At 49.2% G+C, this 48,579-nt stretch carries 40 protein-coding genes, 1 tRNA gene and 1 pseudogene; 21 read left to right on the plus strand and 21 right to left on the minus strand.

The window, feature by feature from the left end; all coding sequences use genetic code 11:
• Window positions 1–91 precede the first annotated feature (91 nt).
• Genes ACO6V1_RS05705 through ACO6V1_RS05720 form a run of 4 tightly spaced genes read right to left on the minus strand, consistent with a single transcriptional unit; the run spans window position 92 to window position 1,870 of the window.
• Window positions 92–565 carry a hypothetical protein gene (locus ACO6V1_RS05705; protein WP_422466129.1) on the minus strand — a complete coding sequence of 158 codons (474 nt, stop codon included), beginning with the start codon at window positions 563–565 and terminating at the stop codon, window positions 92–94.
• A gap of 2 nt (window positions 566–567) precedes the next feature.
• Complete coding sequence (pspB, locus tag ACO6V1_RS05710; protein WP_101746715.1) at window positions 568–804, minus strand: envelope stress response membrane protein PspB; 237 nt, start codon at window positions 802–804, stop codon at window positions 568–570.
• Window positions 805–857: 53 nt separating this feature from the next.
• Window positions 858–1,535 (minus strand): PspA/IM30 family protein, encoded by a 678-nt coding sequence (locus ACO6V1_RS05715; RefSeq protein ID WP_422466131.1) that lies wholly within the window; start codon window positions 1,533–1,535, stop codon window positions 858–860.
• Window positions 1,532–1,870, minus strand: a complete 339-nt coding sequence (locus ACO6V1_RS05720; RefSeq protein WP_422466133.1) for a hypothetical protein — start codon at window positions 1,868–1,870, stop codon at window positions 1,532–1,534. The genes ACO6V1_RS05715 and ACO6V1_RS05720 overlap by 4 nt, the downstream gene beginning before the upstream one ends.
• A gap of 244 nt (window positions 1,871–2,114) precedes the next feature.
• Here ACO6V1_RS05720 and pspF point away from each other — a divergent pair, with 244 nt between their 5' ends.
• The gene (gene pspF / locus ACO6V1_RS05725) at window positions 2,115–3,200 is read left to right on the plus strand and encodes a phage shock protein operon transcriptional activator (RefSeq protein ID WP_422466135.1); all 1,086 of its coding nucleotides are present in this window, start codon (window positions 2,115–2,117) and stop codon (window positions 3,198–3,200) included.
• Window positions 3,201–3,255: 55 nt separating this feature from the next.
• On the opposite strand, the gene ACO6V1_RS05730 is transcribed toward pspF, so the two are convergent.
• From ACO6V1_RS05730 to ACO6V1_RS05745, 4 genes are read right to left on the minus strand one after another with little or no spacing between them, the layout of a single operon-like run.
• Window positions 3,256–4,941 carry an ABC transporter ATP-binding protein gene (locus ACO6V1_RS05730; protein WP_422462403.1) on the minus strand — a complete coding sequence of 562 codons (1,686 nt, stop codon included), beginning with the start codon at window positions 4,939–4,941 and terminating at the stop codon, window positions 3,256–3,258.
• On the minus strand, window positions 4,938–6,368 hold the full coding sequence (locus ACO6V1_RS05735) for an ABC transporter permease (protein WP_422462401.1): 1,431 nt from the start codon (window positions 6,366–6,368) through the stop codon (window positions 4,938–4,940). The genes ACO6V1_RS05730 and ACO6V1_RS05735 overlap by 4 nt, the downstream gene beginning before the upstream one ends.
• Window positions 6,369–6,386: 18 nt before the next feature.
• Window positions 6,387–7,385, minus strand: coding sequence for an ABC transporter permease (locus ACO6V1_RS05740; protein ID WP_422466166.1), 999 nt, complete (start codon window positions 7,383–7,385; stop codon window positions 6,387–6,389).
• The gene (locus ACO6V1_RS05745; protein WP_422466137.1) at window positions 7,375–9,549 is read right to left on the minus strand and encodes an ABC transporter substrate-binding protein; all 2,175 of its coding nucleotides are present in this window, start codon (window positions 9,547–9,549) and stop codon (window positions 7,375–7,377) included. The genes ACO6V1_RS05740 and ACO6V1_RS05745 overlap by 11 nt, the downstream gene beginning before the upstream one ends.
• Window positions 9,550–10,314: 765 nt before the next feature.
• Here ACO6V1_RS05745 and ACO6V1_RS05750 point away from each other — a divergent pair.
• From ACO6V1_RS05750 to ACO6V1_RS05830, 17 genes and pseudogenes are all read left to right on the plus strand, one after another.
• Entirely contained in the window at window positions 10,315–12,921 is a 2,607-nt protein-coding gene (locus ACO6V1_RS05750; RefSeq protein ID WP_422466139.1) for a TonB-dependent receptor, read from the plus strand.
• Window positions 12,922–13,091: 170 nt separating this feature from the next.
• On the plus strand, window positions 13,092–13,892 hold the full coding sequence (locus ACO6V1_RS05755; protein WP_422466141.1) for a DUF3450 domain-containing protein: 801 nt from the start codon (window positions 13,092–13,094) through the stop codon (window positions 13,890–13,892).
• Window positions 13,892–15,319 (plus strand): MotA/TolQ/ExbB proton channel family protein, encoded by a 1,428-nt coding sequence (locus ACO6V1_RS05760; RefSeq protein ID WP_422466143.1) that lies wholly within the window; start codon window positions 13,892–13,894, stop codon window positions 15,317–15,319. Before ACO6V1_RS05755 ends, ACO6V1_RS05760 begins: the two co-directional genes overlap by 1 nt.
• Window positions 15,320–15,329: 10 nt before the next feature.
• Complete coding sequence (locus tag ACO6V1_RS05765) at window positions 15,330–15,851, plus strand: MotA/TolQ/ExbB proton channel family protein (RefSeq protein ID WP_101746722.1); 522 nt, start codon at window positions 15,330–15,332, stop codon at window positions 15,849–15,851.
• A gap of 53 nt (window positions 15,852–15,904) precedes the next feature.
• Window positions 15,905–16,309: an ExbD/TolR family protein gene (locus ACO6V1_RS05770; RefSeq protein WP_101746723.1), complete on the plus strand. Its 405-nt coding sequence runs from the start codon at window positions 15,905–15,907 to the stop codon at window positions 16,307–16,309.
• A gap of 31 nt (window positions 16,310–16,340) precedes the next feature.
• Window positions 16,341–16,961: an energy transducer TonB gene (locus ACO6V1_RS05775; RefSeq protein WP_163369531.1), complete on the plus strand. Its 621-nt coding sequence runs from the start codon at window positions 16,341–16,343 to the stop codon at window positions 16,959–16,961.
• Between the two features lie 15 nt (window positions 16,962–16,976).
• On the plus strand, window positions 16,977–18,218 hold the full coding sequence (locus ACO6V1_RS05780; RefSeq protein ID WP_422466145.1) for a tetratricopeptide repeat protein: 1,242 nt from the start codon (window positions 16,977–16,979) through the stop codon (window positions 18,216–18,218).
• 95 nt (window positions 18,219–18,313) lie between these two features.
• A complete protein-coding gene (locus tag ACO6V1_RS05785; protein WP_422466146.1) occupies window positions 18,314–20,119 on the plus strand; it encodes a M3 family oligoendopeptidase in 1,806 nt (601 codons plus the stop codon).
• 415 nt (window positions 20,120–20,534) lie between these two features.
• Window positions 20,535–22,277, plus strand: a complete 1,743-nt coding sequence (locus ACO6V1_RS05790) for an ABC transporter transmembrane domain-containing protein (RefSeq protein ID WP_422466148.1) — start codon at window positions 20,535–20,537, stop codon at window positions 22,275–22,277.
• A gap of 67 nt (window positions 22,278–22,344) precedes the next feature.
• Window positions 22,345–24,132 (plus strand): ABC transporter ATP-binding protein, encoded by a 1,788-nt coding sequence (locus ACO6V1_RS05795; RefSeq protein ID WP_422466150.1) that lies wholly within the window; start codon window positions 22,345–22,347, stop codon window positions 24,130–24,132.
• 121 nt (window positions 24,133–24,253) lie between these two features.
• Window positions 24,254–24,625: a hypothetical protein gene (locus ACO6V1_RS05800; RefSeq protein ID WP_422466152.1), complete on the plus strand. Its 372-nt coding sequence runs from the start codon at window positions 24,254–24,256 to the stop codon at window positions 24,623–24,625.
• A gap of 9 nt (window positions 24,626–24,634) precedes the next feature.
• Window positions 24,635–25,254: pseudogene (locus ACO6V1_RS05805) on the plus strand (hypothetical protein).
• 61 nt (window positions 25,255–25,315) lie between these two features.
• Window positions 25,316–25,816 carry a GNAT family N-acetyltransferase gene (locus ACO6V1_RS05810; RefSeq protein WP_422450155.1) on the plus strand — a complete coding sequence of 167 codons (501 nt, stop codon included), beginning with the start codon at window positions 25,316–25,318 and terminating at the stop codon, window positions 25,814–25,816.
• A 190-nt stretch (window positions 25,817–26,006) separates the two neighbouring features.
• The gene (locus ACO6V1_RS05815; RefSeq protein ID WP_422450156.1) at window positions 26,007–26,705 is read left to right on the plus strand and encodes a Type 1 glutamine amidotransferase-like domain-containing protein; all 699 of its coding nucleotides are present in this window, start codon (window positions 26,007–26,009) and stop codon (window positions 26,703–26,705) included.
• Between the two features lie 104 nt (window positions 26,706–26,809).
• Window positions 26,810–29,884: an efflux RND transporter permease subunit gene (locus tag ACO6V1_RS05820; RefSeq protein ID WP_422466154.1), complete on the plus strand. Its 3,075-nt coding sequence runs from the start codon at window positions 26,810–26,812 to the stop codon at window positions 29,882–29,884.
• A complete protein-coding gene (locus ACO6V1_RS05825) occupies window positions 29,881–30,939 on the plus strand; it encodes an efflux RND transporter periplasmic adaptor subunit (RefSeq protein WP_422462383.1) in 1,059 nt (352 codons plus the stop codon). The genes ACO6V1_RS05820 and ACO6V1_RS05825 overlap by 4 nt, the downstream gene beginning before the upstream one ends.
• A gap of 213 nt (window positions 30,940–31,152) precedes the next feature.
• A tRNA-Lys gene (locus tag ACO6V1_RS05830) sits at window positions 31,153–31,228 on the plus strand.
• 49 nt (window positions 31,229–31,277) lie between these two features.
• Here the strand turns inward: ACO6V1_RS05830 and ACO6V1_RS05835 are convergent.
• Together ACO6V1_RS05835 and ACO6V1_RS05840 are read right to left on the minus strand one after the other, a co-directional pair.
• Window positions 31,278–32,591, minus strand: a complete 1,314-nt coding sequence (locus ACO6V1_RS05835) for an NAD(P)/FAD-dependent oxidoreductase (RefSeq protein ID WP_422466156.1) — start codon at window positions 32,589–32,591, stop codon at window positions 31,278–31,280.
• A gap of 118 nt (window positions 32,592–32,709) precedes the next feature.
• Entirely contained in the window at window positions 32,710–32,949 is a 240-nt protein-coding gene (locus ACO6V1_RS05840) for a DUF3094 family protein (protein WP_422466158.1), read from the minus strand.
• Window positions 32,950–33,135: 186 nt separating this feature from the next.
• Here ACO6V1_RS05840 and ACO6V1_RS05845 point away from each other — a divergent pair, with 186 nt between their 5' ends.
• Window positions 33,136–33,912 (plus strand): SAM-dependent methyltransferase, encoded by a 777-nt coding sequence (locus ACO6V1_RS05845; RefSeq protein ID WP_422450161.1) that lies wholly within the window; start codon window positions 33,136–33,138, stop codon window positions 33,910–33,912.
• 39 nt (window positions 33,913–33,951) lie between these two features.
• Here ACO6V1_RS05845 and ACO6V1_RS05850 read toward each other — a convergent pair whose 3' ends face one another.
• From ACO6V1_RS05850 to ACO6V1_RS05860, 3 genes are all read right to left on the minus strand, one after another.
• The gene (locus ACO6V1_RS05850; RefSeq protein ID WP_422450162.1) at window positions 33,952–34,761 is read right to left on the minus strand and encodes a hypothetical protein; all 810 of its coding nucleotides are present in this window, start codon (window positions 34,759–34,761) and stop codon (window positions 33,952–33,954) included.
• 183 nt (window positions 34,762–34,944) lie between these two features.
• Window positions 34,945–35,955, minus strand: a complete 1,011-nt coding sequence (locus tag ACO6V1_RS05855; protein ID WP_422450163.1) for a nucleoid-associated protein — start codon at window positions 35,953–35,955, stop codon at window positions 34,945–34,947.
• 128 nt (window positions 35,956–36,083) lie between these two features.
• Window positions 36,084–36,686, minus strand: a complete 603-nt coding sequence (locus tag ACO6V1_RS05860) for a TetR/AcrR family transcriptional regulator (RefSeq protein ID WP_422450164.1) — start codon at window positions 36,684–36,686, stop codon at window positions 36,084–36,086.
• Window positions 36,687–36,856: 170 nt separating this feature from the next.
• On the opposite strand from ACO6V1_RS05860, the gene ACO6V1_RS05865 reads away from it, so the two are divergent.
• Window positions 36,857–37,402, plus strand: coding sequence for a thioredoxin family protein (locus tag ACO6V1_RS05865; protein ID WP_422466160.1), 546 nt, complete (start codon window positions 36,857–36,859; stop codon window positions 37,400–37,402).
• Window positions 37,403–37,406: 4 nt separating this feature from the next.
• Here the strand turns inward: ACO6V1_RS05865 and ACO6V1_RS05870 are convergent, their stop codons facing one another.
• The 7 genes from ACO6V1_RS05870 to ACO6V1_RS05900 form a co-directional block, all read right to left on the minus strand.
• Window positions 37,407–38,015, minus strand: a complete 609-nt coding sequence (locus ACO6V1_RS05870) for a tRNA-uridine aminocarboxypropyltransferase (RefSeq protein WP_422450165.1) — start codon at window positions 38,013–38,015, stop codon at window positions 37,407–37,409.
• A 109-nt stretch (window positions 38,016–38,124) separates the two neighbouring features.
• On the minus strand, window positions 38,125–38,400 hold the full coding sequence (locus ACO6V1_RS05875; protein WP_422462375.1) for a DUF406 family protein: 276 nt from the start codon (window positions 38,398–38,400) through the stop codon (window positions 38,125–38,127).
• Between the two features lie 136 nt (window positions 38,401–38,536).
• Window positions 38,537–39,598 (minus strand): hypothetical protein, encoded by a 1,062-nt coding sequence (locus ACO6V1_RS05880; protein WP_422450167.1) that lies wholly within the window; start codon window positions 39,596–39,598, stop codon window positions 38,537–38,539.
• A 232-nt stretch (window positions 39,599–39,830) separates the two neighbouring features.
• Window positions 39,831–40,079 (minus strand): DTW domain-containing protein, encoded by a 249-nt coding sequence (locus ACO6V1_RS05885; protein WP_422450168.1) that lies wholly within the window; start codon window positions 40,077–40,079, stop codon window positions 39,831–39,833.
• 109 nt (window positions 40,080–40,188) lie between these two features.
• Complete coding sequence (locus tag ACO6V1_RS05890; protein WP_422450169.1) at window positions 40,189–40,464, minus strand: DUF406 family protein; 276 nt, start codon at window positions 40,462–40,464, stop codon at window positions 40,189–40,191.
• 101 nt (window positions 40,465–40,565) lie between these two features.
• Complete coding sequence (locus tag ACO6V1_RS05895) at window positions 40,566–41,033, minus strand: YjiG family protein (RefSeq protein WP_422462373.1); 468 nt, start codon at window positions 41,031–41,033, stop codon at window positions 40,566–40,568.
• A gap of 2 nt (window positions 41,034–41,035) precedes the next feature.
• Window positions 41,036–41,725 carry a nucleoside recognition domain-containing protein gene (locus tag ACO6V1_RS05900; protein WP_422462371.1) on the minus strand — a complete coding sequence of 230 codons (690 nt, stop codon included), beginning with the start codon at window positions 41,723–41,725 and terminating at the stop codon, window positions 41,036–41,038.
• 420 nt (window positions 41,726–42,145) lie between these two features.
• Here ACO6V1_RS05900 and ppc point away from each other — a divergent pair, with 420 nt between their 5' ends.
• The gene (gene ppc, locus ACO6V1_RS05905; protein WP_422466162.1) at window positions 42,146–44,851 is read left to right on the plus strand and encodes a phosphoenolpyruvate carboxylase; all 2,706 of its coding nucleotides are present in this window, start codon (window positions 42,146–42,148) and stop codon (window positions 44,849–44,851) included.
• A 397-nt stretch (window positions 44,852–45,248) separates the two neighbouring features.
• On the opposite strand, the gene ACO6V1_RS05910 is transcribed toward ppc, so the two are convergent.
• On the minus strand, window positions 45,249–48,461 hold the full coding sequence (locus tag ACO6V1_RS05910; protein ID WP_422466164.1) for a hypothetical protein: 3,213 nt from the start codon (window positions 48,459–48,461) through the stop codon (window positions 45,249–45,251).
• Between the last annotated feature and the right edge of the window lie 118 nt (window positions 48,462–48,579).

Raw genomic sequence — 48,579 nt, forward strand, 5'->3', positions numbered from 1 at the left:
GAAGTCGTTTTTATTGTGTTAGCAAACAACTTGCCAATAAGAACAGATATGAATATGTATTGCAATCTGTCTTGATCAGCAGGGGGGGAGGTTATGATTCTTGCCTGGCAGGTTTTTCTGAAGATTGCAGATCTCGAAACTCACGAGCGAATTTCAAATGATTTGACGTTACGCTGTCCTCGACTCGGGACAGACGACTTTCCAGTCTTGTTACTTTACGGGCCAGTTGACTGACAGAGGTTTTAGACAGTCCAGGCGCTGCTTCTTTATCATTAATAAGGACATCGTCGTTTTGTTCTGCCGACTCAGAGTTTACATCTACTTCTATTTTCTTGATCCGACGCCCTCGATAAGTGTCTTTTCCTGAGCTAATGCTGAGGACAACACCAATGGCAATATAGGCAAGGATGGCGCGAGAGGTTGACGTGAAATAAGCAATACCTGCTGCACTCAGGCGAACGGCAAGAACATCCAGATGAAATCGGTTGGCAATATAGCTGCACACGCCCATGATAGCGGGAGAGGCTTCACCTTCCTTTTGCTGAGTGAAAATTTTTCTGATCACTCTCATTGACGAGTCCTCCAGCCCGGAACTTCATTGTCCAGAATACGCTCCAGAACATGAACTCGTTCTTCCATGACTTCTACCCGGTGTACAGTGGCTTCAAAAAGCTCCTGAGAATCTTCATCCAACTGTCTGGCCTGACGCAATTGTGTCAGGTAGTGGAAGACCAGCCAGGGCAGGAACAGGAATAAAATCAGAATGGCACTGATAGGGACAATGCCGTCGATGACATATTCCATAGGTATTGTGACTCCCTTTTTGGATCAATTCAGTATTGTTGTTTTAACCATTATCAAACGGCTTTTTCAGGATTTTCTGTGGACAGAGATGCTTTTAGAGAGGCAAGTTCTTGTTCCACTGCACTGTTCATTTCCAGATTCTGGAATTCCTGCTCAAGTTCTGAAGTACCAAGACCTTCAGCTTCTAACTGGCTATCCAATGCATCCAGATCCCTTTCCATCTCTTCGAACCTGGCTTCCTGACGCAACCGGGCCTTTTCCCGGGTGCTCTCCCGCATTTTCAGACGATTCTGGCTCACCTGCCTTCTGAGGCGCAGAGACTCAAGACGTTTGCGAGCTACCTTCATGGCATTTTGAAGACGCTGTATGTCTTCATCATGGCGGCCAAGCTGCTGTTCCATTTCTGCCAGATACTGTTCTTTTTCCCGGGATTCTGACAGCAATCTTTGCTTTTCTGCCAGAGCATGGCGGGCAAGGTCTTCACGGCTATGCTCAAGTGCCAGTCTGGCTTTGGCGGTCCACTCTTCAATATTGCTCAATCTGTTCGCCAGCTGTCGTTCGATATCTTTTTTATCGGCGATCAGACCTGCGGCATCGGAGCGCACTTCAACCAGGGTTTCTTCCATTTCCTGAAGCATCAGGCGAGCCATTTTTTCAGGATCTTCTGCCTTATCCAGCAGAGCGGTGATATTTGCATTCAGGATGTCACTGAGACGGGAAAAAATACTCATGACTGCGCTCCCTGATTCGGGTTGATTTTCAAAAAATTAATAATGAGCTTGTCGTCTTTTTTCTTGTTTAAATGGCTGTTGTTGTCATTTTGCTGAACGGTCTCATTTAATGGCTGCTGATCAAAGAGGTGCTCATTAATCAACTGGTGATGTCTGGCGAGATCTGCTGGCAGCTCTTTCATCAGTTCCTGTTCTATTTGCTCCATGGCTTCCGTTTGCAGTGCTTTCATTTCAGTGTCAGAAATCATTTCTGACCACAGTGGCAGCTCATCGGCAAGAGCAACTGTGCTAATCAAACCAAGTGAGACAATAACAGATTGAAGCAGTGCTTTCATGTTTAGAATTCCTTTCATTAACTATTTACTTGCCATTTAACAGGTCAGAAACTGTGCCAACCTGACAAGTTACAATAACCTGCTGTTTATTAAAGAGTTATTAAATTTCTGTTTAGAGCTGACAGTTTTTGACCGTGGTCTTTTTGGCCACTATGTGGTTTGATAGACCAGACAATGGTTTAAATCGCATAGCTTTCGAATAACAAAAACAATGCCCGACATCATTTCCTCCAGGAAGAAGACTTTGATCGGCTCATCGCCTGCATTTCTTGAGATGCTTGAGTCAATTTCCCGCTATGCTCGCCATGAGCGTCCGGTATTAGTGATGGGAGAGCGGGGAACGGGTAAGGAAGAGGTCGCAAGTCGTTTGCATTATCTGTCACCACGATGGCAACAGAATCTTGTTAAGCTTAACTGCGCCGCATTCAATGATGAACTTCTGGATTCAGAACTGTTTGGCCATGTGGCCGGTTCATTCACCGGTGCACGACAGGCGAGAACGGGTCTTTTTCAAGCGGCTGATGGAGGGACTCTTTTTCTCGATGAGTTGGCGACCATGGGGCCAAGGCTGCAGGAAAAACTGCTAAGGGTTGTGGAGTATGGTGAGTTATACCGGGTTGGCAGCTCCAGGCCAGTGCAGGTTGATGTGAGGGTGGTGGCTGCAACCAATGAAAACTTACCTCAGCTTGCAAGAGAAGGACGCTTCAGGGAAGACCTTCTGGATCGACTGGCGTTTGATGTGGTGGCTATCCCTCCTCTGCGAGCCAGACAGGAAGATGTCCTGTTACTTGCCAATCATTTTGCTGTGCGAATTTCTCACGAGTTGGGAGAGATAGAAGACGACATAGGCTTTGCAGGCTTTTCAGGCTCAGCGATTGAAACGCTGAATAACTATCAGTGGCCTGGCAATGTCCGGGAACTCAAGAATGTTGTTGAGCGCAGTGTATGTCATAGCATCCCGGGTGAACCCATTGAGGACATTGTGCTTGACCCATTCAGTTCCCCATGGCTTTCCGGATTAAAATCATCGAACGAGCCAGACGTAAAGACATCCAAAGAAGAATATCGAAGTTCTTCTTCTGATATTGATGTAACCAATAAAACTGGACAGCTGGAATTATGGCTTGAGCAGATGAGAGATGGGCAGGTCGTAGAATTGAAGGGTGTCCTGGCAGAGACAGAGCGCTCGTTTGTCCATCATGCCATGGAAAACTGCCGGCATAATCAAAAAGCGGCAGCAGAAATGTTGGGTTTAAGTTATGACCAATTCAGGTCATTAATAAAAAAATACGGGAAGGCGCGGGTAAGAGAGCAAGAAATAATTGTCTGAGGTGTTCTGGTTCCCACTCGGAGCGGTGGGAACGCACACCAACTTCACTCTCAATTCAATGGGCCGAAGGAACCGCATCCAGCAACATTTTTGTGTATTCATGTTGTGGCTGAGTCAAAACCTGTTCAGTCAGACCCTGTTCAACAATCTTGCCACCCTGCATGACCGCAACGCGATGGGCGATGTGAGGGATAATGGAAAGATCGTGGGTGATGAACAGATAGGATACCTGTAACTCCCTCTGAAGCTCTAACAGCAAGTCCAGTACTTCAGCCCGAATGGAAACATCCAGGGCGCTGGTGGGTTCGTCACAGATAATCAGATCCGGCTCTACGGCCAGGGCCCGGGCAATGGCAATACGCTGTCGTTGACCCCCTGAAAACTCATGTGGGTAGCGGTGACGATGCTCAGGCTCAAGCCTTACTCGGGCAAGCAGGGATTCAATGCGCTGAATCCGCTCCTCTTTAGAAAGTTCAAGACCAAGGCTGACCATTCCCTCTTCAATAATATCCCCAACGGTCATGCGTGGGTTCATGGAAGAGAACGGGTTCTGGAAAATAACCTGAATCTTCTTGCGCAGCGGCAGCATTTCCCGGCGGGTTAGCTGATTGACACAAAGGCTGTTGTACCAGATGTTGCCGGCAGTGGCTTTCTCAAGGTTAAGAATGGCACGCCCCGTTGTGGACTTACCACACCCGGATTCACCAACCAGGGCCAGAGTCTCCCCTTTGCCAATGGCAAAACTGATGCCATCAACGGCTTTGGTGTAGCTGTGTACCCGCTGAAATAATCCTTTGCGCACCGGGAAGTGGATTGTCAGGTCTTCCACGGTTAACAGGGACGCTTCTTTTTCCAGTGAACGGTACTCGTCCATATCCGGAAGACTATCAATCAGCTGTCGGCTATAGGCTTCTTTTGGATCGGCAAAAAAGGCTTCACAAACATTCTGTTCAATGATCTCTCCCTGGTACATAACGCCGACCCGATCAGCAGTCTGGCGAACAACCCCCATATCGTGGGTGATCAGCAGAACGGCCAGTTTTCGCTTTACGGTCAGCGTTTTAATCAGTTCCAGAATCTGTTTCTGAATCGTCACATCAAGAGCGGTGGTTGGCTCGTCCGCCAGGAGAATATCGGGTTCACAGGCCAAAGCCATGGCAATCATCACACGCTGTTGCTGACCACCGGACATTTGGTGGGGATACCAGTCAACCCGCTTCTCCGGGTCAGGCAAGCCTACTTCCCGAAACAGTTCAACCGTCCGCTCACGGATTTCTGAAGAATTCAGCGAGGTATGAATCTTCAAGGTCTCTGCAATCTGAGCCCCAACGGTCTGTACCGGGTTCAAGGCAGTCAGTGCATCCTGAAAAATCATGGCGATCTTTTTGCCGCGTATACCGCCCATTTCCTGTTCCGTTAAAGCGAACAGGCTGGTTTCAGGCAAGGCGATTTTACCCCTGGTAATGGTCAGTGCATCCGGCAGTAGTCGCAGAATGGACAGGGACGTTATGGATTTGCCACTGCCGGATTCGCCAACCAGTGCATACACTTCACCTTTTTTCAGGTCAAAGCTGACATCCTTCAAAATGGTCGTATATGGCTTATGACGCAAGCGAACGTTCAGGTTGCTGACGGAAAGCGCCAGCGATTTATCGACTGTTTGCTTTTTTATAGTGAGTTCACTGGTGGCCGTTTGAACGTAGGCAGTGGATCGTGCTTCAGTCATTGTTACCGTCATCATGCCGTCTCCAGTTTGGTTTTTGGGTCAAACGCGTCGCGCACCAGGTCAGAGAACAGGTTGACGGACAGCACCAGGGTAAACATCAGGAAGAAAGCTCCGCACAGATTCCACCAGATAGATGGTTCACGGGACAGTTCCGTACTGGCCATATTGATCATATTGCCCCAGCTGGCCATGGCAGGATCGATACCGACACCAATGTAGGCAAGAACCGCTTCCGCCAGTACAAGACCGCTGAAGTCCAGTACGAAGGAGATCATAATGATATGGCTGAGGTTGGGCAGGATATGCCGTTTGATAATCTGGAAATGGCTTACACCAAAAGCATGTGCAGCCTGAACGTAGTCAAGCTGACTGATCTTCAGAGTTTCTGCCCGCAGCAGACGACAGAGGGTTGTCCAGCTGGTGATGCCCAGAATAAAGCACAGAGCCAGGAACCTGGCATCGGCTTTTTCCAGGCCAATCTCAAAGAACTGTGGATTATTATTGATCCAGACCTGGAACAGCAGAACGGAGGCTGCGATCAATAGCAAACCGGGAATAGAGATAAGCGTCGTGTAAATATATTGCACGACATCATCAATCCAGCCCCTGAAGTAACCGGCTGCCAGCCCCAGGCTGATAGCCACAGGCATGGTGATCAGGGTAGCCAGTGTGCCAATCAATACGCCGGTCCGAATGCCTTTCAGGCTTTCAAAGAGCGTGTCGTTTCCGGCCTGATCAGTACCCAGAACATGATATAGATTGCCCAGGGTGATCAACCAGCCAAGCACTGCCATGATAATGGCAAAGGTAATCCAGGCTGACTTCCAGGGCAGAGGGCTTATATCACCAACACCGGCAGACTGGCTTCTACGCAACCAGAGGGCATGAAGGCCGATCAGTGCCAGGGCAACGGCCAGGCCTTTGCCAATTCCGACCAGTGACTTAATAGCAATATCTTTAACAAATGATTCCGGGCTTGCCAAATGCGCACCGCCATAGGCCAGCTCCGGGTAATCCCGAACCCGCTCTCCATCCGGCAGTAACAGGTTTTCCTTATTCCATGATTTCAGGGCAAAAGGTGCGGAGTAGGTACGCTCAGGTCGTTCACCCATCTCACCGAGGGCAAGATCCAGCAGGCTATGCACATCATTGCTGTAAAACACCTGTTCGCTGCTTTGACCCTCCGCAGCAGGCAGTGCTTTACGGAAATGGACTGAGTCCACCAAGGCAATCATCACATAGGACATGATGATAACAAAGGTTGCCATGCCCAGTCTGGTGGCGAACACCTGTCGCCAGCGTTCCATGTTTTGGGGGTTGCGCCGAAAGGAGGCGACAAACAGGGAGATTGCACCGACCAGCAAAAAGATCAGCGCATCACTCCATAAAATGGTCCACATAAAGCCTTCACCAAACAGGCCGGGTCCGATTTCGAAATCCATAATTACGTCCCTCGCTGTTTAGCTCAATCGGACCCGGGGATCTGCCCAGGTGTACGAAATATCGGTCAGAATCAAACCAATGATGTAAAGAACAGAGCCGAGAAAGACCATCGCTCTGACAATGGCAAAATCCTGCGCACGAATAGCGTCCAGCAGGTAGCTGCCAAGGCCCGGAATACTGAAAAATGACTCCATCACCAGGCTGCCCATAAACAACACTGGAATCACAACCACCACCCCGGTGAGAATTGGCAGCATGGTATTGGGCAAAATATGCCGGAACAGCACGCCCGCCTCGCTGACGCCTTTGGCTCGGGCTGTTCTGGAAAAATCCTGTCCGGCTACTTCGATAAACAGCGAGCGGTACCACCGGGCGCTGGCACCAATACCGGAAATGACACCAATCACAATGGGCAGTATCAGGAAACGCCAGCCGTCTATACCGTCATTGAATCCGGATACCGGGAACAGACGGGACATTTTCGCCATGTAGTACTGGCCGAAAATGATATAGAACAGATAGGAGATGGACATCAGGGTAACAAAGACCACCACCGCAAAACGGTCCAGGCTGCTGCCACGGAACATCAATACCATCAGAGCCACCGAGATGTTGACAAAAATCCCAATAAAGAAGGTAGGAAGAGCCAGTGCCAGGCTTGGTCCCATGCGATCCAGAACGTCGGACTGAATACTTCTGCCGGCATCGGAAGTGCCAAAATCGAAAGCAAACAGTTTTAACGACTTGTTAAAAAAGATGGTGTCTGTGAGTATTCCCAGTCCATCGGCATCACCGTTTAAGAAAAGGGGTTGGTCATACCCTTTTTCAGCGATCCATGCCTGCACCGCGTCTTCGGTTACGTACTTATCCCCAAGATGAGCCGTTGCCATATCTTCAGGCGTGTTGACGATAAAAAATAAAACAAACGTCAGCAGATTTACGCCAATCAAAATTGGAATGGCGTAGCACAGTCTTCTAATTATGTAGGAAAACATATTTTTATCTCTACGAAGCATCAATCGTCAGTTTCTGCCTGCGGCGATAAGCCCTGATACCAGGAACAACCAAAAGGAATAACAAGCCGATACTGGCCATCAGTGGCCAGACAATGGGTTGGTTCCACTCTTTCTGTTTTTGTTCCCTGAGCGCAGGATCGACTCGAACGTATTTCAGCGTACCCTGGCTAATACCATGGCGCTTGGTGTTGTATACCCACTGGTTAGAGAGGTAATACTCCTTGTTATTAAAACCCCAGATCCATGGGCTATCTTTCTGAACAATGGCCACCATCTGGTTAATAGCAGCCAGTCGTTCCGGTCCATTGGCCAGTGTTTTTACTTTGTCGTATAAGCGATCAAAATCAGGGTTGTCATAGTTGGTAGAATTACTGCCGGCACACTGACATTTCACCAGGCCCTGACGACTGTCCAGAAGAAACAGGAAGTTTTCAGGGTCCGGGTAGTCAGCCAGCCATCCCCAGCCGAACATCTGGGTATTACCCTGGCGCATTTTTTCTTTGAAGCGCGGGTAGTCGGTGGTGCGGAACTCAAGTTGTACGCCAATCCTGTCCAGCTGTTTTTTGATCCAGTCCGCTCTTGGGCTGCTGTCCGCAGAGGTGGTATCCATATAGAGGATCAACGGCTTGCCGGTTTCGTGGTGTCGTCCATTGGGGTATCCCGCCTCAGCCAGTAATTGCCTGGCGTACTCAATGGATTTTCTTTTGGGTGTTTTGGTTGCCGGGTCCCAGTCAAAGATATAGGCGTTCGTTGCCGCTTCTCCTTCGGCATAACCATATAAGCCCGGTGGGATGGGGCCCTGGGCTACCTGTCCTATACCATTGCGGAAAATATCGATGTACTCCTGATCGTTATACACGATGCTGATGGCCTGACGAAGCTTGCGCTTATCTTCTGTATATCCGCCAACGACAGGATCGACCATATTAAAGCCGGTGTAGAAGAGCGAGGGGCGGATTTCTTCATCAACAATAATATTGCGTGTTTCCAGTTCCGGGGTCAGCTCGAGTCCACCCGGGCCGACAGTAAACGCCTGGTCAAAAGTGGCCGTATTGATGTTGGGGTCACCATCACCGGAACGGTCGTAGTAACCTTGAGTGAACTTACTCCACATGGAGGTGGCCGCTTTTTCATAGCGGAAAATGGCTTTGTCAATAAACGGCAGTGGCTTCCCAGCATCGGCCAGGTAGCCTTTTTTCTGATCATCGACCGAACCATCAGAAGGGTAGAGTTCTTGTCGGAAATTCGGGTTTCTCTCCAGAACGATTTCACGATTGGGTGAGTTCACCGTCATCATAAAGGCACCGGTACCAATAGGGTTCCAGTCCAGCGTCAGGTTACGATCTGGAAATCCGGGGTTGTGGTAAAAGCGGTCGGCTTCCCAGGGGACAGGCGCAAAGAAAGGCATGGCAAGCCAGTATTGAAACTGCGGATAAATGCCTTCAATGCGAATGGAGAACGTATAGTCATCCACCCTGGTCAGTCCTTCCATGGGGTGAGCGCGAAGGTCCAGCCACGCTTCTTCCTGTCGGTTCTCTTTGGCCCATGCACCAAAATCTTTCATGCCGACAATGTAATCGGTCATCAAACCAAGCAGCGGTGATTTGTTGACCGGGTCAGCCATCCGTTTGATCTGATAGATGTAATCGTCTGCTTTCAGTTCCCGGGTACCGGTGGCGGGAAAGTCGCTCAGCTGCTTGTACTGTTCACTTTCTTCCGCAGAATTAAACAGGTAAACCGGTTTGCCCTGATCGTCTTCTGCAAGTGCAGGGTGGGGCTGATACATGGTACCTGGCTTGAGTCGTATGGTAATTAGGCTGAATGCAACATCATCCTGACTGTCTTCAGATACCGGATTTAAATTCTCGTCAAGCAACTCCAGCGTCGGCATTGATGCAGCAGTAGCGGGCTCCAACTCATAAGGACGCTTGAGGAAGTGGTATTGCAGTGGTGGCTCATAAATCTGGTCAATAAACAGCTTTTCCTCCGAACTGTAAGAACGGACCGGGTCCAGATGTTTGGGACGGGTAATGAAACTGCCAAAGTAGGTAACGTCTTCTGAATCCACCGGTGGATTCGGGTCATTCCAGGGGCCTGAGCATCCCGAAAGCACTAGAGTTGCAGTCAGAATAGCGGCCCACTTTGAAGTGGGGCTTTGCGGCATGATTGTTCTCTTTATTGTTATCGGTGGTCAGAGCCAGTGGGCTGCTGTTCGCCATGCGTCAAGCAGATGTTGAGCCAGAGACGCATACATTTTTCAGAGATAGCCAAGGTGTTGGCTGATCAGTCGCTAAAGAATTGTACGTATTTATCCTTACCTCGTCACCTGTCAATTAACAATACGTCTCATGACGTTTAGTGGTGCGATCAAAAAGCAAAAGGCACCAATATGGTGCAAAATAGAAAAGATGACTGACAGAGGATGGTGGAAAAAAATTGCAGAGTAAAAGCCTTTGTTATCTGCAATTGGCTAGTAAAATACCCTTTTTGTGAGGCCGGTAGGTGAAAATACCTATTTTTTTGTGTTGTTTGGTTGATTTTTCTCTTTAAAAAAACTTACAGTGCGCTTACCTGTCACAAAAATGAAATATACGTACGGCCATGTAAGTATAATTTGTTTCTGTTTTTTAATCCTTGTGTTTGCGAGTGACGTAAAAATTGGAATGATGATTGCATTGTCGCGTTTATGGATGTGAAAGCATTACAGGTATGACTGCATCAATGTCTAACCGACAATTGCAGTATAAATTGGTGATAAGCCAATAGTGTGGTGAAGGCTAATAACCGGATCAGCACAGGGGAGCTACAAGGGGATGTCTCCATCGGGGATGGAAGTAGTAAGAGCGTAGCCCGCCACGGCGGTGTACAGGCAAGGAGCCAAAAGCTCAGGCTGGCCATAATAAACACAACAAGTGAGCAAGGAAAAATAATGTTCAGAAGGACGGTGTTGAGTACAGCAGTTGCTGTCGCTTTAGGGTCTTCGTTTGTCTCAACGGCAGCATATTCTAATGAGGATTCGGTTGAAAAACTGGAGAAAATCCAGGTGACCGGGTCGCGGATTTCTCGGGTGGATGTTGAGGGTCCATCTCCTGTAGTGGTTATCTCTGCTGAAGATATTGAAAGCAGAGGTTATACCGATATTTTTGAAGCACTGAATTCATTGAATCAAAATACGGGTGGTTCATTAAATCAACAAAACAGTTTTAGCTTTACCCCAACAGCGCAAGCGGTAAATTTGAGGGGCTTGGGTGTTGGTCGAAGCCTCATTTTGATTGATGGTAAACGTCTTCCCATGTTCCCCCTTGGTGCTGGCGGTGCTGAAAATTTCACCGACATAGGACAAATTCCTATTGCGGCAGTGGAGCGTATCGAAGTACTGACAGATGGTGCTTCTGCTATCTATGGCTCTGATGCAATGAGTGGTGTTGTTAACGTAATTCTGAAGAAGGATTATGAAGGGGCTGAAGTGAAGCTTCGCACTGGTGACGCACATGAAGGTGGTTACCAGAATAACAGGCTTGAAGTTTTGGCCGGTACAGCTGGCGAAAGATCCAGGGTAACGTTTATCGCCCAATTCCAAAACAATGAAATGCTTCGTAATGCCGATCGTGACTGGGCAAATAATGATGATAGCGATCGCAGTCAGTTTTCTGCTTATAGTTCATACGGTGCTTCTTTTCAAGCAGCGGATAAAACAGTGACTATACCTGCTGATTGCGAAGGCCTGCTTGGTAAAAATGCTGTACTTCGATCTGATGGGAAGTGTGGCTATAACCGTTCAGCCCATAGGACTCTCAAGCCGGAAAATGAAAGTTTCGATTTGATGGCGAACTTTGAGTATGACCTTTCTGATGATATGACCGCATTTTCCCGTCTGAGGTTTGGTCAGAAAGAGACCTTGGCTTATTTTGAGCCAAATGCCTACGACGTTGAACTTTCAGCTACCGATCCAGGTAATCCAACCTTTGGCACTCCAGGCGCTCAGAAAGGAGAATTTACTCGCCGAATGGTGGAGTTTGGAGAGCGGTCCAGTGGCGGTGAAAGCCAGTATCTTGGAGCCATGGCTGGAGTCAATGGCCTGTTTAATGATCAGTATGACTGGGAAACTACCATTGGTTATACCATCCAGACAATGGATGTAACAAGCGAAGAAATTATCCAGAAAACCATCGATGATATGGTGAAGGCTAGAACGTTGAATCTTCTGGAAGAGATTCCTCAAAGTGTTGTTGATGCAGCCCGAGGTACTTCTAAAATTGACTCAGAATCTTCCATCATCAGCTGGACAGGGTCTTTTTCTGGTGACCTGATGGAGCTGCCTTCCGGAACTGCTGCTTTTGCTACCTTTGCGGAAATTAACCGCACTGAGTATGAGGATGTCAGGGATCAAGGCACCCTTGATGGCATCTATGTAGGTAAAGGTGGTACCTCAGGCGGTGGTGAAAGAACCCAATATGGTGTTGGTGGTGAGGTGATGGTTCCAGTTGTTGAGGATTTGGAAGTTACCCTTGCCGGTCGTTTTGATGATTACAATGATGACTCAAAAACCGGATCAGCATTCACGCCGAAAGCTTCTTTTGCCTATCGTCCAGCAGATGTGTTGCTGGTCCGGGGTGGGGTCGGTAAAAGTTTCAGAGCCCCCGACATGCAGCGTTTGTTTGGTGGCACGACAAAAGGATTTAACAATTCTTCTGATCCAACCTACTGTGAAGCAACGAAGTCTTCTGGTGGCACGCCCGCAGAGATAGTGGAGGCTTGCGGTACTCAATATTTTGATACTGAAGTTGGTGCGAATAAAGAGCTTGAAGAAGAAAAAGGAACAAACTATTCCTTCGGTATTGTTTGGGAAGCTATGGATGATCTGACGGTAACGGCTGATTGGTACAAAGTTAAGTTGACTGATCTGGTTGTTACTCCTGATCTGGGGCGTATTATTGCTGACCCGAGCCGCTATGCAGGTACTCAGGTAATCCGTAAAGGCGATGGCACCATTGATAAAGTTATCTATGGTCCTGTCAATCAGGCAGGTGAAAATGTTGAAGGAATAGACCTCAGTGTTCGGTACCGGTTCCCTGAAACCAGCTTTGGTTTGTTCTCAACAGAGTTTGCCACTACCTATTTAATAAAGCGTGAAACTCAAACATCTGATACTGATCCGGTGAAAGATGTCACAGACCATGAGCCAGGTATTCAGGCATCGGTTAATTTGGGTTGGGAGTATGACAAGCTGTCTTCAAATCTCTTTGTGAAGTATCGCGACTCTTATTGCTCAGATTTTGCTAATGATTATTACTTTACTGACTGTGAAGCGGCCAAGTCGGCTGGTTATGAAACCAAAGTGAGTAGCATGACTACATTCAATCTGTCGGCTAAGTATCGTGTTAATGAACAGGCAGTGGTTGGTATGGGTATTACCAACCTGTTTGATAAAACACCGCCCGCTGACCCTCTGGATGGCACCTCGCCATATTACGCAGAAACTTATGATAATCCGGTAGGTAGGGCATACTACCTTGAGGCCAGTTACAAGTTCTGAATTGTAACTGATTGCATTCCCACGCTCCGCGTGGGAATGCATATCTAAACCCGAATTGGATGCTCCGACATGGAAAGGACGCCAACACTATTGCTCATACCTTTCAGAGGAAATTGTTCAGCTTTCCTCTGAAAGATAAACAACAAAAACATCATGGGAAATGGCAGTCCATGTACAAAAAGAAAACAACCCATAAGGTGAAGAGCCTGTGCAGCACGCTGGTACTCAGCACTGCGTTGTCCGCTTCAATAGTCATTCCAACCGCATTTGCCCAGGACCCTTTGAGCAGTGCACTCACGACACAGCAGAAAACCGATAAAGCATCCCAGCGCTCCCAAGCGAAGGTGAATACCCTTTCTGACCAGGCCCAGGAGCTTCTGGCAGAGTACAAAAGCACCATTCGTCAGGTTGAGGCATTAACCGTTTATAACCGCCAACTGCAAAAAGTCGTCAATGCCCAGCAAGCAGAAATTGAATCCATGCTGGCCCAGATCGAAACACTGGATCAGACCAATATCGAAATCACACCACTGATGTTGAAAATGGTGGATGGTCTGGAAGACTTTATTGCTTTGGATGTCCCCTTCCAGCTGGAAGAACGGACTGACCGTGTCGCCCGACTCCGGGAAACCATGGATAGCCCTAACGTCACTACCTCGGAAAAATACCGCAAAATTCTTGAAGCCTATCAGATTGAAAACGACTTCGGTCGTACCATTGAGGCCTATGAGGCCAGCCTCGGCGCAGGTGACGATACCCGTACCTACAACTTCCTCCGTATCGGTCGGCTGGCGCTGCTTTACCAATCTCTGGATGGCGAAGAAACCGGTCAGTGGAACAGCGACACCCGCAGTTGGGAAGTTCTTCCGGATAACTATCGTGCCGGTGTTAACCAGGGCCTGAAAATTGCCCGCAAACAGGCACCCCATAACCTGATCAAACTGCCGGTACGCGCTGCGGAGGATGCATAATGAAGTACATTACCGCTATTACAAAAGCAGTGGTAAAACCACTGGTGGTATCCCTGGGGCTTGGCCTGACATTCTCGGCCGGTGCCAGCGAAGGTGCTGCTGCGCTGCAGGATCTTTTGAATAAAATCAAGGCAGACAGCGTTACCGAAAGCCGTGAAAACAAAGCCCGTGAAGCACGCTTCTTAAGTGATAAAAACTCACAACAGCGTTTGCTGGCGGAAGCTAAAGCGGAGCTTAAGGCCCAGGAAAACCTGAGTGACCAGTTGCTCAAGCAGTCGGACGACAATGAAAAAGTTCTTAAGGAAACTCAGAATACGCTGGATATTCGCTCTGGAGAGCTGAAAGAACTGTTCGGTGTTGTGCGTCAGTTTGCCGGTGATAACAAAGGTATCTTTGAAGCCTCCATGATCACCGCACAATATCCTGAAAGAACCACTTTTATGGCGGAAATGGCCGAAAGTAAAAAACTGCCCACAACCGCCAAACTGGAACAGTTCTGGCACGAAGTACTCCGTGAAATGGTGGAATCCGGTCGTGTGGTTAACATGTCGGCCACGGTTGTTTATGGAGAAGGCGATGAGGCTCAGAAAGACATCATTCGTGTCGGTAGCTTTAATGCCATCGCCGATGGTAAATACCTGACTTACTCTCCAGCCGTTGGCAAGTTCCAGGAGCTGTCCCGTCAGCCACAGTCAGGCATTCTCTCTGCCGTTGCTGAGCTGGAAGCCTCTGCCACTGGTTATACACCGTTCTATGTAGACCCATCTCGTGGTCAGATTCTCTCACTGCTGGTGCAAAGCCCAAGTATTGGGGAACGAATCGATCAGGGTGGTGTTGTCGGCTATGTCATCCTTGGTCTGGGTGCCTTTGGTCTGCTGCTGGCGGCTGCCTGCTTTATTAACCTGACACGAATTGGTCAGGGTGTTCGCAAACAGCAGAAAACCGATCAGGTCATCAAAGGTAATCCTCTGGGTGACATCATGCAGGCTTATCAGGATAACCGTGATGCCGACCTTGAAACCCTCGAGTTGAAACTTGATGAAATCATCATGCGTGCAGCGCCTTCCATTGAACGCGGTGTGGGTGGTATCAAACTGATCGCTTCAGTAGCACCACTGTTGGGCCTGCTGGGAACCGTGGTTGGTATGATCGCTACCTTTCAGGCCATTACCCTGTTTGGTACGGGTGATCCGAAGCTGATGGCAAACGGTATTTCCGAAGCACTGGTAACCACTATGCTGGGCCTGGTTGTCGCCATTCCGACCCTGTTTACCCACAGCCTGGTGAATAGCAAGAGTCGTCGTCTGATTCAGGTACTTGAAGAGCAGAGCGCGGGTTTTATTGCCCGTCATCAGGAGCAGGACCTGAATACTGGCGCACGTAATGCTCGTACTACGGTGTCCGTCAACGCTGCTGAACCGGCGTAAGGAGTAATCCATGCTCTGGTTACTGGAAGAAATTGACTCCATTCGCCGCTTTTTAGGCATGGGCGGCGATGTACTGATGATGCTCTTTGTGCTGACCCTGATGCTCTGGGTGCTGGTCATTGAGCGTTATCTGTTCTTTTTTCTCGAAAGCCCGAAGCTGGTTAAGGGAACCATTGAGAAGTGGCAGAACCGGTCGGACAAGTTGTCCTGGCAGGCCCGGCATATTCGTACCGCCATGATCTCCGAGGTCTCCCTGAGTGCAAAGCAGGGGCTGCCCATGATCAAAACCCTGATCGCCCTTTGTCCATTATTAGGACTGCTGGGAACAGTAGTGGGCATGGTTCAGGTATTTGATGTACTGGCCGTCACCGGTACCGGCAGCCCAAGGGCGATGGCCTCGGGTATTTCCAAGGCCACGATTCCTACCATGGCAGGAATGGTGGCCGCACTGTCCGGTCTTTATTTCAGCGCATTGCTTGAGAAGCGTGCCGACCGGGTGAGCCATAAAGTCGCCGATTCCATGCAGCATTGATTGAATTGCCATTGCACTGCTCCCGGCAGTGCAACGGGTGAGAGGAAAGAATAATGAGAAGACGCTATAGCAACGGCGCACAGGAAGATGCAGGGATTGATATGACACCGATGCTGGACATCGTGTTTATCATGCTCATCTTTTTCATTGTAACAACGTCGTTTATTAAAGAAGCAGGTATTGATGTTAACCGGCCTACGGCCAATTCCGCCCAGGTGGTGAAAAAAGGCAATATCATGATCGCCGTGAGCGACACCGGAGCGGTGTGGATTGACAAACGTCGGGTAGAAGTGGGTGCGGTTCGTGCCAACGTTGAGCGGCTGAAGGCAGAAAACCCGGAAGGTGCGGTGGTAATCCAGGCGGATAAGAAATCCGAATCTGGTATTGTCGTAGAAGTCATGGACCAGGTGAGACTGGCGGGTGTTTACAGCATCTCCGTGTCTGCACGGGAACCATAAAGCTGTTGGATCGGTGTAGTGAGAGGTGCGTATGCGTTATTTAGCAGCACTCGGTCTCGGTTTTGTGGTGGCACTGGGGTTGTTTGCGGTGATGAATGCCCTGGTCAACAACAACCGCCATGAACTGGTCGAGGCCGATGATAACCGGATCAGCGAGTTTATTCGCTTGCAGCGTCCGGAAACCATCAAAGAGAAAAAGCGGGAAATCCCAAAGCCCCAGCCTAAACGGCCACCGCCACCGCCAGAGATGAAAATCTCCCAGCAGGTGGATAAGCCGGTGATCGAGCAGGTGAAGATGGAAGTGCCCCAGGTGGATGTGGATCTTGACCTGGCCGTAGGCGACGGTGCTGGCCTGTACGCCTCTGGTGGTGTTTCTGCTGGTGGTGGTCCGGTTCCTCTGAATAAGTTCAGCCCCATGTATCCCCGTAAAGCACTGCAAAGTGGTGTGGGTGGTTCAGTGGTCTTTCAGTACACGGTTAATGCCGATGGCCGGGTATCGGACGTAAAAATTGTCAAAGAAAAGCCCCGTGGTAAAGGATTCGGCAAGGCGATTAAAAAGGCTGCTCTGAAATGGAAATTTAAACCGGCAATGGAAGACGGTGTTGCGGTGGCACGTACACAGCAGCAGGAATATGAGTTCGTCTTGGAATAACGAGTGGAGTAAACCATGGACAGTATAAGGTTAAGTCTAAAAAAGACGGCTATGGTTTCTGTGCTGCTGGCGGGCATAAGTGCTCCGCTGGCCATGGCCGCTCCCAAAAAAGCGCCAGAGCTGCGGCAGATTACCTATAAGTACATTCTCAAAGCCCAGGAACAAATGGCTGAAGATGATTATGCCTCGGCTCGTCAAAGCCTTGAGCATGTGCTTGGCAAAGTAAAAAACAGCAAATTCGATAAGGCGGCGGTTAACCAGATGCTGGGCGTCGTATTTGCCAACCAGGAGCAATACGACAAAGCCATCGGTTATTTTCGATCAGCCCTGGCTGATGATGCACTGCATTTACCTGCAGCTCAGCAGGTTCGCTATAACCTTGCACAGCTGTTGATGATGAAAGGTCAGTACCGGGAAGGGATCGACCAGCTGAAAGTCTGGATGGCTAATCTGGATGAGAAAGTTGCGATACCGGCCAGTGCCTGGATTATGCTGGCCAACGGCTATTCCAGAATGCAGGAATGGAAAAATGTGGTAGATCCGGCGAAGAAGGCAATTGCGGCGTCGGAAGCACCTCCGGAGTCCTGGTATACCCTGTTGCTGGCCGCCCATTATGAGTTGAAAGACATTCCCAAAGCCATTGATGTTCTGGAAATACTGGTCACTCTGGCGCCGCAGAAAAAACAGTACTGGCTGCAGCTTTCAGGCATGAATATGTCCATCAAGCGGGATGCAGCGGCACTGGCCGCACTGCGTGCCGCCTATCGCAATGGTCTGTTTGATAAGGAAAGTGACTACACACAGCTGGCAAACTTCCTGACTTATCAACAAGTGCCTTATCAGGCTGGTGTTGTTTATTCACAGGGAATGGAAGCCGGGCTGGTTGACAGTAATTTCGAAAACCTGAAGAAGCTTGCCAATTTCTGGTCCCACGCCCGGGAGAATAGCAAGGCTATTGATGCTTTTAATCGAGCGCTGGAACTTGAGCAAGATCCTGATCTGCAGGTTAAATTGGCCAGAATGCTGGCTCGTTCCGAGCGTTATCAGGAGTTACTGACGCTGGTTACCAACCCTTTTGACGGGATTACCGAGAAGCAGCAGGGAGAGATGCTTTTTCTGACAGGCATGGCCCACTATCAGCTGGGAGATAGTCGAAAATCACTGGGTTATATGGAGAAAGCGGCGTCTATTCAGAGCAGTAGAGGCCAGGCCAACTCCTGGATTGGCTTTTTGCAACAGGACCTGAATAACCAGTAATCGGCAAATAAATTCCTCCCTCCCTTAACTGCCATCGTGGTTAAATCCACGGGGAGGGAGGGATTTTTTATGTGAAGGAAATCATGAATATCAAAATGGATAACTCAATCCCGGTATGGGATAACACTCACATTTATCAGGATTTTAACGATCCGGCTCTCAAACAAGACCTTAAAACTATCACCGAAATATGCGATGCATTGAGCGACAAAGCTTTAGCACTCGATACCGGCAATGAAAATACGGTGGTTAAAATACTGGTTGAGGCTATTAAGCTTGATGAAAAAGCCAGTATTCTGTGTTGGACCGCTTCCACCTTCGCCAGTTCAGCCAGCAGTGTCGATGCTAAAAATGAAGATGCATCCAGGCTGGATGCCAGAACCAATACACTGAGTGCCAGGATTGACCAGGCATTTAAACCTTTTAAACAGTATTTGCTAAAAGCGTCAGATGAAGTATTGCAGCAAGTGTTTGCTGATCGCGCAGCAGCGAGCTATCAGTTTTATTTTCAGCATGAAAGAAAACGTAACGCACATTTGTTGTCTACCGATGAGGAAGTGGCGATCTCCGCCCTGTCAGTGGACGGCCTGCATAGCTGGTGGCGTCTTTATAATGATCTGAGAGGTTCATTGCGATGCCAGGTCGGCGACCAGGAAATGGGCCTTGCCGGTGCATTTAATCTGACATTGCAACATGACCCGGTAAAACGTAAACAGGCATGGGAGGGTATCCAGAACGCCTGGCGTAGCCGTGAGGAAACAGCTGCCGCGATTCTCAATGCGGTCAATGGCTGGCGGAATGAAGAGAATCAACTGCGGTCAAACATTGAGCCAGTTCATTATCTGGATGTGAGTTGTCATCGCCAAAAGATTGAAAGATCAACGTTAAGTGCCTTGATGGATACCACGGAATCCCGGATGAGCATTGGTCATCGTGCCCTGAAGGGAATGGCAAAAGGGCTGGGTATTGGTCAACTGGAGCCACAGGATATTTTAGCGCCATGCCCCAAATTAAATCATGATCTGTCCGGGAGTTATCACGCTTTCTCAGATTCCATTGATCTTATTTCAGATGCCTTCAGCCAATTTGACCCGGAAATGGGTGATTTTGCCAAAATGATGTATCAGAAGGGGTGGATTGATGCCAGACCTTCCAATAACAGGGCCAATGGTGCGTATTGTTCAAAGTTTCCCGGCGCCAGGGAACCTCGAGTATTTATGACCTGGGATGGGGCCATTACCAACGTTATTACTCTGGCCCATGAACTTGGCCATGCCTGGCATAACTGGGTTATGAGAGATTTGTCGTTTGTAGAAACGATCTATCCATCAACCCTGGCCGAGACGGCAAGTATCTTTGCTGAAACGCTTGTGCGTGATGCTTTGGCCAGAGAGGCGAGTAATGATCAGGAAAAACTGGCAACGTCGTGGGAAGATGCAAAAAGTGCCGGTTCGTTTCTGATCAATATTCCAGCCCGGTTTGATTTTGAGTCAAAACTGGTGGAGTCAAGAATGCAGGGCTATGTCCCAGCCAGTGAATTGTCAGCAATGATGAGTGAGAGTTGGGGTAAATGGTATCAAAACAGTGTGTCAGGCTGTGACTCTATGTTTTGGGCTGCAAAAATGCACTTCTCAATATCGGGAATGAGCTTCTACAACTATCCATACTTGTTTGGTTATTTATTTAGCCTCGGTATTTATGCCAAGAAAGACCAATATGGTGATCAATTCAGCGATGTTTATCGGGCCGTAATGATGGACACAGGCCGTATGACCTCAGAGGACTTGATAAAGAAACATTTTGATCAGGATATCCGTCAACCGGAGTTCTGGCATGCGAGCCTCGACATTGTAGAAAAACAGGTGGTCCGTTTTGAGGAATTACTGGACAACATTGCCTGAGACAGGTTGAAAGCAAAATAGGCATCAGGAATAATACTTATTCCTGATGCCTCAACCTTTGCGACAGGGAATCAAATAAACGGTCAAAAGCTGATAACAAAAAAGGTCAAGGAGTATTCCATGATTAATACCGCCCAGAAACTCACTATGACGACGTTTGCCATTGTGTGCATCCATGGACTTGTCGCTGTGGACAGTATGGGTGGTCTGCTAAACCCCCTGCCATAGGATAGCTGCACATCTTATTAACGCTGTTTTCTTTCAATCAAACCAAGTGTTGTTGTCAGCTGTCTTGTCTCGAACAGTATTGCTGTTCCCATCGGTTTTGACTGTTTGGTGAATACATGACCCTGACGTATTCATTTCTTAGCCTTTTATCGGCTGAATTTAGTAGTTAAAAGGCATTGGGGGATACATGTCTATTTTCTGGAACCTGGGATGGTTCTTTAAGCAACACTGGCTGCGTTACAGCTGTTGTGTACTTTTTCTGATTCTGGTGTCGCTGGCAGAGTTGTTGCCGCCCTGGATTATTGGTGATCTCGTCGATGAGGTGCAGCAGGGCAGCATTACTTTTGCCAGTGTTTTGCAGTCATCGCTGCTTATTGCCTTTATTGGTCTTGTCATATACGCCCTGCGAAATGGCTGGCGGATTATACTGTTTGGTGGAGCGATTGAGCTGGGCAGGGTTATGCGTCTGCGTTTATTTCATCACCTTACCCGGATGTCGCCGGAGTTCTATCAGCGACACAATACCGGTGATTTGATGGCTCACGGGACCAATGACGTAAGAGCCATTGAAATGACAGCGGCAGAGGGCGTGCTTACTCTGGTGGACTCCATGATTGCCGGTTCTGCGGTGATTATTGCCATGGTTCTGGTGTGCGGTTGGGAGATGACCGTGGCTGCGCTGCTGCCTTTTCCGGTCATGGCCTGGCTGATGTTCAGGTATGCGGGCTTACTGCATTCCCGATTCAAGCTGGCCCAGGAGGCGTTTTCCGATCTCAATAACCGGGTTCAGGAAGCGGTTTCCGGAGTGCGGGCGATCAGGGCCCATGATTTGAACCGTTCACAGATGCAGAAGTTCGCAGCTCAATCAGAAACTACCGTCGCTGCCAATATGCAAGTGGCCCGGATTGATGCGATGTTTGATCCGACGATTTCCATTTGTGTGGGTGTTTCTATCCTGGGAAGTCTGGGTTTCGGTGCATGGCGCATTGACAGCGGCCTGATGACGCTCGGTGAACTGACGACATTTACCATCTATCTGGGGTTACTGGTCTGGCCAATGTTTGCCTTTGGCTGGCTGTTCAATATTGTGGAAAGGGGGAATGCCTCGCTCAACCGCCTTCAGTCATTGATGGGTGAAAAGCCCGGTGTGTTTGATAGTGAATTCGAGACAGTTAAAAGCCTGGATGGTGATATCCACTTTGACATTAAAAACTTCACCTACCCGGGTGCCGATAAGGCGGCTTTGGGGCGGTTGTCGCTGAAACTGAAGAAAGGGCAGTTTGTCGGTATTTGTGGCAGAACTGGCAGTGGGAAGTCCACCTTGCTGAGGCTGCTGTTACGACAGTACGACGATGCTGCCGTGAGTGTTCAGTTAAATGGTGTTGATCATCAACAGTTTTCGCTGGATCAGCTCAGAAGCCGCTTCGCCCTGGTGGCTCAGGAGCCGTTTTTGTTTTCTGCGACCATTGCACAAAACATTGCTTTTGGAAAACCGTTGGCCAGCCGTGCAGAGATTGAACGGGTTGCCAGGCTGGCCTGTGTCCATGACGACATCGTCCAGTTTAAAGATGGTTATGAAACCATGCTTGGTGAGAAAGGAGTCAACCTGTCCGGTGGCCAGAAGCAAAGGCTGACCATTGCCCGGGCATTACTGCTGGATGCGGATGTTCTGTTGTTTGATGATGCTTTTTGCTCTCTGGACATGCAGACTGAGGCGAGAATTCTCGACAACTTGATAACCTCAGGTCAACAGAAAACCATTGTTCTGATTACCCAACGACTGACTAACTTGAACAAGGCGGATCAGATTGTGGTGCTTGATCAAGGCAGAGTCAGCGAATCAGGGGCACACAGGGAGCTGATCACCGGGAATGGCTGGTACGCCAGAATATTTAAACGTCAGTCTCTGGAAATAAAAACATCAGGGTGACTAAGTAGCTGGCCATATGGTTAGCTACTTAACTCTGTCTTCCGGGCCTTGGGAACTGGGTGGAAACGTGTTGGAAAGGAATAAGAACAATAAGCAGCAGTTTATACGGCTGTTGAATTATGGAAGACCCTACCGGCGGCAGCTGGTGCTCAGTCTGTTGCTTATGTTACTGGGTACCGGTGCCACGCTCTATGCGCCGGTATTAATGAAAACGTTTATTGATGACCATGTGGTTCCCCGTGACTGGGATCAGAATGCCCTGATCCTGCTAGCGGTTGGTTTTATGGCAATGTACCTGATGGCCGCTGTGATGAGCTGGTTTGAAGCCATGCTGTTTCAAAAGGTGGCGCTGTCGGTAGTACACGATATTCGTCGTCAAGTGTTTAATCACCTGTTCCGGTTACCGATGGCTTTTTTTGACCGGGAGCCGGTGGGCAAGCTGGTGTCAAGGGTGACTAACGATACAGAAACTGTTCGGGACCTGTTCGTTCAGGCACTGCCTGATACCATCAAAGGTGTTGTCACCATTATTGGCGTCATCATTGCCATGTTTTTGCTGGATGTTCGGTTGGCACTGTTCTGTCTGGGCATTCTGCCCATTATTGTTGGCTGTATTTATCTTTATCAGAAATACAGCCATCCGGTGTTTCATGCATCCCGCGCTGTGCTCAGTGATATCAACACCCGGATTAATGAATCCATACAGGGGATGTCGGTTATTCAGGTATTGCGTCAGCAGAAGCGGGTCAGTCAGCAGTTTGAAGATACGTGTCAAGAGTATCAGCGGATTCAGAATCGTCTGGTGATCATTAATGGCGTGCTCTTGAGGCCAATGGTCCATTTTGCTGCCATGTTGGCGCTTGCATTAATGGTCGGTGGCTTTACTGGTCAGGCATTGAGCGGGCCGGTAGAGATCGGGTTGCTTTATGCGTTTATAAACTATCTTGATCGTATGTTTGAGCCATTGACCCATATCACCATGCAGATGCAGGTTTGGCAGCAGTCAGTAGTTTCTGCTGAGCGGGTTTTCCAGTTGATGGATGAACCGGTTGAGGATAGACCGGAGCGTAAGAATGGTGTGGTTATTCAGCGTGGTCGTATAGCGTTTCGTGATGTTGAGCTGTCTTATGATGGGGTTAACAAGGCATTGGATGGTATCAGTTTTACCGTTGAGCCCGGGCAATTTGTCGCACTGGTTGGCCATACCGGCAGTGGGAAAAGTTCCATTGTTAACCTGTTAATGCGGTTTTATGAATACCAGAAAGGTTCAGTGCTGATAGATGACCAGCCCCTGGCTTTATTTTCCGAACAGACCTTGAGAGACAGCCTTGGGCTGGTGTTTCAGGAGCCTTTTGTTTTTCAGGGCAGTATTGCTGAGAACATCCACCTGGGAAAGGCTGACATCTCTGATCAAGGAGTAAAAGAAGCGGCTAACCGGGTTCAGGCATCTGGCTTTATAGAGCAGCTTCATGATGGCTATGAAGAGAAAATGGGGGAACGTGGGCAGTCACTGTCAAGTGGTGAGAAACAGTTGTTGTCGTTTGCCAGAACGCTGGCCCAGGACCCTGCGATTCTGATCTTGGATGAAGCCACTGCCAATATCGATAGTGAAACCGAGCTGTCGATCAAACAGTCGTTGTTTACCCTGAGGCAGGGCAGAACGACGTTAGCGATAGCCCACAGATTGAACACTATTGAAGACGCAGATCTGATTCTGGTGATGGAGCGAGGCAAAATAGTTCAGCGTGGAACTCATCAGTCACTGCTGAAAGAGCCGGGGTTGTATCGGGATATGTTTAAGGCACAGCGGGATGTTGTAGTGCAGGAGTCTGAAAGGTTGTCGCTGGTCAGTTAAAGTCTATCAGGCCTTTTGCAACCGTATTTTTGCAAACAGACAGATATCGTCGTTTAAAATAAACCGAAATTATACACTGATTGTTTAAACCATATGGATCAGGAAACGAAGAGTTAAGCCTATGAAGTTGCAACTCCTGACAGTTGCTATTGTCGGTACCGCGTTAATAACAGGCTGTGCAGTTAGCTCCCATCATTCTCTTGAGAAGCACGAGAAAGTAGCTCAGGCCCCTGAGGTTTCTGGTATTGAGTATGACAATATGGATTCGTCCGTGCGTCCGCAGGATGATTTCTGTCGTTATGTGAATGGTCAATGGCTTGATAAAACAGAGATACCGGAAGACAAATCACGCTATGGTGCCTTCAGCAAACTTTATGATGCACGACAATCTGAAGTGAATGCGCTCTATGTGAGTCAATCCGGGTTGGGGCTTCCTGATCGGGACTACTACCTGGAAGAGGGGGAGCGATATAAGGCTATCCGGCAACAATAGCGGGATTACATGACCGAACTTTTGGTCTTGGCGGGTCAACCAGAGCCGGAACAAGTGGCAACGGGGATTATGGCGCTGGAAACAAGGCTGGCTGAAGTTCAGTGGTCTCGCGTGGAGCGACGTGATCCGATAAAAGCCTACAACAAAATGACAGTAGCTGATGCCAATCAATTAATGGGGGATTTTGATTTTTCCCGGTATCTCCGGCAGGCCGGTGTTGATGTTGACCAGGTCATTGTGCGTCAGCCGGGCTACTTTAGAAAACTGTTGTTCATTATCAGCGGTACTGATATCTCGACATGGAAAACTACCTGACATTCCATACGTTAAACAGTTATGCGTCGTCTTTAAGTGAACCCTTTGCCCAGGTACGTTTTGATTTTTACGGCAGAACGTTAAGAGGTATTGAAGAGCCTGCACCACACTGGAAGCGGGGTGTTGACTCAGCGGATGATGTACTTGGCGAACTGTTGGGTAAGGAGTACGTGAAAACGTACTTTCCACCGGAAGCAAAAGCCAGAATGTCAGTGTTGGTTGATAACGTTATTGATGAATTCTATAAAGCCTTTGAGGTGGAAGAAGGTGATGGTATGTACCGTAAACCAGAAGACCGGGTAAAGATCTGGTAATATCAGTCGTGCTTTCGCCTCCTGTCAGGTTTAGGAGGCCATTTAAAAAGGAGTTTGCTCAATGGCTGAAATTATTGTCAGATCCGTAGAAATGAACGATGCGGATCATCTCAGAAAACTCTACGAGGGAGAGCGGGCTTATTCCGGTACAATGCAGCTCCCACGACCATCTCTGCAGCTCTGGGAAAACCGCCTGGAGAAGAGCAATCGGGAAAGTGTCCATCAATACGTGGCAGAAATAGATTCGAAAGTGGTTGGTTATCTGTTTCTGGATAATCCACCCAATCCGCGACGACGCCACGTAGGTTATCTCGGAATGGCCGTTCATGATGACAGCCAGGGGCAGGGGGTTGGCAGTGCCTTGATGGCAGCCATGGTGGATCTGGCAGATAACTGGCTGAACCTGCGAAGAATGGAGTTGACGGTGTTTGTGGATAATGAACCTGCAATTAAGCTCTATAAAAAATTTGGTTTTCAGATAGAAGGCGAGTCACCGGATTATGCTTTTCGAAACGGTGAGTATGTTGGTGTTTACCATATGGGCAGGATTAACAAACGGTAATTGAGCTTGTATGACTTTTTGCCAGAAATCAAAGAGCAGATTAGGGAACCAGTGGCAGGTACGTTATCGGGCACTTTCAGCCTGAGGAGGCTGGAAGTGCCCGATTATAATAAAAAGTTGCCACCAACGGGATTGGTCAAAATCAGATGCTTACCCTGAAATACAAGAATTAATAAAAGACAGTGAATTTATGAGTAGTCAGCAGATTATCGCTCTTGGTGGCGGTGGATTTTCCATGGAGTCTTCACCGGTACTGGATGATTATATCCTTCGGCAAGGTGGAAATAATCCGAGGATTTGTTTTCTAGGCACAGCATCCGGTGACAGTGAGAGTTATATTACTCGTTTTTATCAGCGTTTTGCTCAACGGGAGTGTCAACCTTGTCATCTTGAGCTGTTCCGAAGAGATGGCCGGGATATTGAGGCTTTTCTTTGCTCACAGGATGTGATTTATGTTGGCGGCGGAAACACGGTCAATATGCTGGCTATCTGGCAGCTTCATGGTGTTGATCAGGCGCTGAAAAAAGCATTGAACAGTGGAACCGTGCTGTGTGGGTTAAGTGCCGGTTCAATCTGCTGGTTTGAAGCAGGGGTTACTGATTCCTTTGGCGGTGATTTGCAGCCATACCCATGCCTGGGCTTTTTACCAGGAAGCCATTGTCCACACTATGATGGTGAAAAAAACAGAAGGCCTGCCTATCAGGAATTGATTAAACATGGTCGCCTTTCCCCGGGTATTGCAGCAGATGATGGGGTTGGTCTTCATTACATCAATGGGGAATTGAGTCGAGTAGTGTCTTCAAGGCCGGGTGCTGCAGCATATCGTGTGGAGATGGAGGCGGGGCAGTTAGTTGAGACTCGTCTGGTTAGAGAATTGTTAATCGAATGAAGGAACTGAACGTGTAGCTGGTTGATCTCAATATGGGGAGACAACAGAAAGACTATCACCTTTATATGTAGATTTTTTGAGATAAAAACAAGAACTAAAGTAATATGAACCTGACCCGCTTCTCCATCCACAACCCGGCCGTGATTGCTATTGCGGTTGCGCTCACTTTCCTGTTTGGCCTGTTGAGTATACGTCAGCTGCCCATTCAGTTGTTTCCTGATATTGACCGTCCTCACTTATCGGTAGAGGTGTTCTGGAGGGCAGCGGCACCGGAGGAGATAGAATCAGAAGTCACAGATCCACTGGAACAGGCGCTTAAAGGTCTGCCAGGGTTGAAGATGATGGAAAGTGATTCCGGCAGTGGACGTGTTGAAATTGATATGGAATTTGCCCTGGGCACGGACATGCAGGAAACCTTGCTTGAGGTGATCAATCGCCTGAATCGGGTTTCTGGCCTGCCAGACAATATCCGTGGACCGTTTGTCAATAATAGTGGCTCCAATGACAGCCTGACCTGGTTTTTTCTTCAGCAGTTACCGGGCAATGATCGTTCCATTAAAAGCTATCAGGGGCTGATTGATTCCCGGGTGAAACCGGTGCTGGAAAGTATTCCCGGTGTTGCTGGTGTCGCTGTCCGTGGCGAAGGGGAACAGCAGCTGGATATTGTTTTTGACCCATGGCGTGCCGCAGAGCTTGGGGTCACTATTCCTGAACTGGCAGCTCGTGTAGCCACCGGTTTTGATGTCTCCGGCGGTACCCTGAATATCGGGCGCCGTGAGTATAAACTGCGGCTGGCGGGTAAATATGAGATTGACCAGCTGGGTGACATGGTGGTGTCCTGGCGTGACGGTTTGCCAGTGTACCTTCGTGATCTGGCAGATATTTCAATAAGCCGGGGTAAGGAGCGAACGCTGCGCATTCAGAATGGCAACCCGGCCATTGGCATGCAGATTTTCAAAGAGTCTGGTGCCAATGCCCTGGATGCATTACTGGGCATCAAGTCAGCAGTTAAAAAACTGAATGACGATGTGTTGGAACCTGAAGGGGTGAAGATGGTTCAGTCCTTTGATGCTTCGGTATTTATTCAGCGCGCCCAGGATATGGTCAGTACCAACCTGCTCTTTGGGATTTTGCTGGCCATCGCCGTTCTCTGGTGTTTTTTGCGGCGCTGGCGGGCAACGTTGATTATTGCCATGTCGATCCCTGTGTGCCTGATGATTACGTTGGGTATTCTGTTTTTCACTGGCCGTACCTTAAATGTTATTTCTCTGGCCGGGCTGGCATTTTCTGTTGGCATGGTACTGGATGCCGCCATTGTGATGCTGGAAAGCATCGTACGACAGAGGGAGAACAGTAATATCGAACCAGTTAAAGCGGTGGAAGTGGCGTCGTCCAGGGTATGGGGCGCACTGCTGGCATCAACGCTGACGACGATCGCCATCTTTCTTCCCGTTATGCTTCTGAATGATGTGGAGGGGCAGCTGTTTGCTGACCTTGCCCTGACTATTGCGGTTTCGGTGGCTGTTTCATTGTTGATTGCCATGACGGTGCTGCCCACCGCTGCCGCACGGTGGTTACCACAACAGGAATTTAAAGACCACTACCGCCATATCTGGCAGGGAATAAGTGACTGGATTGTTCGCCTGACCTCAACCAGCCGTCGCCGCTGGCTGATTATTGTTGTTCTGATGGGGCTGCCAATCGTATTAACCCGTGTTGCTATGCCCCGAATGGATTATCTGCCGGAAGTTAAACGGGATGCTGTTGACGTCTGGTTTAATTTTTCTCCGGGAACCAGTGTCTCATCGGTTAAGGAAGAGGTGGTTCCACTCCTGATTGAACGGCTTAAACCGTATATGGAAGGTACTGCTGAGCCAGCATTGAAAAATTATTACTTTATTCTGTGGCCCGGTGGCGCAACCATGGGGATTCGAGCGAAAGACCAGAGCCAGGTGAAAGTGCTGGAAAGGTTGGTCAGACAGGACATTGTCAACGATATTCCCGATGCAACGGCTTTTGCCCGCCAGGGCAACTTGTTTGGCAATTATGGCAGTGGTAATGGCGTCAATCTTGATCTTCAGTCAGATAACCTTCCCGGGCTTTATACCGTAGCAAAGCGGGTGATTGGGCTAATACAGGAGGAGTTGCCCGGTGCTGATGTACGGCCTTTTCCCGGGCTGGATTTTACTGCACCGGAACTAAGGCTTTTGCCGGATGATCGTCGCCTTTCTGAAGTGGGTTGGTACCGGGGCAGTCTGCCAGTGATCATACAGAGTCTGGGAGAAGGCATTCATCTGGGAGAATATTTTGATGGCCAGGAGAGCCTGGACATTATTATGCGCAGCAATGAAATCCGCTCCCCCCAGGTGTTGGAAATGACACCGTTGATGACCCCTGCCGGGTTTGTTGTTCCTCTTGGTGAGCTGTTGTCGGTCGAGCCCAGACTGGGGCCGGAAAGTATTCGCAGGGTTGATCAGCGACGGACGCTGACCCTGTCAATTTCACCAACCGATGATATGACCCTGGAAGACACACTGGATTTTGTCGAGCAGACCATTGTCCCGAAAGCGTCTCAATTGATTAAAGACGGGATTAAAGACGGTGGCCAGATAAAAATTTCCGGTAATGCTGATAGCCTCAAGCAAGCGATTAACAACTTACTGAATATTTTTATCTTTGCACTGTTGATTTTAATGATCCTGCTTTGGGGGTTATTCAGGTCCTTCAGAGACACGCTGCTGGTCATCCTGACGCTGCCACTGGCCACGGTGGGTGGTTTGCTGGCGATGGTTTTATTGAATGGTATTACCGCTCAGCCCATGGATCTTTTGACCATGGTCGGCTTTATTATTTTGCTGGGGCTGGTGGTGAATAATGCCATTCTATTGGTTCATCAGGCTCGAAGTGGTGAACGTTCAGGAATGAACAGAAAACAGGCGGTCCAGCAGGCACTGGTTAGCCGGATGCGCCCGATATTTATGACCACATTGACCAGTATCTTTGGCATGTTGCCGCTGTTATTAAGTCCTGCAACGGGCAGTGAAATATATCGTGGGTTGGCAGCAGTGATTATTGGCGGCATGACCATCAGTACAGTCTTTACATTAGTGCTGCTTCCGAGCCTGTTACGGGTCGGGGAAAAAGAGGTGGCTGATACCAAAATGGAGTCAAGCGCATGAAACGATTACGTCTGAACGGTATGTTGATCCTGCTGGTGCTGGTTGCTCCCGTTAGCTTCGGTTCTACCGCCGTGACCACGGCTGTGGTGGAAACTCATTATTCAGCCCCTGTTCATTGGTTGAACGGCTCTGTAATCAGCCGGGAGAGTGCCAGGATCAGTGCAGAAGTGAGTGGTCGTATTGTCTGGCTGGCGGATTTTGGACAACCATTGCAAGCAGGTGATCTGCTGGCCAGAGTGGATGATGCAGCGCTAACACTGGAAGTGGACAGTCAAGAGCTGGCAATGCTCAGGGCCCGTGAGAAGTTTGAGTATTTGAATAAAGAGCTTGATCGTCTTCAGGCATTGCATAAGAAGAAAAGTATTTCAAAAAGTGTGTTGGATACAGCTGAACATGATTATCGGATTGCCAAACTGGATTGGCAGCTGGCTACTGTGAATCATAAGAAGGCGCTTGATCAGTTGCAAAGAACCAAGATACGAGCACCGTTCGCCGGAGTGATTAATGATCGAATGTCGGCTGCTGGTGAATATGTCTCTATTGGTGACCCCCTTGTCCAACTGATTAATACCGGACAGATTGAGGTGAAGGTTCAGGTGCCCATTGAGCTTTCAGGCTATCTGGATGAGCAAAACTTGCTGGAGATCCGCGACGGTGAAAAAACTTACCAGTCACAGTTGATTAACCGGGCGGGGGCGGCAGATTCAAAGTCCAGGTTAATGGAGGTGCGTCTCAGCCCGATTGACGTTAACTGGGCTCCCGGTGCTCCGGTGAAGGTTGCCATACCACTGAAAAAACCGCTGAAAGCATTGAGGGTTCCCAGGGATGCCGTGGTCATGGACGGTGGTGGGCATAAGGTTGTTAAGGTCATCCGGGAAAGCGAGGTTTATCAAGCGCAGCCTGTGGCTATTGAAGTGCTGTCTGGCAGTGAGCTGTATGTAACGATACGTGGGGATGTGTATCCCGGTGATCGGGTGGTCGTACGAGGTGCCGTTGGTTTAAAGGCTGATGATGTGGTGACGCTGGTTGATGGCGAGTTAAAGAACGCTGGATGATTTCAGGATTTCTACCGTGCAATAAACTGCTCCACAATTCTGGCAGATCACTTTATTGCCGGACGGATTGCGGGAATTACTAAGTGAGACTTTCGTGCTTTGGGCTTTACAAGGTCTATGGGAATGGGTAACATCACCGCCGTTCTGGTTCGCAGTGAGTTGTGGACGGGGAACCACTGATTCTGTCTATCAGCCTGTGGCTGGTGCAAAAACGGGTCGTTAGCTCAGTCGGTAGAGCAGTTGGCTTTTAACCAATTGGTCGTAGGTTCGAATCCTACACGACCCACCATTTTCCAGTTTTTTAGCCGTTGGTGAACTATTTGCCAGCAGCTTTTTTGTTAGTGAAGTTTAAGCTGTGGTCGGGTTGTCCTGCTGATCAGGTCCTTCAAAATCAATGTTCCGGTTCTCAGTTTGCCAAAGAGTGTCATCTGGTGCATCCGGTACAGGCTGATGTAAAACCATTTGGCCAGTGTTCCCTCAATCATCATATCGCCGGTAATGGCACCCATCAGATTGCCCACGGCACTGAAACGGCTCAGGGAGATCAGCGAGCCGTAATCCTGGTAATTGAATTCCAGCGCTGTGGAGCCATTGGCTTGGGCTATCAGGCTTTTGGCCAGCAGGGAGGCCTGTTGATGGGCCGCCTGTGCCCGGGGAGGGATGGTAATATGTTCATTTTTACTATCGGTCAGGGTGCAGCTTGCACAGTCGCCCATAGCGTAGATTTGATCGTCCAGCGTCGTTTGTAAGGTGGAACGGACAACCAGTTGATTGATCCGGTTGGTTTCCAGACCATCTATACCGGACAGAAACTCAGGTGCTTTGATCCCCGCTGCCCAGATTCTCAGGTCGGATTCAATAAACTCACCATCACGGGTGGTTACACCGTCAGCCTTGATTTCGCTCACCATCTGCCGGGTCATTACCCGAATTCCCATTTTGCTTAACTGCTTTTGAACACTGTTGCTGATTCGAACCGGCAGTGCAGGCAGGATTCTTTCACCGCCCTCGATGATGGTTACTTCCAGATCCTCCGGCTTGATGGCATCCAGTCCATAGTGGGCCAGTTCAATGGCGGCAAAATGGAGTTCTGCGGCCAGCTCCACGCCAGTGGCACCGGCGCCAATAATGGCAATGCGAAGCCTGGTGCTTTCGTTATTGCTTGCCTGGGCGTGAAGATAGTGGTTAATCAGGGTGGTGTGGATTTTCTCTGCCTGTTGACGGTTATCCAGGAACAGGCAGTGCTCCCTGGCACCGGGTGTATTGAAGTCGTTGGCGGTACTGCCGACGGCAATAACCAGCTGATCGTAGGCCAGGGTGCGGGCAGGCACCACCTCGTGACCGCTGGCATCCTTAACAGGGCTGAGTCCGATGGACTTTTCAGCGCGATTCAGGCTGGCCATCTTGCCGGGAATAAATTTGAAGTGGTTCCATTTGGCCTGTGCCAGATAGCTTAATTCATCCTCAAAGGCATTAAGGGAGCCAGCGGCCACTTCGTGCAGGAGCGGTTTCCAGAAATGGGTATTATTGGCATCAATCAGGATGATTTCAGCGCGCTTTTTTTTGCCGAGTTTCCTGCCCAGGCCGGTGGCCAGTTCAAGTCCTCCGGCTCCACCACCAACGATCACGATTCTATGGAGTTTGTTCTTCACATTTATTCCAGTTTTTTCTATTAATTATGTATGGCTGTTATGGGGGTTGTTATTGTTTTACCGGAGAGCCGAACTTACTGTTCGTTTTTTGCCTGCGTTCTGGTTGCAGGTCATCCTCTCAGTCAGGTAAAACCAGGTAGCCGATGATCCGGCTTAAAACACCAAGCACTACAATAACAACCGTTAGCCAGGCCATCAGGCGCAGAGGCTTGAATGGCGAACGCTCGACTTCATTAACCCCTTCTTTTAAATACTGATCAACCCGCTGCTGGTCTTCAGGAAACAGCCGTTTGGGTTGTTGGGCGGAACTGGCAATGGGCTTTTTATCGGCAACAGGCGCTGAAGTATCTTGGCTCATGGTCATAACTCCCTTTCTTCAGCCCAAACATAGTACATTCTGAGATCGGCGGAAAGGTGATGGGATGGTTTTTGACCGATTTATCAATCTGCCCGGCGACATCGGGTATTTTGCGTTCCGGGCAATGGCTGTTATTAATATAAGGGCGGGGCACTTTCGAAATCACTTTCGGTCAGAGGCAAAGGCATGGCATTTAACAGGGAGTTGTTAATACTGGCTTTCCGACAATGGCGTTATCAGTGGCGACAGAGTTTCAGGGAGCTGAAGCGCTATGGCAGAAACCCACGGTTTGTTTTTCCATGGTTATGGTTGAAGCTCAGTTATCTGCTGGATAGTCCGTACGCGGTCAGTCGTCGTTATCAGCGTCGTATCAAGGCGGAGAACATCTATGTCTACGGTGAAACTCCCTTGACCAGCCTGGAGTTAATTGCGGAAAGATCAGGCGTGAGCTCGGACGATCATGTGTTTGAGCTTGGTGCCGGGAGTGGTTTTACCAGTATCTGGTTGCAGGGGGTTAAGGGGTGTCAGGTTACCGCTATTGAGCAGATTCCATTGTTCTGCTGGCGTTTGCAGCGTACCAGTCAGCGTATGCGGTTGCATGGCATTGATGTTCGCTGTGAAGACTATCTGACGTCGCCACTGGAAAGCGCATCAATTATCTATCTGTATGGCTCAAATCTTGATGATCATGTCATAACCGGGCTGGCAGAGCGCCTGGCTGAACTACCCGCTGGCATCAGGATTATTACCGTCAGCTATGCGCTGCAACCATTTCTGCATCAGCAGGCGTTTAAGGTGACTGATCAGTTCACGGTGCCTTTTGAGTGGGGTGAAGCGGAGGTGTTTCTGCAGGAAAGGATGTCGGCAACTGAAGTGCTGACGATTATGGCACCAGGGAGTCATGAGTCAGACAGCTATTCTTGTATCGTTCCGGAGAGCGGTATGGTAGAGAATGAAGAATGATGCTTTTGTACGTGATAGCCGTGGCTGAAAAGCGCTTATTTACAGCATACGTTGGACGGAAGAAAGCCTGCGAACAATCCGTTTGCCATAGCGCACAATCAGATCAGGTATCTTCCGTTCCGGAAACCGCTCAAAACTGCTGTGAATAAACGACCAGGCGGCGTTTGCCTGTTTGACGGGTACCATGGCGTGGGGATGATCACCTAACTCATCATTAAAAGCTGTCATTCGCTGATGGAACCGGTTGGCCTGTGCTTTCAGTTGCATTTGGTTGGTATTGGTGATCTCGGTATTTTGTTCTGAAACCAGCAGGTTCAGGTAGTCTCTGGTCATGTATTGCATCAATAGCGCTTGCTCCAGAAAGCGCAGATTGGCCTTGTCTCCAGCCAGGACGTCGGTGACTTTTTGCCTCAGCAGCAACAGCTGGCGATCCATTTTCGCCAGTACCCGCAGTAATGAGGTTCCAGAGGGGGGGGCAGAACTGGCTGGAATGGTGCTCAGCCAGGTAATGTGTTTGTTGACCACCGGCCAAAGGGATACGACGGTGACCAGCAGTTTATTGGCTTCAGGATCATCAAGGCTTTCTGGCAGCGTATTGATGGTGATGTTGACTGATTGCTGTGCCAGCTGCAGTGCGTTTCTGGCATCCTGATCGAGAAAATCCAGCTGCAGGCGGTGAATGCTGATCAGTATGTCGTTGAGCATTATTTGCTGCTGGATAATGGTGGCAGGAGATAGGGCAGGGGATTCTTTTTCGCTCGCTTTTACACCGAATGCCAGCAGGATTGTGGACAAGGTGATGACCGTTGTTGCACGAAAAGCTGCACGAAAAACTGCACGAAAAATCATAGTGGCTTCCGGGTTGTTTTTCATCAGGTGTTTATCGGCAAGCGGGATGCTTGCTGTAGGAAGCAGACCTGAATACCCTCTGCGAATAAAAGCGTGTGCAGTGTGATGCAGGCACCCATCCCTGGGCGTCAGATCAATCCCTTGTGTTTATTTGTAGCAAATTTGTTCTGGTATGGATACTGCTTAATTCTGCTTCAGCTGTGCTTTCAGTTTGTCAGGAACCCCGGTGATGATCAGTTGATCGTTGGTTTCATCGTAGCGAATCTGCCCGCCCAGCAGCTCGGCATCAAAAGAGAGGCTGAGTCCCTTGCTTCGCCCGGTATAGCGTACCAGCTGGGTCAGCTTGCGGCGTTCAGGGGACATGGGGGTGCTCATGTCATAATCCCGGGTGTTGACAAAGCGGGCAAAGTCATCCGGGCCAGCTTCGCTGAGGTGGCCTGTCAGCTCCTGCATTGACAGACTTTCCCCTTCATCCAGTTTGTTCTGGCAGTAATCATAAACCTGCCGTTTTACAATCGTGCGGTTTTCTTCTACCGGTTCTTCTTGGCAATACGCCTCCACAGCCTTGAGAAGGGTGTCCGCTTCGTCTTTGCTGCTGCTGGTTTCACTGCAGCCAATCACCTCCTGGAATACGGTACTGAGACGTTTGCCCCCTTTTGGCCGGAGAAACGATAGATAGCGCCCCGCTTCCGGGTTTTTCTGCCAGTCGGTAATGTTGATGCGACAGGCCAGGGACATGCGAGCAGTGTCCAGATAGGACGTGTCCTGAATGGTCAGCTCATCAGTAATGGTGACACTGTTCTGGCTGCTGAGCATGCAAAGCAGCAGATAACGAGTCAGGCCCTGTTGATAGTCTGCGAACATCACGTAGCCACCATTGATGGCTCCGGCCTCACTGAGGTTTTGCCCAAGGCTGGTCAGTGTTTCTGTGGTGAACTGGGTAAAACCGGCGGCCTGTTCATCGGAGCCTTGATCCATATATTGCTTCAGGCGTTCGGGAAAACTGTCCTCTGCCAGATCGGAGAACTGGCCATAACACTTATCGGGTTTTTTATTATAGGTTTGCAGCAAGTCATCCAGTACCAGCTCCAGAGAGGGGGAGGAGACCAGGCTCTGGGAAGCTGGAGTGGGCTGTAACTGCTCTGAACCATGGGCAAGGTCCAGTTTGTGCACAATAATCTGTTTGATGGTCATGACTTGATGCTGGAAAGTCCGAATTGATAGCTCGATATGGTACAGGGATTCTGCGTGTTTTGCTTTACTCGACAAACTCCCGGCACGGCCTGAAGGTGGGTAATGGATCAAGTTCATTATGGCAGGCATTACTGGTGCGGGATGGAAGTAAAGAGGTTATTCAGGCTCTGCCTGACCTGTTTGTCCAGGGCATGCTGATTCGGGTTCACTTTGGCCATCAGCTGAATGCTCAGATACAGGTTCAGCAGCTCGCTGGCGATAACTTCATGATTAATAGTAGCGCTGCTGTTTTTTTTCGGTTCTGTATATTTCTCAATAAAATCAATAAAGCCTGTTCGCAGCATCTGGATGCCTTTCTGCACCCGTTCTGATGCATCGGACGGCAGTAGATGGAGCTCATTGCTGGTGGTCACCAGGAAACAACAGTTGCGGTAGCTGGCCTCCTGACCATGACGATAACCGGAGGTAAAAAAGCGTCGGAGATCCAATAGCGTGGGACTGTAAGCCAGGTACTTATCGATTCTTGGTTGCAGTTGCCATTCAAGGTAGTGATCAAGAGCACAGAGAAATAATTGCTCTTTATTCTGGAAATGATAATAAAGGCTACCCGGATGCATATCGGTAACCTCTTCCAGTTGCTTCAATGAGCAGGCATAGAACCCCCTGGACCAGAAAAGCTCAAGGGCATCGCTTAGCACCTGTTGTCGATTGAACGAGGATGATCTTCCCATAGGCTTACTATTGATTATTGTCACTCTAAGTTAGCAGAGTTTTGACCTCTGTAAACAGTCCCTGTGGTGCCAGGGCATGGCTTATGCCATGATTCCGTTGAATTGCAGAAACGTCGCGGACCACCATATCCACTATGGTTAAACAGGTTAAATAACAAAGGTGATACATCATGGCGCTCACACCCTCTTCTATGGTTGAACTTGGTTTTCAGGCTCCGGATTTCAGTTTGCCGGATGTTTTTTCCGGGACCGAAAAAACTGTGGCTGAGGTGGCCCGAAGTAAAGGGCTTCTGGTGATGTTTATCTGTAACCATTGCCCTTATGTTGTGCATATTGACGAGGGGCTGGTGGCATTGGGCAAAGAGTTTCACGGCACGGATCTGGGCATTGTCGCGATCAGCGCCAATGACGTGACCGATTACCCCCAGGATCGCCCTGAGTTGATGGCCCAAAAGCCCTATGGCTTTCCGTATCTTTATGATGAAACTCAACAGGTGGCTAAAGCCTATCAAGCGGAATGTACGCCAGACTTTTTTCTTTTTGATGGAGATTTGAAGTGCGTTTATCGCGGACAGTTTGATGGCTCAAGGCCGGGGAATGGTAAACCGGTGACAGGAGATGATCTTCGCAGTGCCATGACCGCTTTGCTAAAGGGCTTGCCAGTCAGTGAAGATCAAAAGCCCAGTGTCGGTTGCAACATCAAGTGGCGTAAATAGTTACTCAACCATTTCTCTGCGGATAATTTTTCTTGAAAATCTCCTGCCCCATGGCGTTGATTTGCTGGTCAATCATCAGGCTGAATGTGTCCAGAAGCTGCTGATGTGCCTGGCTATCCCGGCTGGCCTGACGCAGCAGGGTAACCGCTGCTTCTACCGTTGATAAGGCACCTTCTCCCGGTGCTTTGCGAATGCGATAGTCGGATATGGCAAGCTCGGTGAGCTCAATACTGGGGAGTTGTTGCAGTTGTGGGTTGCGGTAATAGATCTTTTTGGCCTTGCGCCAGGTTCCATCCAGGATGATCAGTGCTTCCGGCATCGCTGTTCGCAGAATATCCTGGCTGGCGTGGGCATTAGCCCCGGGAAATAGCAGATAGCAGTCCTTTTCTGCCAGCGTTGTTTGGAGGTGTGTATGATCGGAAAAATCTTCCCCCACCCATACCTGGCAATTACCGATGCCCAGCTCCAGAATGCGAGCCGTATTCAATGGGTGCCTGGACTCCCGGGGATGCTGCAGAATAATTATATCCATGCAGGCGGTTTCTTCTTTTAGCGCTGAACAGTAACACTGCGTTTCCGGGCGTTGGCATCGAGGGCATAGGGGTCTGGGCATGAGTGTTAATGTCTGGCTTATGTTCGGGAGGCCTGGCAAGGACTGCGAGGTGGATAGCCAGCGAACAGTTTATACCATTCGCCCGGTGACTGTCTTTTTGGCTGGAGAATCAGGCGTTCTTCATCTGAAAAATCAGTTTTTCAGCGGTGCAGTCAAACTCAAACATGGCGCGAATCACGGTCTGACCATGTTCATCAATGGTTTCAGCAGAGATTTTGCAGTTGCCGGAACCGATTTTTGCCGCCTCTTCTTTCAGGGCATCAAATCGTGATTCAGCATTGACGCCAGAAAGATCGATCGTCAATACGGTATCGTCTTCTTTAATAACGGTGCCAACTTCTACGCAGTTACAGGCAAGGCTTTCAAATGGATCTTTCTCATTCATGGCTACTACTCACAAAAATACAGTCGTCCAGACAAAAAAAGCCGGGAAGTCCCCAGCTTTTTTATTGTTGAATCTGGATCATAGCGTTGAATAAAGATTCACACCAGCAGATTCATGACAAACGTGTAGTGTATCATCAAGCCATCAAGGATTGATCACGTCTTTCTTGTTCTTGCCGCCTGGAAATTACATAAAACTGATCCGCTACTCCGACCCGGTAGAGTGCACTATGGCAGCGTTTGCAAAAAACAGCCAAATGACCCAGACATTCATATATGGATCTGTTTGATAAGGAAGATATGTCAATACCAGGTTGTTGCTTTCTTGTGAGGGCAATGCCTTCTAAGACATATTCATGAAATGGCTGGCCAACACCATTCCTGTCAAAATCACTGATTAGCTCTTTTAATGCACCATTTCTTTCTAAACGGTAGGGATTATCTTTAAGGTAGCTATAGATGTGATCAAAAAAGCTTTTTTCCTTTTTCGCAGTGTGGCTTGCATAAAACTCTCTTCTTTCATCCGAGAGCTTGGCAAAGTTAGCTGACTTATCGAGCTCCAGTTCGTTGCCGACAAACTTTTCTTCCAGTTGACGAAGATGGTGAGAATCAATGGGATACATTTCTAAAACTCGACCCAGATAACCAATCATTCCATCATCGTAAACAAGCGTGTCACCGATAAGATTTAAGGTTTCAATAGAACGCTTCTCTTCTGGTAGCAAGTATTGACGTAATCTCGCTGCACCATTGTAGTTTTCATCTTTCGTGTACGCGGTGGCGACCCAATCAAAAAAAATATCGAACATTTCAAAGTATGGATGGAACGCCTGCCAGTAAAAATCATCTCCGAAGATATCTTTTTCATAAGGGCATTTGTGAAAACTCAAATAATCATTGAATAATTCGAGAGTCCATCCGGAAGAGCGAGCTGGTGCTTGCCCGGGAGTTGCTGCAGGAACCAAATCTGATGCAGTCTGATTTGCTGAATTGTTCGGAGGTAATTCTGTAACATGCCGACTGGACAGGGGCTGCTGCGCATAATCTGTACCGTAAGGGGGATTTTGTCCATCTCCGACCTGATGGAGTTGGCTATCGGTGTTGGTACTCCATGTTTCAGTCGCAGGTTCCACATTTTCTTCAGCTGCTAACTGATTGCTCCAGCGCGCAGGGCTGGTAAAGTTTAATGTACGATCCATGATCAAAACCTTTTTATTTGAGTGGTAGAAGGAAATCACTGCAACCAAGTCTGCAATTATGCTGCATAGTCGTATGGGTTAACTTGTGCCAAGCCTCAAGCATCATAAACCTCAGTCAGTTCAGGGTCTCAGCTTTACTTATCTTTAAACAAAAACAACTGGCAGATCGCCATCCCATAGCTAAAGCAATTAGGATAATACAAACATTCTTATTAGCGTCATGACAGAGGTGTTAGCAATACTGTACATTAAAGACAGCAAAACTGTTTCGCCTACACATAGCTGATCTAAAATCTTCACCCACCCATACCTCGCAATTACCGATGCCCAGCTCCAGAATGCGAGCCGTATTCAATGGGTGCCTGGACTCCCGGGGGTGCTGCAAAATAATTATATCCATGCAGGCGATTTCTTCTTTCAGCGCTGAACAGTAACACTGCGTTTCCGGGCGTTGGCATCGAGGGCATAGGGGTCTGGGCATGAGCGTTAATGTCTGGCTTATTTTCGGGAGGCCTGGCAAGGAGTGCGAGGTGGATAGCCAGCGAACAGTTTATACCATTCGCCCGGTGACTGTCTTTTTGGCTGGAGAATCAGGCGTTCTTCATCTGAAAAATCAGCTTTTCAGCGGTGCAGTCAAACTCAAACATGGCGTGAATCACTGTCTGGCCATGTTGATCAACGGTTTCAGCAGAGATTTTGCAGTTACCGGAACCGATTTTTGCCGCCTCTTCTTTCAGGGCATCAAATCGTGATTCAGCATTGACGCCAGAAAGATCGATCGTCAATACGGTATCGTCTTCTTTAATAATGGTGCCAACTTCTACGCAGTTACAGGCAAGGCTTTCAAATGGATCTTTCTCATTCATGGTAACTACCTTCACAAATATAAAGTCATCCAGACAAAAAAAGCCGGGGAAGTCCCCGGCTTTTTTATTGTTGAACCCGGATCATAGCGTTGAATAAAGATTCACACCAGCAGATTCATGACAAACATGGCCATCAGGGAGTTCAGGATGCAGATGCCAAACAGGACAGGGTAACGGCGACCCTCCGTCCCGATAACACCAAGAATACGTCCAGCGTATTGAATAGTGGAACCCATCAGGTAGATAGCAGGTGCCAGAATGGCAATGTCGCGGGCGTGCAGGGCGCCTTCATTCAACAGGCCTACGGCAACACCAACGGCACCTCCCATGGACATAACCGCTGCCATCAGTACGGCAGCCCCTTCACCGGGTACTCCAAACAGCGCCATAACCGGGCCAAACACGGTGGCCAGAACTTTCAGAAAACCGGTCAGAGACAGAATCTTGATGATCACGAAGGCCATCATGATATTTGGGATAATGCTCCCGATACCAATGCCCCAACCCTTACGGGCGCCTTCAACAAAGACGTCAGTGATCATCTTTTTACTTTCAGGTGCAGCACTCATGATCAGTTAGCCTCCGCAGTGATTGCTTTTTCGCCGGATTTCTTGTCAATGGCCTTGAGGTAGAAACGCATAATGTTGGCACCGACGATTTTAAAGATAAACATTACCGCCAGGGCCAGACCAATAGAACCGGGAACGGCAGCGCCCGTGGTGTCAGACAGGGTGAACAGTATCGCACCGGAACCGAAGAAGTTGACGATCAGTGCACCTCCGGAGAACTGGAATGCAGTAAAGACATCTTTTTCTGTGTCAGTCAGTTCGCCTTCATCCGCCAGGGATTTGGTCAGGCCCGCACCCACGTCGGTGGACTGCAGACTGCCGATAATGGCCAGACCGGTTGAACCGGGAATACCCATCAGAGGACGAAGCAGGGGTGTCAGCATTTTACGGGCAGCTTTCAGCGCGCCATAGTGCTCAAGCACTGCAATCATACCCAGGGCGAACATGGCCGTTGGTACCAGACCCAGGGCAAACAAAAAACCATCGGCCGCACCGCTACCACCCACACCACGGAAAGCGGCCATGCCACCCGTGGCGTCTTTCATCAGCTTGCCAAAGCTGCCGTTAAGGGTGGTGAAGTCAAAGACACCGTACCACTCATTTGACTTCAGAAGTCCGGAAAAGAACACGACAGCAAATGCCAGTGTTATATAGGCTCCAATGGAGACCTTCTCCTGGTCATCAGTTTTCATTGTTTCCCCCTGGGATATTTACAAGCGTTGTAGAAATCAGAGTTAAAACTTGCATTGCCTGAGAGCTTATAAGTCTGCTGTGGAAGATAGAATCAGGGTTAGACGCAGTATTTCGTACTTTGGTTTCGGTTCTTACGAGGCAGTGTTCCCATGTCAGTGGACTTGCGCTTTGCTGATAAAAACGACGGTGTTTTACTGTGTTGAACATTGAAGAAATTGAAAGGGAACAGGGTGTTTTACTGTGAGGGTATGGTTTTTTTTGTGAGTAGGTGATTTCCCTTTTTTCTTACGTGTATCTGGTATAGGCTGCGCTTGGTTGTACTCATTTAACAAGTAAATTGTCGTGGGTTAATACGAGTCAGGCTTACCAAGACTTACAGAGGCAAAGTGGGCCGGAATAACATCGAAAGGCAAAGAGCTATGTCAGAAAAGCCAACAGAGAACCCATCGTCGCTGCGTCAAAATGTCAATATGCTGGGTACCTTGCTGGGTGACGTCATCCGCGACCACAAGGGAGAGGACTTCTTCAATAAAATCGAGGCTATTCGTCAGTTGTCCAAAGCGGCCCGCAGTGATGCCGAGAGTGATGACGGTCTGAATGAACAGCAGGCCCTGTTAGACCTGCTGCACAGCCTGCCTGATGATGAGCTGGTACCTGTGGTACGATCTTTCAGCCATTTCCTGAATCTCACCAATATTGCCGAGCAGTTCCACCTGGTATCCAGAGACTGTGAAACCAGCCACTGTGTTCCTGATCACTTCAGTGAATTGCTCAAGGCGCTGAAGCAGAAAGGTCTCAGCGATCAGCAGATTGCCGAGAAAGCATCAGAGCTGGATGTTGAGGTGGTACTGACTGCACACCCGACCGAAGTAACCCGTCGTACATTAATTCAGAAATATGAGCAGATATTCCAGTGCCTGAGTGACCTGGAAAACCAGTCGCTCAGTGATAACGAACAGCAGCGCATTGAACAGCGCATTCGCCAGCTGATTACTCAGGCCTGGCATACCTATGAGTTTCGGAGTAAACGACCAACACCAGTTGATGAGGCAAAAGGTGGCTTTGCCACCATTGAGCACTCCCTGTGGCATGCAGTGCCACAGTTTGTCCGTCAGATGGATGACCGCCTGCAAGCATTCACCGGTCACCGCTTGGCAATTGAGGCGGTACCCGTTCACTTTTCCTCCTGGATGGGGGGCGACCGGGATGGTAACCCGTTTGTAACATCTGAAGTGACCCGTGAAGTGTTGCTGCTCAGTCGCTGGATGGCGGCAGACCTGTTTTTAAGGGATCTGAAACCATTGATCAGTGAGCTTTCCATGAGCGATTGCAGTGATGAGCTGCGGGCGCTTGTGGGGGACTCTCGGGAACCTTACTGGTCTGTGTTAAAAGAGTTGCGGGAAAAACTGAGACATACCCGTCAGTGGTGTGAGCGAGGTCTGGCCAGACCCGGGGATGCACCGGCAACACCGACGGCGGGCGTTATGCTTGATAATGAAGATCTGATCAAGCCATTAAGATTGTGTTACGACTCTCTCCATGCCTGTGGCCTGGGGGTTATTGCCGATGGTCCTCTGCGGGACACCCTGAGAAGAGCGTACTGCTTTGGTCTGACGCTGATTAAACTGGATATTCGTCAGGAGTCTGGCCGTCATACTCAGGTGCTCAGCGAGCTGACCAAGGCCCTGGGTCTGGGGGATTATGAGCACTGGGAAGAACTGGAAAGACAGAGCTTCCTGCTGAAAGAGCTGCAAAACCCAAGACCTCTCTTGCCGAATACCAAAGGACCACTGAAGTGGTCGCCATCACCGGACGTGCAGGAGGTTTTAAACACCTGTCGTGTCATAGCCGCCGAGGGCTCCAGGGCACTGAACTGCTATGTGATTTCCATGGCCAAGCAGCCATCGGATGTATTGGCGGTGGCTCTACTGCTGAAAGAGTGTGGCGTGGATTTCGACATGCCCATTGCACCACTGTTTGAGACACTGGACGACCTCGACAACGCGGCGGAGTGTATTCGTCACCTGCTGTCATTACCCTGGTATCGCGGTTATTGCCACGGTGGTCAGATGGTGATGATTGGTTATTCTGATTCTGCCAAGGATGCGGGCTGGATGGCGGCTGGCTGGGCTCAGTACCGCGCCATGGAAGAGGTGTCGGCGGTATGCGCTGAGGCCGATGTCCGGTTGACCTTGTTCCATGGCCGTGGCGGTACCATTGGCCGTGGTGGTGGCCCGGCCCATGCGGCGATTCTTTCCCAGCCTCCGGGGTCGGTCAATAACCGCCTGAGGGTGACTGAGCAGGGGGAAATGATCCGCTTTAAGTTTGGCTTCCCACAAGTAGCCGTCCAGAGTCTGATGCTGTATGCCAGCGCCACACTGGAAGCAACCCTGTTGCCACCGCCAGTGCCAAAGCAGGAATGGCGTGAGGTAATGGATCAGTTGTCAGCGGATTCCGTGAAGGTGTACCGGGGCATTGTTCGTGAAGAGCCTGACTTCGTACCTTACTTCCGGGCCGTAACGCCGGAAATGGAGCTGGGTAAATTGCCGCTTGGCTCCCGTCCCGCCAAGAGGAAACCCAATGGTGGCGTGGAAAGTCTGCGGGCTATTCCATGGATTTTTGCCTGGACACAGATTCGCCTGATGCTGCCAACCTGGCTGGGCTGTGGCGGAGCGCTGGAGAATGCGGTCAACAATGGCAACCGGGATGTGCTGGAAGCAATGATGACCGACTGGCCGTTCTTTAAGGCACGTCTGGAAATGCTGGAGATGGTCTTCACCAAGACCGATGCCCAGCTGGCCAGGTATTATGAAGATCAGCTGGTGCCCGATCATCTGCGCTACCTGGGCGAAAAACTCAGACGTATGCTGTCGTCTGCCATTGAAGTGCTGCTGGATCTTAAAGAGGGGGATGAGCTGATGTCATCACACCCGCAGAACAAAGAAGCCATTGGTCTGCGTAACCCTTACACGGATCCTCTGAACTTCCTTCAGGCGGAGTTGCTGCAGCGGGTTCGCTCCCATGAAAAGATGGCGGGAGAAGATGCGGAAGTGGGTGAGGAGCTGGAACAGGCATTGATGATTACCATTGCCGGTATTGCGGCAGGTATGCGGAATACTGGCTAATTGAGAGTGTGCCGCAGTCATATTAAGGAATTGTCTCGGAATAAATACCGCCTTTGACTGAGGACTTGTTAAGGTCGCTAGTACATGGTTTCAATGAATTTGACGAGTTGTCGTGCCTCCGCACTCCGTTCGTCCTGAGGCTGTCGAAGGACCCATAGGGCCTAAAGGCGGAAACTCCGAACTCTGATAGATTGTGCCAAGCACCCTTCGACTCCGCTCAGGGTGAACGGAGATTGTACACGTCAAACTCATTTAAACCATGTACTAGCCGCTAACTACAAAAGCACAGGCGGCCTGTCTCTTGCGGGCAGCGCTTACTGAAATCTCGAAGTTATTTCAGGACTGTTCCTTAACAGCAGCTGGGTCGTTATCGTGGTAGCAGGCGTCATGGTTAAACTCACCGTGCCGCCTTTTTTTGTTGCTGCTGGCCGTTCGGCTGCATACGATAGACGACCCTTCCTTCATATTCATCAGACACCACCTTTAGCCCTCGTTCATTCAGTATCCGGGCACCGGTGCAGTCCGGCTGCCGGAATATTTTTTCAAGCTCAGACTGCGGCGGCGTACCAATGGCGGGCAGGATACCCTTCTGCTGCAACCGCTCAATCTCTGACTGCATACCGTGGCGGGTGGCAGGCGATAGCAAGGACATTGTGTGGTTCAGTTCATCCGCTGCCACGATAATTTTTTCTGTCAGGGTCATATTTTCAGGTAATTCAATCTGTCTCAGTTCCTGCTCATTGTGCAGCTTTCGGTAGGCACCGGCTGAGCCGGTTTTCGGGTCCCAGCAATCGGGGAGGGGCAGGTGGTCCGAGCGTTTTGGGTGGTCGGTCAGGCAGGGTTTGATGCCCGCTTTCGCTGCCATCACCAGCCGGACCAGATCATCCAGGCTGTCACGCATACACTGCTGCGGATCAGATGCCTGTTCAATCATCAATCGCCGTTTGGTGTTATCCACCGGTAACCGGTATTTCGTGGTGAACGGGTTGGCATCTTTGTGGTACCAGCCCCCGGTAATGCAGGCCAGATGCCTGAAACTCACCAGTGCTGCCCGGATCAGCAGGGTAAACTCTGGTTTATTGACCACGCGCACTAGCTCAATGGCTTCCGGGTTAAAGTAGCGGTTCTCTCCGGGCTCTGCAGAACCCGGTGTCAGTCGGATCGCGGGAAAATCCTCCCGGCAGGGGATGACCCGGACGATATCGACGATATCACCAAAGCGCAGCACCTGACGAAGCAATAATTCGTCTGCGGAGCATTGCTGGTCACTGGTGAAAGGAGCCCTGACCGGCTGCATCTGGTTGCTGTTTTTATTTTTCAGGGCACTGGATACTAACCCGATCAGTTCATCCGGGTAGTGATGCAAACTCTGCATATCACGCTGGAACAGTTCAGCGGCACGACGCTCTTCCACATCTTTATGCTCATCTTCAGCAACTGCGTCGTGGTATAGCTCGGCAATGGGCAGTAATTCCTGCAGCAGGGGCTGGTTTTTCAGCAGTTCCTTAAATGGCGCATGAATGTCAGGCAATACTTCCACAAGAAACTCGGTCGCCAGCTGGGTCCGCAGGGCGTGATCCAGGCCGTGAACTTTGCGGGAACCGGGTTTGCCCCCTTCCAGTATGACTTTTGCTACGGTGGGATGGAGATTCTGGTAGTAATGCCAACCCGCTACCCGGGTGATGGCAGGATAGTGGTCAATACGGTCAAACTCACTTTGCACAAAGTTCGGTGGGGCGGTCAGAAATGTGTCGAGCCATTCGCTCTGGCCGGTTTCCTTATCAGGCAACCGGATAACGCAGAAATTATTTACCTTGGGTTCTTGGTGAAAAATCTTTAAGCAGCTGAATAATATATTATTTGACTTCGGGATAGTGGTCATGTAGCGAAAATGCTCGATTAACTGCTCATCGTTAAACCGTTGCGGCGATAAGCCATTTTGCAGGTAATCCAGCAGTTTTTGCCCGTCAGCATTTTTGTTCAGATAAAACTGGTGGTATATTTTTTCGCCGATCAGTTCCCGGCACAGATTTTCAACCCAGTCGGCTCCGGTGGATACCGATTGACGGGCCAAAACTTTTTTCAGATTGTCTATAAACGTAGCCAGAGTATTCGGGATTCCCTCAGGGGGGGCCATTTGCCCCGGCTTTACCTCTGTATAGAAGCGTTCCGTATAAACCATCTTGTTGCAGCTAATCTGCCACAGGATCTCGTGGCGGATAATCCTTAATTCATCCCGGGTCAACAAACTCTCCTGGCAGAAATACCTGGCTGCCAGTAACAGCCATAGGCTACCGGTCACGTTAGAAAGGTGCTGTTTTTGAAAGTCAACTCTGGTTCCATGGGCAATCAGAAGACAGACGACTAATGGGTTGCGATTGGAGTAATGATCACAATGACCTTGCAACAATATTGGGACAAATAACCTGTTAAGCAATGCCTTCCTGCAAGTCTGCGCTTGCTTGCCAAGCTTCGATTTTGTCTCCTGCCAACGATCTCCGTATAAATCCATATCCAGGAAAATGCAGTTTCCCCGGTCTTTGAAGTCTCTTAAATCACTTGCAGGGAAAAAGGACGTACTAATCAATTTTTCCAATAACTGCACAGGTAGATTGACATTAAGTAACCGGGCATTTTCTATCGCTTCCAGTAATTCGGGTAAGCTACATAATATGTCCCCGGTAGATAATATTTTTATCAGGTCCAGATTTTTTTCTGCCTCTGCTACGGGTTTGATACTTTCCGGAATATTGATCAGCAGCTGCAAAAAACGATCAACACCGGACTGCACCAGCACCTTGAACAGCGTGATAGCCTGGCCCATGGTTTGAGCATATTTCGAGAATGTTCTGGCGTTTGCCGAAATCGCCTCTATTTCATGGCGCTGCAGTTTGAGCGGCGGGAATAGCACACCCCGCTCGCTATCGTATACCGACAGCCGTAAAGGTTGGCGAAATTCCCCTGCGGCACTGGCGTCATCGCCCAGTTCCAGCAGTAAAATGTTTTGCATCATATCTGCGACCCGGTCAAACGTAGCTTCCCGGTTAAAGTCGAGAAGATATCCGCAGTGCATCAGACCCAGATTAATGCGGCAAATAATTTCCGGGTAGGTTTTTTCGATGTTTTTCCTGCTGGATAACTGATGCAGCAGGTAACCTGTGCTGTCAATACGCCCGGAGGTTTTGGTATCAGGGAAGATGGTTTTGCTCTGCCAATATTTTTCTTCCAACTTGATGTTCAGCGTTACGTAATCCGTGATTTTTTTTATCGGTTTGGAATGTGTTTTGTTCGGCTGAAAATCTCCTTGGGCATCGGTAAAGGCATCATGTTTATAGGCCCATGCCAGCTCAACCTCATTCCTCTCTATTGGTCCCAACATGGTCACTACCCATGATTCCCCGCTGAATACCTGCTCTTCACCATGTTTAGTTAAGGGGTTGTTGCATTGGGGACTTAACCGGGTAACCGGCTTTGTTTCCCAGCCGAGCCATTTGCCCTTGCGTGCATCAACAGCCCGAACCATTAATCTGCCATCCTTGAATAAGCTGACAATATCATCTGCCGGGCGAGAACCGGGCGCAGGAGTCTGATTAACTGAAGATATAGTCATAAGGTGATTATTAATTTCTGTTTATTGATTATTGTTGGATTTAATAACTATCAAATAGTTCCTCTATTCCTTTTTCAGCCTGTCCCATCGGTACATTTGGCGAAGTGTGCTTCCTGAA

It is taken from the genome of Endozoicomonas sp. ALC013 (assembly GCF_049310205.1).
Lineage (GTDB): Bacteria > Pseudomonadota > Gammaproteobacteria > Pseudomonadales > Endozoicomonadaceae > Endozoicomonas.

Bases quoted from the DNA above. Each gene is read 5' to 3' on its own strand.
- ACO6V1_RS05760 (WP_422466143.1), top strand. From the start codon at position 13,892: ATGAAGTACATTACCGCTATTACAAAAGCAGTGGTAAAACCACTGGTG.
- ACO6V1_RS05740 (WP_422466166.1), bottom strand. From the start codon at position 7,385: ATGCTTCGTAGAGATAAAAATATGTTTTCCTACATAATTAGAAGACTG.
- ACO6V1_RS05745 (WP_422466137.1), bottom strand. From the start codon at position 9,549: ATGCCGCAAAGCCCCACTTCAAAGTGGGCCGCTATTCTGACTGCAACT.
- ACO6V1_RS05775 (WP_163369531.1), top strand. From the start codon at position 16,341: ATGCGTTATTTAGCAGCACTCGGTCTCGGTTTTGTGGTGGCACTGGGG.
- ACO6V1_RS05910 (WP_422466164.1), bottom strand. From the start codon at position 48,461: ATGACTATATCTTCAGTTAATCAGACTCCTGCGCCCGGTTCTCGCCCG.
- ACO6V1_RS05785 (WP_422466146.1), top strand. From the start codon at position 18,314: ATGGATAACTCAATCCCGGTATGGGATAACACTCACATTTATCAGGAT.
- ACO6V1_RS05780 (WP_422466145.1), top strand. From the start codon at position 16,977: ATGGACAGTATAAGGTTAAGTCTAAAAAAGACGGCTATGGTTTCTGTG.
- ACO6V1_RS05825 (WP_422462383.1), top strand. From the start codon at position 29,881: ATGAAACGATTACGTCTGAACGGTATGTTGATCCTGCTGGTGCTGGTT.
- ACO6V1_RS05860 (WP_422450164.1), bottom strand. From the start codon at position 36,686: ATGGGAAGATCATCCTCGTTCAATCGACAACAGGTGCTAAGCGATGCC.
- ACO6V1_RS05730 (WP_422462403.1), bottom strand. From the start codon at position 4,941: ATGATGACGGTAACAATGACTGAAGCACGATCCACTGCCTACGTTCAA.
- ACO6V1_RS05890 (WP_422450169.1), bottom strand. From the start codon at position 40,464: ATGAATGAGAAAGATCCATTTGAAAGCCTTGCCTGTAACTGCGTAGAA.
- ACO6V1_RS05720 (WP_422466133.1), bottom strand. From the start codon at position 1,870: ATGAAAGCACTGCTTCAATCTGTTATTGTCTCACTTGGTTTGATTAGC.
- ACO6V1_RS05800 (WP_422466152.1), top strand. From the start codon at position 24,254: ATGAAGTTGCAACTCCTGACAGTTGCTATTGTCGGTACCGCGTTAATA.
- ACO6V1_RS05840 (WP_422466158.1), bottom strand. From the start codon at position 32,949: ATGAGCCAAGATACTTCAGCGCCTGTTGCCGATAAAAAGCCCATTGCC.
- ACO6V1_RS05850 (WP_422450162.1), bottom strand. From the start codon at position 34,761: ATGATTTTTCGTGCAGTTTTTCGTGCAGCTTTTCGTGCAACAACGGTC.
- ACO6V1_RS05770 (WP_101746723.1), top strand. From the start codon at position 15,905: ATGAGAAGACGCTATAGCAACGGCGCACAGGAAGATGCAGGGATTGAT.
- ACO6V1_RS05815 (WP_422450156.1), top strand. From the start codon at position 26,007: ATGAGTAGTCAGCAGATTATCGCTCTTGGTGGCGGTGGATTTTCCATG.
- ACO6V1_RS05790 (WP_422466148.1), top strand. From the start codon at position 20,535: ATGTCTATTTTCTGGAACCTGGGATGGTTCTTTAAGCAACACTGGCTG.
- ACO6V1_RS05715 (WP_422466131.1), bottom strand. From the start codon at position 1,535: ATGAGTATTTTTTCCCGTCTCAGTGACATCCTGAATGCAAATATCACC.
- ACO6V1_RS05900 (WP_422462371.1), bottom strand. From the start codon at position 41,725: ATGAAAACTGATGACCAGGAGAAGGTCTCCATTGGAGCCTATATAACA.
- ACO6V1_RS05885 (WP_422450168.1), bottom strand. From the start codon at position 40,079: ATGCCCAGACCCCTATGCCCTCGATGCCAACGCCCGGAAACGCAGTGT.
- ACO6V1_RS05855 (WP_422450163.1), bottom strand. From the start codon at position 35,955: ATGACCATCAAACAGATTATTGTGCACAAACTGGACCTTGCCCATGGT.
- ACO6V1_RS05845 (WP_422450161.1), top strand. From the start codon at position 33,136: ATGGCATTTAACAGGGAGTTGTTAATACTGGCTTTCCGACAATGGCGT.
- ACO6V1_RS05875 (WP_422462375.1), bottom strand. From the start codon at position 38,400: ATGAATGAGAAAGATCCATTTGAAAGCCTTGCCTGTAACTGCGTAGAA.
- ppc (WP_422466162.1), top strand. From the start codon at position 42,146: ATGTCAGAAAAGCCAACAGAGAACCCATCGTCGCTGCGTCAAAATGTC.
- ACO6V1_RS05765 (WP_101746722.1), top strand. From the start codon at position 15,330: ATGCTCTGGTTACTGGAAGAAATTGACTCCATTCGCCGCTTTTTAGGC.
- ACO6V1_RS05880 (WP_422450167.1), bottom strand. From the start codon at position 39,598: ATGGATCGTACATTAAACTTTACCAGCCCTGCGCGCTGGAGCAATCAG.
- ACO6V1_RS05865 (WP_422466160.1), top strand. From the start codon at position 36,857: ATGGCGCTCACACCCTCTTCTATGGTTGAACTTGGTTTTCAGGCTCCG.
- ACO6V1_RS05735 (WP_422462401.1), bottom strand. From the start codon at position 6,368: ATGGATTTCGAAATCGGACCCGGCCTGTTTGGTGAAGGCTTTATGTGG.
- ACO6V1_RS05820 (WP_422466154.1), top strand. From the start codon at position 26,810: ATGAACCTGACCCGCTTCTCCATCCACAACCCGGCCGTGATTGCTATT.
- ACO6V1_RS05870 (WP_422450165.1), bottom strand. From the start codon at position 38,015: ATGCCCAGACCCCTATGCCCTCGATGCCAACGCCCGGAAACGCAGTGT.
- pspB (WP_101746715.1), bottom strand. From the start codon at position 804: ATGGAATATGTCATCGACGGCATTGTCCCTATCAGTGCCATTCTGATT.
- ACO6V1_RS05895 (WP_422462373.1), bottom strand. From the start codon at position 41,033: ATGAGTGCTGCACCTGAAAGTAAAAAGATGATCACTGACGTCTTTGTT.
- ACO6V1_RS05750 (WP_422466139.1), top strand. From the start codon at position 10,315: ATGTTCAGAAGGACGGTGTTGAGTACAGCAGTTGCTGTCGCTTTAGGG.
- ACO6V1_RS05755 (WP_422466141.1), top strand. From the start codon at position 13,092: ATGTACAAAAAGAAAACAACCCATAAGGTGAAGAGCCTGTGCAGCACG.
- ACO6V1_RS05810 (WP_422450155.1), top strand. From the start codon at position 25,316: ATGGCTGAAATTATTGTCAGATCCGTAGAAATGAACGATGCGGATCAT.